Annotated in this window: 74 protein-coding genes (2 of these 74 cut by a window edge); 13 read left to right on the forward strand and 61 right to left on the reverse strand. The window is 34.5% G+C overall.

Annotated elements, in window-relative coordinates; genetic code table 11:
- The 4 genes from MVE07_RS04980 to MVE07_RS04995 all read right to left on the reverse strand — a co-directional run.
- A protein-coding gene (locus MVE07_RS04980) for an ATP-dependent Clp protease ATP-binding subunit (RefSeq protein ID WP_297454854.1) crosses the window boundary here: on the reverse strand, positions 1-20 show its 5' portion. The gene continues 2428 nt to the left of window position 1, outside the view; only the first 20 of its 2448 coding nucleotides appear in the window; it begins with the start codon at positions 18-20; the stop codon falls past the left edge of the window.
- Between the two features lie 63 nt (positions 21-83).
- A complete protein-coding gene (locus MVE07_RS04985; protein WP_297454857.1) occupies positions 84-755 on the reverse strand; it encodes an ABC transporter ATP-binding protein in 672 nt (223 codons plus the stop codon).
- Positions 748-1959 carry an ABC transporter permease gene (locus tag MVE07_RS04990; protein ID WP_297454860.1) on the reverse strand — a complete coding sequence of 404 codons (1212 nt, stop codon included), beginning with the start codon at positions 1957-1959 and terminating at the stop codon, positions 748-750. The genes MVE07_RS04985 and MVE07_RS04990 overlap by 8 nt, the downstream gene beginning before the upstream one ends.
- Positions 1960-2064: 105 nt before the next feature.
- Complete coding sequence (locus tag MVE07_RS04995; protein ID WP_297454863.1) at positions 2065-3246, reverse strand: transposase; 1182 nt, start codon at positions 3244-3246, stop codon at positions 2065-2067.
- Positions 3247-3433: 187 nt separating this feature from the next.
- Between MVE07_RS04995 and purT the strand changes: the two genes are divergently transcribed.
- Together purT and MVE07_RS05005 are read left to right on the forward strand one after the other, a co-directional pair.
- Positions 3434-4615: a formate-dependent phosphoribosylglycinamide formyltransferase gene (purT, locus tag MVE07_RS05000; RefSeq protein ID WP_297454866.1), complete on the forward strand. Its 1182-nt coding sequence runs from the start codon at positions 3434-3436 to the stop codon at positions 4613-4615.
- A complete protein-coding gene (locus MVE07_RS05005) occupies positions 4612-4995 on the forward strand; it encodes a hypothetical protein (RefSeq protein ID WP_297454869.1) in 384 nt (127 codons plus the stop codon). The genes purT and MVE07_RS05005 overlap by 4 nt, the downstream gene beginning before the upstream one ends.
- Here the strand turns inward: MVE07_RS05005 and MVE07_RS05010 are convergent, their stop codons facing one another.
- The 3 genes from MVE07_RS05010 to MVE07_RS05020 form a co-directional block, all read right to left on the reverse strand.
- Positions 4996-5358, reverse strand: coding sequence for a hypothetical protein (locus MVE07_RS05010; protein WP_297454872.1), 363 nt, complete (start codon positions 5356-5358; stop codon positions 4996-4998).
- A 78-nt stretch (positions 5359-5436) separates the two neighbouring features.
- Positions 5437-6984: a bifunctional phosphoribosylaminoimidazolecarboxamide formyltransferase/IMP cyclohydrolase gene (purH, locus tag MVE07_RS05015; RefSeq protein ID WP_297454875.1), complete on the reverse strand. Its 1548-nt coding sequence runs from the start codon at positions 6982-6984 to the stop codon at positions 5437-5439.
- A 17-nt stretch (positions 6985-7001) separates the two neighbouring features.
- Positions 7002-7199 (reverse strand): hypothetical protein, encoded by a 198-nt coding sequence (locus tag MVE07_RS05020; RefSeq protein ID WP_297454878.1) that lies wholly within the window; start codon positions 7197-7199, stop codon positions 7002-7004.
- Positions 7200-7255: 56 nt separating this feature from the next.
- Here MVE07_RS05020 and MVE07_RS05025 point away from each other — a divergent pair, with 56 nt between their 5' ends.
- The gene (locus tag MVE07_RS05025; protein WP_297454881.1) at positions 7256-8269 is read left to right on the forward strand and encodes an aspartate-semialdehyde dehydrogenase; all 1014 of its coding nucleotides are present in this window, start codon (positions 7256-7258) and stop codon (positions 8267-8269) included.
- Between the two features lie 27 nt (positions 8270-8296).
- Here MVE07_RS05025 and MVE07_RS05030 read toward each other — a convergent pair whose 3' ends face one another.
- On the reverse strand, positions 8297-8896 hold the full coding sequence (locus tag MVE07_RS05030; protein ID WP_297454884.1) for a bifunctional nuclease family protein: 600 nt from the start codon (positions 8894-8896) through the stop codon (positions 8297-8299).
- 168 nt (positions 8897-9064) lie between these two features.
- Between MVE07_RS05030 and MVE07_RS05035 the strand changes: the two genes are divergently transcribed.
- Entirely contained in the window at positions 9065-9484 is a 420-nt protein-coding gene (locus MVE07_RS05035) for a DUF2203 domain-containing protein (RefSeq protein ID WP_297454887.1), read from the forward strand.
- A 41-nt stretch (positions 9485-9525) separates the two neighbouring features.
- Positions 9526-10311 (forward strand): nucleotidyltransferase domain-containing protein, encoded by a 786-nt coding sequence (locus tag MVE07_RS05040; protein ID WP_297454890.1) that lies wholly within the window; start codon positions 9526-9528, stop codon positions 10309-10311.
- Positions 10312-10434: 123 nt separating this feature from the next.
- Here the strand turns inward: MVE07_RS05040 and surE are convergent, their stop codons facing one another.
- Positions 10435-11205: a 5'/3'-nucleotidase SurE gene (gene surE, locus MVE07_RS05045; RefSeq protein WP_297454893.1), complete on the reverse strand. Its 771-nt coding sequence runs from the start codon at positions 11203-11205 to the stop codon at positions 10435-10437.
- A gap of 127 nt (positions 11206-11332) precedes the next feature.
- Here surE and bioB point away from each other — a divergent pair, with 127 nt between their 5' ends.
- Positions 11333-12367, forward strand: a complete 1035-nt coding sequence (gene bioB / locus MVE07_RS05050) for a biotin synthase BioB (RefSeq protein WP_297454896.1) — start codon at positions 11333-11335, stop codon at positions 12365-12367.
- Here bioB and MVE07_RS05055 read toward each other — a convergent pair.
- The 9 genes from MVE07_RS05055 to mazG form a co-directional block, all read right to left on the reverse strand.
- A complete protein-coding gene (locus tag MVE07_RS05055; RefSeq protein WP_297454899.1) occupies positions 12306-13172 on the reverse strand; it encodes a hypothetical protein in 867 nt (288 codons plus the stop codon). The two genes, bioB and MVE07_RS05055, sit on opposite strands and share 62 nt — an antisense overlap.
- On the reverse strand, positions 13153-14919 hold the full coding sequence (locus MVE07_RS05060; protein ID WP_297454901.1) for a hypothetical protein: 1767 nt from the start codon (positions 14917-14919) through the stop codon (positions 13153-13155). Before MVE07_RS05060 ends, MVE07_RS05055 begins: the two co-directional genes overlap by 20 nt.
- A 1-nt stretch (position 14920) precedes the next feature.
- The gene (locus MVE07_RS05065; RefSeq protein WP_297454904.1) at positions 14921-15814 is read right to left on the reverse strand and encodes a hypothetical protein; all 894 of its coding nucleotides are present in this window, start codon (positions 15812-15814) and stop codon (positions 14921-14923) included.
- The gene (locus tag MVE07_RS05070; protein WP_297454907.1) at positions 15811-17085 is read right to left on the reverse strand and encodes a glycosyltransferase family 2 protein; all 1275 of its coding nucleotides are present in this window, start codon (positions 17083-17085) and stop codon (positions 15811-15813) included. Before MVE07_RS05070 ends, MVE07_RS05065 begins: the two co-directional genes overlap by 4 nt.
- The gene (locus tag MVE07_RS05075) at positions 17073-17855 is read right to left on the reverse strand and encodes a hypothetical protein (RefSeq protein WP_297454909.1); all 783 of its coding nucleotides are present in this window, start codon (positions 17853-17855) and stop codon (positions 17073-17075) included. Before MVE07_RS05075 ends, MVE07_RS05070 begins: the two co-directional genes overlap by 13 nt.
- A 3-nt stretch (positions 17856-17858) precedes the next feature.
- Positions 17859-18641 (reverse strand): YaiO family outer membrane beta-barrel protein, encoded by a 783-nt coding sequence (locus MVE07_RS05080; RefSeq protein WP_297454911.1) that lies wholly within the window; start codon positions 18639-18641, stop codon positions 17859-17861.
- Positions 18638-19843 (reverse strand): UDP-N-acetylglucosamine 2-epimerase (non-hydrolyzing), encoded by a 1206-nt coding sequence (wecB, locus tag MVE07_RS05085; RefSeq protein ID WP_297454914.1) that lies wholly within the window; start codon positions 19841-19843, stop codon positions 18638-18640. Before wecB ends, MVE07_RS05080 begins: the two co-directional genes overlap by 4 nt.
- Positions 19844-19963: 120 nt before the next feature.
- Positions 19964-20836, reverse strand: coding sequence for an MBL fold metallo-hydrolase (locus MVE07_RS05090; RefSeq protein WP_297454916.1), 873 nt, complete (start codon positions 20834-20836; stop codon positions 19964-19966).
- On the reverse strand, positions 20790-21566 hold the full coding sequence (gene mazG, locus MVE07_RS05095; RefSeq protein WP_297454919.1) for a nucleoside triphosphate pyrophosphohydrolase: 777 nt from the start codon (positions 21564-21566) through the stop codon (positions 20790-20792). Before mazG ends, MVE07_RS05090 begins: the two co-directional genes overlap by 47 nt.
- A 61-nt stretch (positions 21567-21627) precedes the next feature.
- On the opposite strand from mazG, the gene upp reads away from it, so the two are divergent.
- Both upp and MVE07_RS05105 read left to right on the forward strand, forming a co-directional pair.
- Entirely contained in the window at positions 21628-22251 is a 624-nt protein-coding gene (upp, locus tag MVE07_RS05100; protein ID WP_297454921.1) for a uracil phosphoribosyltransferase, read from the forward strand.
- Positions 22252-22254: 3 nt separating this feature from the next.
- A complete protein-coding gene (locus MVE07_RS05105; RefSeq protein WP_297454924.1) occupies positions 22255-22851 on the forward strand; it encodes a LysE family translocator in 597 nt (198 codons plus the stop codon).
- Here MVE07_RS05105 and MVE07_RS05110 read toward each other — a convergent pair whose 3' ends face one another.
- The 9 genes from MVE07_RS05110 to hemN all read right to left on the reverse strand — a co-directional run bounded on the left by MVE07_RS05110 (position 22852) and on the right by hemN (position 31748).
- Positions 22852-23358 carry a bacterioferritin gene (locus MVE07_RS05110; RefSeq protein ID WP_297454927.1) on the reverse strand — a complete coding sequence of 169 codons (507 nt, stop codon included), beginning with the start codon at positions 23356-23358 and terminating at the stop codon, positions 22852-22854.
- 90 nt (positions 23359-23448) lie between these two features.
- Positions 23449-23874, reverse strand: a complete 426-nt coding sequence (locus tag MVE07_RS05115; protein WP_297454930.1) for a hypothetical protein — start codon at positions 23872-23874, stop codon at positions 23449-23451.
- Positions 23843-24199, reverse strand: a complete 357-nt coding sequence (locus MVE07_RS05120; protein WP_297454933.1) for a helix-turn-helix domain-containing protein — start codon at positions 24197-24199, stop codon at positions 23843-23845. The genes MVE07_RS05115 and MVE07_RS05120 overlap by 32 nt, the downstream gene beginning before the upstream one ends.
- The gene (locus tag MVE07_RS05125; protein ID WP_297454935.1) at positions 24168-24542 is read right to left on the reverse strand and encodes a type II toxin-antitoxin system RelE/ParE family toxin; all 375 of its coding nucleotides are present in this window, start codon (positions 24540-24542) and stop codon (positions 24168-24170) included. The genes MVE07_RS05120 and MVE07_RS05125 overlap by 32 nt, the downstream gene beginning before the upstream one ends.
- Before the next feature lie 59 nt (positions 24543-24601).
- Positions 24602-26584: an AAA family ATPase gene (locus tag MVE07_RS05130; protein ID WP_297454938.1), complete on the reverse strand. Its 1983-nt coding sequence runs from the start codon at positions 26582-26584 to the stop codon at positions 24602-24604.
- A gap of 116 nt (positions 26585-26700) precedes the next feature.
- Positions 26701-29460 (reverse strand): excinuclease ABC subunit UvrA, encoded by a 2760-nt coding sequence (gene uvrA / locus MVE07_RS05135; RefSeq protein WP_297454941.1) that lies wholly within the window; start codon positions 29458-29460, stop codon positions 26701-26703.
- Positions 29461-29544: 84 nt separating this feature from the next.
- On the reverse strand, positions 29545-29751 hold the full coding sequence (locus tag MVE07_RS05140) for a hypothetical protein (RefSeq protein WP_297454944.1): 207 nt from the start codon (positions 29749-29751) through the stop codon (positions 29545-29547).
- A gap of 71 nt (positions 29752-29822) precedes the next feature.
- Complete coding sequence (locus MVE07_RS05145) at positions 29823-30341, reverse strand: YbhB/YbcL family Raf kinase inhibitor-like protein (RefSeq protein ID WP_297454947.1); 519 nt, start codon at positions 30339-30341, stop codon at positions 29823-29825.
- Between the two features lie 21 nt (positions 30342-30362).
- Complete coding sequence (gene hemN / locus MVE07_RS05150) at positions 30363-31748, reverse strand: oxygen-independent coproporphyrinogen III oxidase (protein ID WP_297454950.1); 1386 nt, start codon at positions 31746-31748, stop codon at positions 30363-30365.
- Between the two features lie 306 nt (positions 31749-32054).
- On the opposite strand from hemN, the gene MVE07_RS05155 reads away from it, so the two are divergent.
- From MVE07_RS05155 to MVE07_RS05175, 5 genes are all read left to right on the forward strand, one after another.
- Positions 32055-33602 carry a cytochrome ubiquinol oxidase subunit I gene (locus MVE07_RS05155; protein WP_297454953.1) on the forward strand — a complete coding sequence of 516 codons (1548 nt, stop codon included), beginning with the start codon at positions 32055-32057 and terminating at the stop codon, positions 33600-33602.
- Between the two features lie 13 nt (positions 33603-33615).
- Positions 33616-34650 carry a cytochrome d ubiquinol oxidase subunit II gene (gene cydB, locus MVE07_RS05160; RefSeq protein ID WP_297454956.1) on the forward strand — a complete coding sequence of 345 codons (1035 nt, stop codon included), beginning with the start codon at positions 33616-33618 and terminating at the stop codon, positions 34648-34650.
- Between the two features lie 121 nt (positions 34651-34771).
- A complete protein-coding gene (locus tag MVE07_RS05165; protein ID WP_297454958.1) occupies positions 34772-35680 on the forward strand; it encodes a branched-chain amino acid transaminase in 909 nt (302 codons plus the stop codon).
- Complete coding sequence (locus MVE07_RS05170) at positions 35677-36690, forward strand: hypothetical protein (RefSeq protein ID WP_297454961.1); 1014 nt, start codon at positions 35677-35679, stop codon at positions 36688-36690. The genes MVE07_RS05165 and MVE07_RS05170 overlap by 4 nt, the downstream gene beginning before the upstream one ends.
- A complete protein-coding gene (locus MVE07_RS05175) occupies positions 36687-37637 on the forward strand; it encodes a hypothetical protein (RefSeq protein ID WP_297454965.1) in 951 nt (316 codons plus the stop codon). The genes MVE07_RS05170 and MVE07_RS05175 overlap by 4 nt, the downstream gene beginning before the upstream one ends.
- On the opposite strand, the gene truD is transcribed toward MVE07_RS05175, so the two are convergent.
- The 34 genes from truD to tuf form a co-directional block, all read right to left on the reverse strand.
- Positions 37566-38735, reverse strand: a complete 1170-nt coding sequence (gene truD, locus MVE07_RS05180) for a tRNA pseudouridine(13) synthase TruD (RefSeq protein WP_297454968.1) — start codon at positions 38733-38735, stop codon at positions 37566-37568. The two genes, MVE07_RS05175 and truD, sit on opposite strands and share 72 nt — an antisense overlap.
- On the reverse strand, positions 38735-39043 hold the full coding sequence (locus tag MVE07_RS05185) for a YggT family protein (protein ID WP_297454971.1): 309 nt from the start codon (positions 39041-39043) through the stop codon (positions 38735-38737). Before MVE07_RS05185 ends, truD begins: the two co-directional genes overlap by 1 nt.
- Before the next feature lie 5 nt (positions 39044-39048).
- Positions 39049-39426: a 50S ribosomal protein L17 gene (gene rplQ / locus MVE07_RS05190; RefSeq protein WP_297454973.1), complete on the reverse strand. Its 378-nt coding sequence runs from the start codon at positions 39424-39426 to the stop codon at positions 39049-39051.
- Positions 39427-39441: 15 nt separating this feature from the next.
- On the reverse strand, positions 39442-40416 hold the full coding sequence (locus MVE07_RS05195) for a DNA-directed RNA polymerase subunit alpha (protein WP_297454976.1): 975 nt from the start codon (positions 40414-40416) through the stop codon (positions 39442-39444).
- A gap of 41 nt (positions 40417-40457) precedes the next feature.
- Entirely contained in the window at positions 40458-41087 is a 630-nt protein-coding gene (gene rpsD, locus MVE07_RS05200) for a 30S ribosomal protein S4 (protein ID WP_297454979.1), read from the reverse strand.
- Positions 41088-41090: 3 nt separating this feature from the next.
- On the reverse strand, positions 41091-41483 hold the full coding sequence (gene rpsK / locus MVE07_RS05205) for a 30S ribosomal protein S11 (protein WP_297454982.1): 393 nt from the start codon (positions 41481-41483) through the stop codon (positions 41091-41093).
- A 13-nt stretch (positions 41484-41496) separates the two neighbouring features.
- Entirely contained in the window at positions 41497-41859 is a 363-nt protein-coding gene (rpsM, locus tag MVE07_RS05210; RefSeq protein ID WP_029520162.1) for a 30S ribosomal protein S13, read from the reverse strand.
- A gap of 13 nt (positions 41860-41872) precedes the next feature.
- Positions 41873-41986, reverse strand: coding sequence for a 50S ribosomal protein L36 (gene rpmJ, locus MVE07_RS05215; RefSeq protein ID WP_029520163.1), 114 nt, complete (start codon positions 41984-41986; stop codon positions 41873-41875).
- A 10-nt stretch (positions 41987-41996) separates the two neighbouring features.
- Entirely contained in the window at positions 41997-42233 is a 237-nt protein-coding gene (gene infA / locus MVE07_RS05220; protein ID WP_029520164.1) for a translation initiation factor IF-1, read from the reverse strand.
- Between the two features lie 8 nt (positions 42234-42241).
- Positions 42242-43003, reverse strand: a complete 762-nt coding sequence (gene map, locus MVE07_RS05225; protein ID WP_297454988.1) for a type I methionyl aminopeptidase — start codon at positions 43001-43003, stop codon at positions 42242-42244.
- 12 nt (positions 43004-43015) lie between these two features.
- Positions 43016-43639: an adenylate kinase gene (locus MVE07_RS05230; RefSeq protein WP_008289493.1), complete on the reverse strand. Its 624-nt coding sequence runs from the start codon at positions 43637-43639 to the stop codon at positions 43016-43018.
- Positions 43640-43642: 3 nt separating this feature from the next.
- Positions 43643-44935: a preprotein translocase subunit SecY gene (gene secY / locus MVE07_RS05235; RefSeq protein ID WP_297454992.1), complete on the reverse strand. Its 1293-nt coding sequence runs from the start codon at positions 44933-44935 to the stop codon at positions 43643-43645.
- Between the two features lie 22 nt (positions 44936-44957).
- Positions 44958-45404, reverse strand: coding sequence for a 50S ribosomal protein L15 (rplO, locus tag MVE07_RS05240; RefSeq protein WP_297455053.1), 447 nt, complete (start codon positions 45402-45404; stop codon positions 44958-44960).
- Between the two features lie 5 nt (positions 45405-45409).
- Positions 45410-45589: a 50S ribosomal protein L30 gene (gene rpmD, locus MVE07_RS05245; RefSeq protein ID WP_297454995.1), complete on the reverse strand. Its 180-nt coding sequence runs from the start codon at positions 45587-45589 to the stop codon at positions 45410-45412.
- 11 nt (positions 45590-45600) lie between these two features.
- Positions 45601-46185 (reverse strand): 30S ribosomal protein S5, encoded by a 585-nt coding sequence (gene rpsE, locus MVE07_RS05250; protein WP_297454998.1) that lies wholly within the window; start codon positions 46183-46185, stop codon positions 45601-45603.
- 12 nt (positions 46186-46197) lie between these two features.
- The gene (rplR, locus tag MVE07_RS05255) at positions 46198-46569 is read right to left on the reverse strand and encodes a 50S ribosomal protein L18 (RefSeq protein ID WP_297455001.1); all 372 of its coding nucleotides are present in this window, start codon (positions 46567-46569) and stop codon (positions 46198-46200) included.
- A 22-nt stretch (positions 46570-46591) separates the two neighbouring features.
- Positions 46592-47134 (reverse strand): 50S ribosomal protein L6, encoded by a 543-nt coding sequence (gene rplF / locus MVE07_RS05260; protein ID WP_297455004.1) that lies wholly within the window; start codon positions 47132-47134, stop codon positions 46592-46594.
- A gap of 20 nt (positions 47135-47154) precedes the next feature.
- Positions 47155-47565 (reverse strand): 30S ribosomal protein S8, encoded by a 411-nt coding sequence (gene rpsH / locus MVE07_RS05265; RefSeq protein ID WP_029520173.1) that lies wholly within the window; start codon positions 47563-47565, stop codon positions 47155-47157.
- A gap of 12 nt (positions 47566-47577) precedes the next feature.
- Positions 47578-47766 (reverse strand): type Z 30S ribosomal protein S14, encoded by a 189-nt coding sequence (locus tag MVE07_RS05270; protein ID WP_297455008.1) that lies wholly within the window; start codon positions 47764-47766, stop codon positions 47578-47580.
- Between the two features lie 17 nt (positions 47767-47783).
- On the reverse strand, positions 47784-48344 hold the full coding sequence (rplE, locus tag MVE07_RS05275) for a 50S ribosomal protein L5 (protein ID WP_297455011.1): 561 nt from the start codon (positions 48342-48344) through the stop codon (positions 47784-47786).
- Between the two features lie 13 nt (positions 48345-48357).
- On the reverse strand, positions 48358-48723 hold the full coding sequence (gene rplX, locus MVE07_RS05280; protein WP_297455014.1) for a 50S ribosomal protein L24: 366 nt from the start codon (positions 48721-48723) through the stop codon (positions 48358-48360).
- Between the two features lie 3 nt (positions 48724-48726).
- Entirely contained in the window at positions 48727-49107 is a 381-nt protein-coding gene (gene rplN / locus MVE07_RS05285; RefSeq protein ID WP_297455017.1) for a 50S ribosomal protein L14, read from the reverse strand.
- Positions 49108-49199: 92 nt separating this feature from the next.
- Positions 49200-49451 (reverse strand): 30S ribosomal protein S17, encoded by a 252-nt coding sequence (rpsQ, locus tag MVE07_RS05290; protein ID WP_297455019.1) that lies wholly within the window; start codon positions 49449-49451, stop codon positions 49200-49202.
- Positions 49451-49660, reverse strand: a complete 210-nt coding sequence (gene rpmC, locus MVE07_RS05295; protein ID WP_297455022.1) for a 50S ribosomal protein L29 — start codon at positions 49658-49660, stop codon at positions 49451-49453. Before rpmC ends, rpsQ begins: the two co-directional genes overlap by 1 nt.
- Position 49661: 1 nt before the next feature.
- Positions 49662-50078: a 50S ribosomal protein L16 gene (gene rplP, locus MVE07_RS05300; protein WP_029520180.1), complete on the reverse strand. Its 417-nt coding sequence runs from the start codon at positions 50076-50078 to the stop codon at positions 49662-49664.
- Between the two features lie 21 nt (positions 50079-50099).
- Entirely contained in the window at positions 50100-50783 is a 684-nt protein-coding gene (gene rpsC, locus MVE07_RS05305; protein ID WP_029520181.1) for a 30S ribosomal protein S3, read from the reverse strand.
- A gap of 12 nt (positions 50784-50795) precedes the next feature.
- On the reverse strand, positions 50796-51149 hold the full coding sequence (gene rplV, locus MVE07_RS05310) for a 50S ribosomal protein L22 (protein ID WP_297455027.1): 354 nt from the start codon (positions 51147-51149) through the stop codon (positions 50796-50798).
- Positions 51150-51162: 13 nt separating this feature from the next.
- Positions 51163-51462, reverse strand: coding sequence for a 30S ribosomal protein S19 (gene rpsS / locus MVE07_RS05315; protein ID WP_008288157.1), 300 nt, complete (start codon positions 51460-51462; stop codon positions 51163-51165).
- Between the two features lie 2 nt (positions 51463-51464).
- The gene (gene rplB, locus MVE07_RS05320) at positions 51465-52289 is read right to left on the reverse strand and encodes a 50S ribosomal protein L2 (protein WP_029520183.1); all 825 of its coding nucleotides are present in this window, start codon (positions 52287-52289) and stop codon (positions 51465-51467) included.
- A gap of 12 nt (positions 52290-52301) precedes the next feature.
- Complete coding sequence (rplW, locus tag MVE07_RS05325; RefSeq protein WP_297455037.1) at positions 52302-52601, reverse strand: 50S ribosomal protein L23; 300 nt, start codon at positions 52599-52601, stop codon at positions 52302-52304.
- Positions 52601-53224, reverse strand: coding sequence for a 50S ribosomal protein L4 (gene rplD / locus MVE07_RS05330; protein ID WP_297455040.1), 624 nt, complete (start codon positions 53222-53224; stop codon positions 52601-52603). The genes rplW and rplD overlap by 1 nt, the downstream gene beginning before the upstream one ends.
- A 22-nt stretch (positions 53225-53246) precedes the next feature.
- A complete protein-coding gene (gene rplC, locus MVE07_RS05335; protein ID WP_297455043.1) occupies positions 53247-53930 on the reverse strand; it encodes a 50S ribosomal protein L3 in 684 nt (227 codons plus the stop codon).
- Positions 53931-53949: 19 nt separating this feature from the next.
- Entirely contained in the window at positions 53950-54258 is a 309-nt protein-coding gene (gene rpsJ / locus MVE07_RS05340) for a 30S ribosomal protein S10 (protein ID WP_029520187.1), read from the reverse strand.
- Between the two features lie 14 nt (positions 54259-54272).
- Positions 54273-54626, reverse strand: part of the annotated coding region (gene tuf, locus MVE07_RS05345; RefSeq protein WP_297455047.1) for an elongation factor Tu (this coding region is incomplete at its 5' end). The annotated region continues 801 nt past the right edge of the window; 354 of its 1155 annotated nt are in view.

Consider the following 54626-nt stretch of genomic DNA (forward strand, 5'->3'; position numbering starts at 1 on the left):
TCTGTAAATTTTTCAAACATATCTATTACACCTCATTGTTTTCTTTTTGTTTAGCACAAAAAATATATATTGTGAAAAATTTTTCAAGCCTCTATTAGCTTGCCATCTTTAAGTTTGATAATTCTACTACAGTATTCTGCCACTTCCATATCATGAGTTGCAATGACCATTGTCACACTATATTTTTCGTTCATTTCTTTTAAAATGTTCATAACTATTTTGCTGTTTTCACTATCCAGATTTCCTGTTGGCTCATCTGCCAGTAAGATTTCCGGATTGTTTATAATTGCTCTTGCTATTGCTACCCTTTGTTGCTCACCTCCTGACATCTGGGATGGTCTGTGTTCCAATCTGTGTTCTAAACCTAATCTTACCAGAATTTCTTTAGCTTTTTTTTCTGCTTCCTTTTTCTTATAAATTTCAGCAGGAAGCATAACATTTTCAAGTGCTGTAAATTCCGGAAGTAAATAATGGAACTGGAAAACAAATCCTATATTTTCATTCCTAAACCTTGATAACTGTTTCTCCGGTAAATGAAAAATATCTTTACCTTTTATAAAAACCTTTCCTCCTGTTGGTATATCTATTCCCCCAAGAAGATGTAAAAGCGTGCTTTTTCCTGAGCCTGAAGGACCCATCAGGGCAACCATTTCCCCATCTTCTATTTCAAGGTTTATACCTTTAAGGGCATTTATCTCTGCCCCTTCCAGATGATAAACTTTTCGTAGATTTTCTGTTTTTATTGCACTACTCATATCTTAAAACCTCAGCAGGAAGCTCCTTTGATGCAAAATATGCAGGTAGAATTGAGGACACAAAACATATCAGCAGGGATGACACAAAAACGGCAGATATATCAATAAATGATATTTTTAGAGGTAAATAGCTTATCATATAGACTTCCGGATTTAGCTTTATCAGATGGTATGTGTCCGCAACATATATTACCGTCAGTCCTATTATTGTTCCTACAACTGTTCCTGTTATCCCTATCAAAAGTCCCTGCCATAAGAAAACCTTTAGTATAAATCTGCTGTCTGCTCCAATTGTTTTGAGGATAGCAATATCTTTTCTCTTTTCTCTGGCCTTTGTTATAAGCAGACTTGAGATATTAAAAGATGCTACAAGGACAATCAAAGCTATAACCATAAACATCGCCAGTTTTTCCAGTTGAAGTGCCTGAAACAGACTTTTATTTAAATCCATCCATGAACGAATAAGATATGGATAAGACAGATATTTCTCCAATTCCTTTTTTACAACATCAGCTTTAAACGGGTCTTTTACCTTTATCTGAATTCCCGTTATTGCATCTTTCATATCAAAAAATTTCTGGGCTTCTCTCAGTGGCATCTGGACATAGGTTGAGTCATACTCATACATACCAAAATCAACTATTCCTGCTACATAGACCTTTTTGATTTTTGGTATAAAGCCAAGGGGAGTTTTTCTACCAAAAGGAGACATTATCTTAAAGCTGTCCCCTACCCAGACATCAAGGGATATAGCAACATCTTTTCCAATCAGAACATGGTTTGGTTTTTTTAAATCATCATAATTACCGGCAATTATTTTTGTGTTTAAACCCATTATCTTTTTATCTTTATCCGGGTCAACACCTCTGATTGTTATAGATTTTACATTTCCACCTTTAGAAGCTAGTGCTTGTGAATAAACAAAGGGCTGAAAATCAACAACATCTTTTATTTCTTTAAAATAAGGATATAAATCTTTATACTCTGTGAACTTGCCTGTTATTTTAAAAATAACAATGTGTGGAGATGTTTCCAGCAATTTTTCTTTTAATCCCCATTGAAAACCACTCATAACCGCAAGTGTAATTAATAAAGCAGATACACCAACGGTAATACCTATAAATGATATAACTGTCATAAATGATAAAGCCTTTGATTTTAAAGAAAGCAGATATTTTAAGGCAATTTTTATATAAAGCGGCATTTATTATCTACCCCTCAAAAAATTTCAAAAATAGCTTACCAGAAGAATATCAACTACCTCGTCTTAAAGAACGAGGCTTGTAAGTGAGGTTAGCTATGGGAAAAATTAGCCATCCCTCCTTACATTAGGCTGGTTGACAACAGCCCACACAGGGAGACTTGCTACCCTGTGCCCCAGTCTCTCTTTTTGAGAGACCAGATAGTTAATTGCTATATTCCTGCTGGCATTAAGGTCAGCATTAATAGTGTATCTACAGGAGGAGCATTTAAAGTGAGATTGATCTTTCCTATTGGACTTACTTATATGTCCACACTTACTACATCTTTGAGAAGTGTATTTAGGGTTGATATACACAACCTTTATTCCTTTGCTTTGAGCTTTATACTCTATAAACTGTTGAAGTTGGGCAAAGTTCCAGCTATGTATCCATCTCCTTTCCTTTTTGGATACTTTAATTCTTTCTCTAATTCCTTTAAGCTCCTCCAATACAATAGTTCCACCAGCAGGAACAAGACTAACAATCTCTTTGGCTATTTTATGGTTAATAGCAGTCCGAAACCGTTTCTCCCTCTGCGACAACTTCTTGAGATGTCTTTTTGCAGAAGGAGTGCCTTTAGACTGCAGTTTCTTTCTTATAGCAAAGTATCTTTCAGATACGGCTCTTATATGCCCTCCGTCAAAAAATTTGTTAATTTTTCCATCAGCAGTAGATATAACGGCAAGTTTGGAAAGTCCCAAATCAACTCCTACAACAGTACTATCTTCAGGAATTTCTTCAATTTCCTTTTCAACAACAATGTTAAAGAAAAACTTTTTGAGCCTTTTATCATATTTCAAAAAAGCAGAGCGAATTTCCCAGTTAAGATATTGCTTAAAATATTCAGGAATTTTTATTTTGAGTTTAAGCCTTCCTTCAACTGTTGCAATAGATATTTCTTCTCTATCAAACCATACAGAATAAGACCTTTTATCATATCTGATGGCTGGATTATTAGAGTAAGGGTAGGAAACTTTAAGACCTTTCTTTTTTCTGTTAAAAGCAGATTTGAGACTTTCAGAAGCTACCATTCTGGCAGATATAACCAATTGAGATGGCAAGGAAGTTTTTTCTCTAACAGTGGTATAAGTAAGATTGTGAAGTTTTATAGAATTAGAAATTTTAAACTTCCAGCCTATTTCAGCAACGAAATTGTAGGCAAATTTGTATTCTTCAAGGGTTTTAAAAAGGATTTGTTTTTCTTCTTCAGAAGGTTTAACAACAAGCTTAATCGTTCTTTTGAGTTTCATAACAAAAATATTTTAACAAAAAATATTATCGGTCTCCTCACAGTTTTAACAATTCTTTGAATTGGGTGAACCGAAGGTGAACAAAAACTGGATTTCCGACCGATGGGAAGTAATCTATGAAAAATTTGAGAATTTAACCAAAGCTAAGTATTATAATTTTTGGAAAATCAAAATCAGGAGTCAAAAAATGATTATAGGAACTCCTTTGTCCCATAATGCAACAAAAATTCTTCTACTTGGTAGCGGAGAACTGGGAAAAGAATTTGCCATAGAAGCCCTCAGACTTGGAATAGAAGTAATAGCCGTTGATAGTTACGAATACGCACCAGCCCAGCAGGTAGCCCAGAGATACTATGTGATAGATATGAAAAATGGAGACCAGATAAAAAATATTGTTTACAGGGAAAAACCTGATTTCATTGTGCCTGAAATAGAAGCAATAGATACATTAACACTGCTTGAACTGGAAAAAGAAGGATATACGGTTATCCCCTCTGCAAAAGCTACAAACTACACAATGAATAGAATAGGCATCAGAAGACTATCTGCTGAAGAGGTAGGACTAAAAACATCCCAGTATAGATTTGCATCTGATATTGATACATATAAAAAAGCCATAAAGGAAATAGGTTTACCTGCAGTGGTCAAACCGGTTATGAGCTCCTCAGGAAAAGGTCAGAGTATTGTTAAAGAAGAATCTCAGATAGAAAAAGCCTGGTATTATGCACAGGAAAATGCAAGGGGTAAAGGCGGGGAAGTAATTATTGAGGAGTTTATAGATTTTGATTTTGAAATAACACTGCTAACAGTTAGAACTAAAAATCAGGGAACCCTTTTCTGTGAACCAATTGGGCATATACAGGTCGAGGGAGACTATCATGAGAGCTGGCAACCACAACCTATGAGCCCTATCGCCTTAGAAAAGGCGAAAGAAATAGCCAAAAAAATCACAGATGCCCTTGGAGGCTACGGCATCTTTGGTTGTGAACTGTTTGTTAAAGGGGATGAAGTCTGGTTTAATGAGATATCCCCAAGACCACATGATACAGGTATGGTTACAATGATTTCTCAAAATATGTCTGAATTTGAGATACATCTAAGGGCTATTTTAGGTCTACCAATAGACATTAAAATGACTGCTCCTGCAGGAGCTTCTTACTGCTTCCATGCATCAGACTGGGGAGTTGCACCTGTTTATGAAGGACTTGAAAAGGCTCTTTCTATTCCTGACACAAAAATAAGAATATTTGGGAAACCTACAACCAGACCAAAAAGAAGAATGGGTGTAGCCCTTGCCACAGGAAATACCATAGAAGAAGCAAGAGAAAGGGCAAAAGCAGCTGCTGAGCACATGAAGGTAGTCCTATGAAAAAAGCAATAATAGTTTTTGTAATTTTACTTATTCTGGCTTTTGGGCTTTTCTGGGTTTATAGATTGTTATTTTCTCCAGAAAGAATAAACATAATAGGAAGAACAATTGAAACAACTATAGGTTTTGAAAATGGTGTTGTTGAGTTCTACAGCTGTGGAAAACTAATTAAAAGGTTTCTCAAAGTAGAAAAACTCACCACAGCAACAGGGACATATCAGAAACAAACCAGACCTTATAGATTTGGATACGGTTATATAGACAAAAATCTTGATGGAATTCTTAATAAGGATGAGAAAAAGCTGGGAAAGGTTTATTTTGAGATACCTTCCCAGCGGGATTACATATATTATGATGCCAAGGTTATCCCTGAGGAATGATTATTTTCTGTAATATTTTCTAAACAGGTATAACCTTTCGTCTTTGCATTTGTTTATTTCATCCAGAACCTTTTGCTTACACTCGTCCTCATCAAAACAAAAACCATTATCCTGATACTCTTTCAACATATCCCACATAACTGTGCCTTCACAGGTTTTCCAGAATTCATTGTAGTTTTTGCCTTTGGCAGTTTTGAGGCATTTTTCCATTCTGGTTACATAGTTTTGGCATTCTTTTTTAATTCTTATTGTTTGCTGGGCGGGTTTCTGGGCGGTCTGTTGAGCTTTTTTAGCTGCTGTTCCACATGAAAACAGCAATGCCATCACAGATAAACCAATTCCCATAAAAAATAATTTTTTCATAACAAACCCCTTTTGGTTAGTATACACTTACCCTAAATATAAAAGACACCAATTTATAAATCCTTAACCTGAATCAATTTAATGTTTAAAATGTCTCATTCCGGTAAATACCATAGCTATACCGTGTTCATCAGCAGCTTCTATTACCTCAGGGTCTCTGATTGAACCACCAGGCTGGATTATAGCCTTTATCCCATGTTTTGCTGCTTCATCAACACTGTCTCTGAATGGAAAAAATGCCTCTGAAGCTAAAACGGCTCCCTCAGTTGAAAATCCAAATTCTTTTGCTTTTTTAACAGCTGTTTCCAGACTATCAACCCTTGATGTTTGGCCGGGACCAATTCCCACGGAAGCTTTATCTTTTGCTATCACAACAGAATTTGATTTGACATGTTTTACAACTTTCCACGCAAAAAGCAGGTCTTCTACTTCTTCTGGAGTTGGTTGTCTTTTTGTTACAACTTCCCATTTTTCATACAATCTTAAATCTCTATCCTGAACAAGGAGACCTCCGCTTATTCTTCTGTATTCCATACCTTCCGGATTTTTATCAAAGTTTTTAACTTTTACCAGTCTGAGATTTTTCTTCTTCTGGGTAAGATACTCAAATGCATCCTTTTCAAAATCAGGAGCAATAATAACCTCCAAGAATATCTCCGTTAAAGCTTTTGCTGTATCCAGTTTTACAGGTTCATTGAAGGCTACTATTCCACCAAAGGCAGATTTCGGGTCTCTTGCAAGGGCTTCTTTATACGCCTCAAGCTGATTTGGTCTGACAGCAACTCCACATGGATTATTGTGCTTAACAATCACACAGGCGGTTGTGTCAAACTCCTTAACCAGATTTACAGCAGCCTCAACATCAAGGAAGTTGTTGTATGACATCTCTTTTCCGTGTAAAACCTCACTTTCGGCAATAGAAAGTCCCTTATACTCAACAGGTGATATATAGATAGCCCCTTCCTGATGGGGATTTTCTCCATATCTAAGGGTTGCCCTTTTTCTAACAGGAATAGAAAGCTCATAAGGAAATTTTTCATTTATATCAAACTTTTCATTTAGGACTGCCGAAATTACGCTATCGTAAAAGGCAGTATGTCTGAAAGCTTTAAGGGCAAGTCTTCTTCTGGTTTCTAAAGTTGTTTCACCTTTTTCCCTTAACTCATTTATAACAAAATCATAATCATCAGGGTCAACTATGATTGTTACAAATTTATGATTTTTCGCTGAAGCCCTGACCATTGCAGGGCCGCCGATATCTATGTTTTCAATTATTTCATCAAGGTCTGCACCTTTTTTAACAGTTTCCTCAAATGGATAAAGGTTTATAGCAACAATATCTATAGGCTCTATACCCTGTTCCTCAAGCTGTTTCATATATTCAGGATTATCTCTGACTGCAAGAAGTCCTCCGTGGATTTTAGGGTGTAGTGTTTTTACCCTTCCGCCCATTATTTCCGGAAATCCTGTTATTTCAGAGACTTCAATCACAGGAATACTGTTTTCCTTTAAAACCCTTGCTGTTCCAGATGAAGAAATAATCTCATAGCCAAGTTCAACAAGTGCCTTTGCAAAATCCACAACACCTCTTTTGTCTGATACAGATATAAGAGCTCTTTTTTTCATTTTTCCTCCTTTTCTGTTTAATTTCTAAAGAAAAAGTAATAGATTAAAAATCCTGAACCTAATCCCATAGATATTATTCCTAATTCTGCAAAGAATAGTGTTGAATAACCTAATCTCTGTAAAAATTTATCAAATAAAAAAGCTAAAAATGGAAGGAACATCAAACCGGTCAAAATAAGGATAATAGTAAAGGGATTTTTTTTCCTTTTTCCCATTTAAAAACCCTCTTTATTGTAAAATATTTTTGTCAAATCAATTTCAGGAGGCATATATGAAAAATTATAACATTGCTATACTTGGAGCGACAGGTGCAGTCGGACAAACAATGCTCAGAGTATTAGAAGAAAGGAATTTTCCGGTAGATGAAATTAGACTTCTGGCATCAGAAAGGTCAGCAGGTAAAGAACTGGAATATATGGGTCTTAAATATAAAGTTGAGGCTGTTACACCTGAAGCATTTGAAGGAATAGATATAGCCCTTTTTTCTGCAGGTGGTTCAAGAAGTAAACAATGGGCTCCAATTGCTGTAGAAAAGGGTGCAGTTGTTATAGATAACAGCTCAGCTTTTAGAATGGACGATGATGTTCCGCTGGTGGTTCCTGAGGTAAACCCTGAAGATGTCAAATGGCATAAAGGAATAATCGCAAATCCTAACTGCTCAACAATACAGATGGTTGTAGCCCTTAACCCGATACACAAAGCTAAAAAAATAAAAAGGGTTATAGTTGCTACATATCAGGCTGTATCAGGTGCAGGAGCTACAGCAATAAAGGATTTAGAAGAAGAAACAAGGGCTTACTTTGAAGGTAAGTTTTATTACCCTGAGGCTCTACCAAATCATATAGCCTTTAATGTTATTCCACATATAGATGTATTTTTAGATAATGACTACACCAAAGAAGAAATGAAAATGTTCAATGAAACCAGAAAAATAATGCATGCTCCAGATATAAAAGTTTCGGCAACCTGTGCCAGAGTTCCTGTTTTTTATGGTCATAGCGAGGCTGTAACAATAGAAACAGAAGAACCTATAACTCCTGAAGAAGCAAGGGAACTACTTAAAAATGCACCGGGAATAATAGTTGAAGATGACCCTAAAAACAATATGTATCCAATGCCAATAGAAGTGGCAGGTAAAGACGAGGTTTTTGTCGGTAGAATTAGAAAAGACCTTGCATTTGATAACGGTCTTTCAATGTGGGTAGTTGCTGATAACCTTAGGAAAGGGGCTGCCACGAACGCAGTTCAGATTGCTGAATTACTCGTTGAATATGGATTAGTATAAAAATTAGGGGCTTTCAGCCCCTTTTGATTAATTTTTATCCTTCTTGTCTTCTGGTTTAATTGCAAAATCCTCAGGTTTGATATGTTCTAACATTTTTCTAAACTGTTCCAGTTCTTCATCAACTTCAGGTTTTTCTACAACTTCTGTTGTAGTTTCTTTGACTTCCTGAACTTCTTTTTCAGTTTCAGCCTTTTCTTTTGCTTCAGCTTTTTGGATAGCCTCCTGTATTTCTTTAAGGCTTACCTTTTGAACCACATTTTCTTCCAGATATATAGGTGCATCAAATCTAAGGGCGATATTAATCGCATCACTTGGTCTTGCATCAATATGTAGTTCTTCTCCATCTTTATCGATAACAATCTCAGCAATATATGCATTATCTTTTTTATCTATCACAGCCACATACTTAACCTGGCCACCTAATGTTTCAATTATATTTTTCATCAGGTCATAAGTTAATGGTCTTGGAGTTTCAACACCACTTTGTTTGATAATAATTCCTTCAGCCTCAGATACGCCAATCCAGATAGGATATATTTCATCTGTATTTTCTATATTTTCAAGCATTACTATAGGAGCACCTGTTAGAGCATCTAATCCTATATTTCTAACTCTTACCTGTATCATTTTTAAACCTCCTAATTTGATAATATCATTATCAAATTTTCTAAGTATATAATATATAATAGTTAAAAAATTTCAATACTTTTCTGCGATTACTCATATTTGCCAGTTTGGTGGTAAATTTGCCAAATTTTTATTTTTCTATATAATTTGTTATAAAAGGAGGTAGTTATGAGATACTTTACGGTTAAAGAAGCAAATAGCATTTTGCCTCAAATAAAACTGCTTGTAGATGAGATTAAAGAAAAGAGAGAAAGATTATACAAAAGTATAGATAACTATGAAGAGGAACTGGAAGGTAACAACGACGAACTGGAAATAATGTTTCTCAAAACAGAAATAAATGAAGCCAATGAAGAGATTAACGAACTTATTGAAATAATAGAAAGCTTTGGGGCCGTTGTTAAAGGAATAGACCCATTTTTAGTAGATTTTCCTGCTTTACACAAAGGAGAAGAAATTTATCTCTGCTGGCAGGAAGGGGAAGATAAGATAGAATACTGGCATAAAGTATCAGAAGGTTTTGCCGGTAGAAAGCATGTTTCCCTGCTTCAGGAACAATCAGAAGAGAGAAACAAAACAGGAATTTAAAATAGAATTTTCCTTCCTATACTCAAAATTTTGTCTTTAAAATGAAAAAAATACTAAAAAAAATAAGAGAAATAGAAAAAGATAACGATATTACAGTGCTTTATGCCTGCGAATCTGGGAGTAGGGCTTGGGGGTTTGAATCTCCTGACAGCGATTATGATATTAGGTTTATTTATGTAAATAAGCTTGACTACTACTTATCAATATTACCTCAAAGGGACACAATAGAAATCACAGAAGACCCTTTAGATTTTGCAGGCTGGGATTTAAAAAAGGCATTATTTTTACTTAGAAAATCAAATCCATCTATTATTGAGTGGTTAAATTCTCCGATAATCTATAAAAAAGATGAAGAGTTTTTTCAAAAAATAAAAGACCTTGCAAACCTTTCATTCAATCCTAAAGCGATAATGTATCACTATCTCAGTATGGCAAAAACCAATTACAGAACTTATTTAAAAACAGACCAAGTTAGAATTAAAAAATATTTTTATGTGATCCGTCCAATATTTTCGCTAATATGGATAGAAGAAAATAAAACAGTTCCACCGATAAGATTTGAAGAGCTTTTTAATCATGTCAAAATTGAAGAAAACATTAAAAATGCCATAAAGGATTTATTAGTTATCAAAAAGCAAAAGAGGGAACTGGATTTACATCCTAAAGTTGAGGAACTAAACCAATTTATTGAGGAAAAAATAGAATATTATGAAAAATTTCTGAAAAATTTTGAATTTAAGAAAAGTCTGCCAGAGATAGACAGATTTAATCAACTTTTAAAAGAAACGATATTTAAATACGACAAAAATGCTTGTAATTTTGCTTAAAAACCTGAAATTCCTTTTTTACAAAAATGGCAGGTGCTGTACAAGAATGCCGCGGCACTCAGGAGCGCGGGGATATCCCCTCAGACACCTGCCATTAAAATGTAATTTTAAATATAAAATTCACTAAAAAGACAGAAATCCTGTCTTTTCCAATATCTCTATCCCATCGTAAGCAGTTAAATCCAGTTTTATAGGAGTTATAGAAACAAAACCTTCTCTAACAGCTGTGTAGTCTGTTCCCTTTTCTCCTTCTTCCTCAAGGCTTTCTTCTCCGCCAATCCAGTAATAAACCTCTTTAGAAGGGGATATATACTTTTTAATTTCTTCTTTATACGCTCCTCTACCCTGACGGGTTAGCATGAATCCTTTTATCTTGTCTTCAGGTAAGTTTGGAAAAGATACATTTAAGAAAACCTTATCAGGAAGTCCTTTTTTCAATATCTGTCTGACTATTTTCAATGCCAGTTTTGCCATTGTTTTGAAATCCGGATTTTTTGCCGAAGCCGGAGAAAAAGCTACCGAAGGAATACCAAGAAGGGTTCCTTCCCTTGCTGCTCCAACTGTCCCGGAATAAAAGATATCATTACCAAGATTAGGACCTGTATTTATTCCAGAAATCAAAATATCCGGTTTTTTACCTTCCAGAACAACATAATAACCAAGGTGGACGCAATCGGCAGGAGTTCCATCAACTATGTAATAAAAATTTTCTTCTAATTTTTCAATTTTTAATGGTCTTGTAAATGTTAAAGAGTGGCTTGTTCCTGACATATTTCTATCAGGTGTAACAGTAACAACTTCAAAATTATTATTTAAAAGTTCCTCTCTTATTGCCTGTAAACCTTTTGAATGGTAGCCATCATCATTTACCAATAAAACTTTATATTTTTCCAATTTTACTTCCTTTAACCTTTTTGCAAATATTATACAGTCTAAAATTCATAAAAGAATATCTATAAATAGGAAATATATTTTTGTATGTGGTAAACTTGATTAAAAACATTAGTTAACGAGGTAAAGGATGAATAATATAGAAAATTTTATAAATGGTCTTGCAGAAAGAGTTCTAAACGGGGAAAAACTCACCAAAGAAGAAGGACTAAAAATATTAAATATTCCTGATGAATATTTAGACCTTTTAATAAAAGAAGCTTCAAAAGTAAGGGAAACTGTTTTCCAAAATGAAGTAGAATTCTGCTCCTTAATAAATGCAAAAAATGGTGCCTGCACAGAAGATTGTTCTTTTTGTGCCCAGTCTTCAAAATATCCTACTCCAATAAATGCCTATCCCCTCGTGCCTAAAGAAGAACTGATAGAAGGTGCACAGAAAGCTGTATCAATCAAAGCAAACAGATATTGCATAGTTACAAGCGGAAGAAGAGCAACAAAAGAAGAAGTTGAAAAAATAGCCGAAGCAGTTAGAGAGATAAAAGAAAATTTACCTGTTAAAGTATGTGTATCAATCGGAAGTGTTGATGAAGAAGACCTGAGGCTCCTAAAAGAAGCTGGGGTTGAAAGAGTTAATCATAATCTGGAAACCTCTGAACAATTTTTCCCAAATATTGTAACTACACATCCATGGAAAGAAAGATATGAAACTATCAAAAAAATCCAGAAAGTGGGGCTTTCAACCTGCACAGGTGGAATATTTGGAATAGGGGAAAGTGATGAGGATATAGTTAACCTTGCTATGACATATAGAGAACTTAATGTAGACTCAATTCCTCTGAACTTTCTGATCCCTATTCCCGGAACACCACTTGAGAACAATAAGCAACTAACCCCTGAAAAATGCATAAAAATAATAGCCCTTTTCAAATTCTTTAACCCTCAATCTGAAATAAGGCTGTGCGGTGGTAGAGAACAAAATCTTAGAGAATATCATGATAAAGCAATGGAAATTGCAAACTGCCTTATGGCAGGTGGCTATTTAACAAGGGCTGGAAGAGCTCCTGGCAAAGATGAAAAAATGATAAAAAGATTAAACAGAAAACTTATAACTCAGGGAGAACTTTTTGGGAAATATAAGCAAAAACCCGTTCAAGCGGAAACATAGACCTATACATAAAATACTGTTCTTTCGGCAGTTTTAAAGGATTAAGATGATACTGTATCAGCTCAATTAATTTCTGGCGTATTTTTGGCCTGTTATAAACAAGTCCATAAGCTACAGGAAAAATCTGGGAATATACATCCGGATAAACTTTATTCGGGTCTATAGGATATTTTTTTTCATCTTCAATCACCCAATAGAAATATCCTGTGGATAAATCATAAAAATTACACCATATACTCTCATTAAAAGATACAGCATGTTTTCTGTAATAAGAAAAATCTGGATGAGATATTTTTCCCAAAGCATAACATGCTGATAATAAACCGCCATAAGCCTCAAGATTATTCATTAAATAATTCTCAGGATGCTGAGGGTCTGATATTGTAAGGCCATTTTGCCCTCTGAGATGAACTATTAAATAGGCCATATGGAGATATTTGCTAATATTATTTCTAAATATAGAAAAGTCTTTTTTCTTCATACAATATAAATTAGTCAGAGTTAAAAATGTTCCTGCATATCCATCGGCAGAATCATAAATATTAAGGGGCTTTTCATTACCATCAAGGGTTATCTCCAAATCATAAACTGTCCCTGAGATTCCATTGCAATCTCCAATATTTACTCTATCAAGATACCAATAGATATATTTTTCAACTTCATTCAGTTGAATTCTATCTTCAAGAAGTAGATAAATTGCTGTAAGGGTGGTTATGTAAGGAATTACATAATTTTCATTTTTTACGTTAGAAAAATATTTCCATATATTCAGTGGAGGACGAAGATTATCGCAATTTACATTCATAATGAAAATTTTTTGTTTTTTTAGTTATTATTATATAATAAAAATACCTATCCTGAACATCGGATAATTTTCCGACACACATTCTTTTTGGAATAGCAATTGGTATTCCTTTTAGACTTTTGGGATTATACACATCAACAGTAAATTTATTCCCGTTTGTTTTAAAGGAAAATTTTGTCTTAACAAATCTCTCAAGGTAATTTTCAAAATAAAGCATAGGTTTTACTATAAGTTTTCCCTGTTTATATTTTTTCTCTGCATAATTAATAAATCTTAAAATTGCTTTAGGGTAATGGGGGATATCATAAGGGTGAGAATATATAAGTCTTATTGTTTTTCTATTTATAACAAAATCAACCATACCCTTTAGCCATTTTTCTACTTTTTGTCTACTATAGCCTTTTACTGACATTTCATAAAAGGAAGCAACGTTTCCAAGGGGAGTTACAGGAAATGCCCAGACTTTTTGAGAAACCATTTTTTTGTTATAGAAAGTTCTGTTAGGAGAAGAGCCAGAATCTCCTGTGTAATAATAACATTTCATCCCAAGTTCTTCTAATATTTTTGTTACTAACGGCTGCGGATGAACACCGTTTGGGGCGGAATATTCTTCTATCTTTTGGTGTGTTACTTTTTCTAAGCATTCGTTATTCATTTTTATATATTTTTTTATTTCTTTATATCCAAATTTACCAAGAGATATATTCCTTGCAAACCAGTTATGTGCCCATCCTCCATGGGAACCTGTAATTCCATATTTACTTATTATTAGAGCGAATTTTTTACCTTTTCCACAAGCATCAAAACCCTCACCATCACCAGGCTTTTCAAGGAAAGGTCCGGCTGTAATGTGATTTGAATATGTTATATCTTTCCTCAAGTATCCCTTTTTCATCATCATAGGAATTGACTTCCAATCAAGATTAGAATCAATATGCCAGTTTATAACAAGCCCTCCTTTTGCATAAGGAACATTTAATAAGTGAGGAATATGAACAATTCTGAACAGATAAAATCTTATAAACGCCCTTAGAAGTAGGTCATCACCTACTGCTTTTAAGTGGCAAAGGGGAAGATTAACAAAAAATGCTGAGCCTTCTCCGTATTTTTTTAATGAAGCACCTATCCCTTGAAATTGAGAGTTATAAACATAAGCAACTTTTTCAATTCTGCTATCTATCTGACGGGTAAGGGCAACTGGATATTTTAGCTTTCCATATTTATATCCGCTTATTGTGCTATCTATAGTTTTTCCCGGTGGAATATCTATATCTTTTAGATAAAATTTGTTTAACTTAAAATATCCAAGGGTATATGCCTTATCTTCTTCTTTAGGATACAAACAATAATTAACGCCAACCAAACTATCAAAAAGCGGTCTATCTCTATAGTGTCCATATATATCTTTAACTCCTGCATCATAAATAACAAAAATATTCCCACCATTTTTTACATATTCTTCGCTCCAGTATCTAACATCATCCGGTAACTGTTGAGCCACTTCATCAGGAAAAATTATTACAGGAAATACCTTTTTGATTTCCTCTGGAGGATAGGTCAAAAGAGAAATAGCACTCATTTTGGAAAATAAAATTCCTTCTTCTTGAAGAACACTTTCGAGGGCGTTAATCGCATATTTTCTCTTGGTTATCTGTTTTGGATTATAAACAATCAAAGCTCTAAATTCCTGTGCAAAAGTTACAGAAAAAAATAAAATAATCCCCAGCAATACGTTTATTTTTTTCATTTTACGCTATCTTCCCATATTTAGTATTTGCCTGAATATATCCGTATATTTTTACATTTTCTCCAAGAGTTACTTTTTCTCCAATGACAGATACTTTTCTATCTGGAGAGCCTACTACAACATTTTCCAGATATATGTTCTTGAATGAAAATATAGTCCCTTCTACTATTACATTTTTTAACCTAATATCCTCATCAGAAAATATATCTCCTTTCACATAAACAGGTTGAGATTTTGTTCCTTCAAGTTCTACTGGATTTTCCCTAAGACTTCCTTCTATAACCAAAGAAAATTCTTTATATTCCTGATCTTTAACTCCATAAGTGGTAACAGGATATCCGTATAACCTTGTGAATACATTATTTTTTCCAAGATGTAAATTACCTTTTGATGAACCGACAACCCCCAGCGAACATCCTGAGCCAACTTTGAGACTTTTTATCGCATCTATCCATCTAACAATAATTACATCATTTTGGATTGTGCAGTTTCCATCACAAGCAACGGCTCTTAAGAAACAATCTTCTTCTATTACCAAATCATAAAGGGCATATATCTCTTTTTTGATTATGGTTCCTTTTTTAATTGTGAAACTTCTATTATTTATTACATAGATATGATTTGGGAAAAGACTAAATGTTAAATTATTAAATTTCCCGTATTTTATATATTCTTTTTTTGATAATTGAACTTCTACGCGGGAATCTTTTGTTATAGCTGAGGCCAGAGTTAATGCTCTTGTTACTTTTTTTCTAAAAGATACAGCAAAATATCTGGGATTTTTTGTGTAATTTAGATCTATATTAAGTCGCTCTTTTCCTGAAGCAAGCACATAACTAAAAGCAAAAGGGAAAACAAACAGGAAGAATATTAAGAAAAAAACAACTTCAATCAACTTGTTACCTCTTCTTCTCTAAATCTCTCTGTTTTATCCCAGTGAACCTCTCTATCTCTTTTTATGAAATCAAGAAAGGCCTGCAAGAAACCCAGAGAGATATAAATTCCGTTGAAAACAAAATTAAACATTAAAAATGGTAATAATCTAACCCTTTTAGTAAGACCATCAATCATAGTTCCTGTAGCTATTTCATAAAATGGAGCAAAGTTTCCAAATCCAGAAAAAAGGAGGAGAACAAGCATTACAAATACAGGAGCAATTATATTTATATCCCCTAAGAAAAATAGAATAAACAGGTCTAACCAGCCAAGTAGTAATAATGCAGGTATTAGATAAACCATTAAAAGCAGAATTCCATCAAATTTTTGGAAAAATGTGAGATATTTTGATTTAAGGACTTTGAAAAAGTATTTAAACATTACTTGATTATGTCCCCTTGACCATCTTTTGACCTGTCTTGCACGGACATCCCAGTCTTCAGGAGCTTCTTCCCAGCATTCTGCTCTGTTTGCATAAACAACTTTATAGCCTGAAGTATACATTCTGTATGTTAACTCTGTATCTTCTGCTAAAACATTCTCATCAAAACCGCCTGTTTCTAATACTATATCCTTTCTAAATCCTCCAACTGTTCCACCATATTGGGGTATCAAATTCAAATTATATCTTGCTTGCTGGTCAACCTGATATCCTCCACATCTTTCTAAATCAAGTAGTTTTGTAAGAAGATTTTTATCTGCATTAATAGGGATAACTCTTCCCATAACTGCTCCCACAATTGGGTCTTTAAAATTAACTGCAAGTTCTTTAATTATCCCTTTTGGTGGCAAATAATCAGCATCAAATATGAGGACAATTTCTCCCTTTGCAATTTTTAATGCATCATTCAAGCCAGCCGGTTTACCCCTTTTTCCTGTATATCTATGTAATGGATGAATAAAACTATATTTCTGTGCAAACTCATCAACTATTTCCTTTGTTTTATCTTCGGAATGGTCGTTTATAGGAATTATTTCATATCTATCCTTAGGATAATCTGCCTCTACCAGCAGTTTCAGTATATTAGGTGCCACTTTCTCTTCATTATGCATCGGAACAAGAACTGAAATAGAAGGCAGTTCATCATCAATTATGTCACCGTAAAATATTCTCTGTTTTCCAAGAAGTCTGTCGTAAGCAAATATAAGATGCCTTATAGCATATAAGGCACACAGACCGGCTACAGCAAGTATATAACCTTTAAGTATCAAAATAATTATTCCACCCATCGCCACTCATCAACCTTTTTAAGTAAAGAAGCTGTTACAAAACTTACAAAAAATCCATAAAGCATTACAGCATATATATAGTCAACAATGATGCCAAAACCTAAAAAGAGCACAGGCATAAATATATATGTATATTCCTTAAGGACTATGATTATTAATAAATATCTTAGAAATCCCAGCACTATTACAGATAGGCTTATCAATACATAAACAACTATTTTTAAGAAAAAGTTGGCGGGAATAGGTGCAATCAACAAACCAAAAATAAACATAAGAACAGCCCAATTTACAACAGATGTGCTAATGTATAAATATGAAAAACTGGATAAACTATAGGGAAAATACTGAGGGAAAAATATAAAATACAAAGATGAAAGAATATTTATAAATACCAGGACAAAAATTGTCATAGATATATTTTTTAAGTATTTATTTTTATAAAGTATGATTGCAAGTATAAAAGAAACAATTAATGTCACAATAGAAAAACTTTTTGTAGGGTATTTACCGTATGTTTCTATATAGGGAACATCAAAGATTAAAAAATTTTTGTGATTAATATCAAATACTGCAGACACATAAAGTGTATCTAAAAACTGTTTACAAAATTCTATGCCTTTTTCCAGTATAAGAGGAAAAAATGTAAATACCGCTATAAAAACAAGAAAAATAGCTACAAAACTTCCTATTAATTCAAAGGTATCAAGCTTAATTATTCTATATGCCCTATGGGGTAATATTTTTTCCTTGAGGTTATCTTTTCTATTCATGACTTAAAAATCTATAAAAACTCCTCCGGATATTCTATATTTGTTATATGAATCTTCAAGTCTCATATACTCAAGTTCTCCTATTAGACCAAAAGTATTGTTTAGCCAATGTCTATGACCTATACCAATAATAGTTGAATTTTCTCTTACCTCTTCCGGATTACTGAGATTTGTAGCAAGATAAGCCTGTTTACCCCAAGATACATTTAGATATGTCCATTGGTTTTTTTCTGCTCCATATTCAAGACTAATCAAATACGAAGTTGAACGGACATCTCCCGGTTTACTTATGTTATGGAAATATCTGAATGTGCCTATAAACTTTCCATAATAAATACTTCCCCCTAAGGAAAGAACGATATCTTTATGAACGTCCCAGTATTTTATATATGTTCCGGCTGCTGTTAAAACATACTGTTGCTCAGGACCCAGCTTAAAATTAAATTCATGGTCAAGTCTATATTTTGGTAAATATTCAGAATTTGTCCCAAAAGATATTGAAGAGTATGTATAGAGCCAATCCGTCCAGTCTTTATAGGTACCTAAAACACCTAAAGCTGCACTTCCTTCTATTTTTCTGTCTATGACACTTCCACCTACAAATGGTGTCCATGTTTCACCTTCCTTTCCGTAAAGCATCATATCAATACTGTTCCACTCACCATAATCAGAATACGGGTCAAGTCTTTCATAGTTATACTGAACTTCAAAACTTTTAGGAGAAAGTGCATAAGAGTTTATAGTTACAATACCTAATAAAGCCGTTGAAAAGACTATTTTTTTCATATTATTTCTATGCCCTCCTTTATACGTTCTAAATTCATTTTCTCAGTTAATGGATAATCTTTTATAAATTGTTGAAGTTCATTTTTTTCAAGTAGCTTTCTTATCCTTGATGCTGCTGTTCCATCTCCAAAAAGGTGCTTACCTTTGTTTGAAACTTCATTATAAAATTCTTTATCCTGAACAAGCCTGTTAAAGTAATATTCAATCTTATCCCTGTCACTATCCACAAGAAAACCTGCCCCGGCATCTATCACAACTGACCTTTCTGTAACAGTTCTTAAAACTAACACAGGAACACCTAAACTGGCACTTTCTTCTTGTAACCCTCCACTATCTGTAAGCACCAAAAATGCATTATTAAGCAAATAAATCATAGTAGGATAAGAAACTGGTTTAGTTATATATATATTATCGGGTCTGATTTGCATATGATTAGATACTATTTTTTTGACTTCAGGGTTAGGATGCATAGACCATACAAAAATAAAGTCCGGATACTTTTGGGCTAAATGTTTAATACTCTGACATATTCTAACAAGCGGTTCACCGATATTTTCTCTCCTATGGGAAGTTACAAGAATTAATCTTTTATTTTTTAAAATATCTGATGTAATTCCATATTCTCCAAGTTCCTGAAATACTTGGTTTTCATCTAAAATAGAGCTACCAAGTTTAAGGGCATCAACCACCGTATTACCAACAAGGAAAATTCTATCTGGTCTTATATTCTCCCTGAGCAGATTTTTTTTATCTATTTTTGTTGGAGGAAAATGCAAATCTGCAAGCCTCCCAACCATTTCTCTCATTAACTCTTCCGGGAAAGGAGCAAATTTACTAAAACTGCGAAGGCCTGCCTCCACATGGGCAACAGGTTTTTTGTGAAGAAAACCTACAAAAGCAGCAGTAAAGGTTGTCATTGTGTCTCCCTGAACAATGATAAAATCTGGAGAAACTTCAGAATAAACCCTATCCAGATTTTCAATAAGCATAGACGATAATTGAGGAAGAGTTCTATCCTTTGTTACATAAGCCCTTAAGTCATAATCCACATCAATATGGAAAAAATCTACTATTTGCTGGACAAGATTATGATGTTGTCCTGAATTTATAACTACAGTTTCAAATTTTTCTTTTAACTGTTTAATAACTGGGGCTAATTTTATAGCTTCAGGCCTCGTTCCAAAAACAACAGCTATTTTCATACTTCCCCCGCATACTTAGTAAGTATATACAAACATCTTAATATTAGCATAAATAGTTATAGGTTACTAAAATTTCTTAGTAGAATTATAATCGGATTTTTTCAAATAAAATTTTATATGCTAAGTTAATGCGAATAAATTATTCGGTTCAATTATTATAGCTTTATTATTTAAATTTCGTCTATTTATTTCTTCTTTAAAATGTTTTAGAGGTGCCTCCACCTGAACAAATTTAGGAATTGTATGAAAAGTCCCATAATGAATTGGGACTATAAAGTGAGCTTTAAGGTCTAAAAATGCCTTTACCGCTTCAGAAGGATTCATATGAACTTTATGCAAAATAAGAGTAGGTTCATAACCACCTATCGGGAGGAAAGCTATGTCAATTTTGAATTTTTTCCCATATTCTTTGAATCCTTCAAAATAAGCTGTATCTCCCCCAAAATAAAAGGTTTTATCCTCAATAGTTATCAAATAACTGGTAACTTCTGTATTTGGGAATAAGATTGAACGGCCTTTGTTATGTTTTACAGGTAAAGAGGTTATCTGTATTCCCTCTTTTTGTATGGTTTCAAAATGTTTTAGTTCTATGATTTCTTTGAAATGAATTCTTCCAAGCACAGGTTTTGTGTTTTCGGGAATAATCACGATACTTTCCCTGTCTAATCTCCTTAAAGTCCTCATATCAAGATGGTCATAATGGGCATGGGATATCAGGATAATATCTACTTGAGGCACAAGGTCAGGTCTCAAAGCTGGTTTTTGCCTTTTAATTCCAAATATATGGGGGCTTAAAAATGGGTCAGTCAGAATTTTTTTACCTTTATAAGAGATTAAAAATGTAGAATGCCCTAAATTTGCAATAAAATCTCTGTTTTCTTTTATTGCTGCAGTTATTTTCTGGTATATCTCTGAACTTTCATCAAGCATATATTCCTTATATAGCCTATAATCCTTTACTTTTTGCTTCCTGCCAGTAATGTTCCATATCATTTAGCGGCATCTCCTTTAGGTCAATATTTTTTTCTTTTGCTTTCTTCTCAATATAATTAAATCTTCTTATACTTCTATCTGTCGCTTCGTGTAATGCTTCTTCAGGGTCTATTCCATAAGCCCTAGCCAGATTTGTTATTGTAAGCAGTAAATCTCCAAGTTCATGTTTTATCTCTTCTGGATTTTTGGCTTCTTTCAGTTCATTAAATTCCTCTTCAACTTTTTCCATAACTTCTTGAGGGTTTTGCCAATCAAAACCTACTTTTGACATTCTTTTTTGAACTTTTACCGCTCTCATAAGGGCAGGCATACGTGCAGGAATTCCTTCAAGAATGGATTCTCTTTTTTTCTCTTTCTGTTTAATTAGTTCCCATTTTTTGAGATGGTCTTCACCCTCTAAATCTTCATATTTCTGGTCTCCAAACACATGGGGATGTCTTCTTATAAGCTTATCAATCAATGCGTTTATAACATCATTTATATCAAATTTGCCTTCGTCCTTTTTTATCTGTGCATGGAAAACCACCTGTAAAAGCAGGTCTCCAAGCTCTTCAATCATAGCGTCTGTATCATTTTTTTCTATAGCTTCAAATAGTTCATAAGCCTCTTCTATAAGGTTGTTTTTTATAGATTGACTTGTTTGCTCCCTATCCCATGGGCATTCTTTTCTGAGTCTCGCCATTATATCAACAAGTCTCTGGAAATTTTTTCCTTCTTCTCTACACTCCATAAACAGCCTCCCTCAGTGTTAGAATATTTAAGCAATATAATATATGCCTGAGGAGAAAAAAATGAAAAATGTTATAGAAGTTAATCATCCTCTTTCAAAAAATCTGGTAACAAGGCTTAGGGATATTAACACAAAACCGTATAATTTCCGTGAGTTTATATCAGAAATTGCCAGAATTTTGTTATTTGAGGCATTAAAAAATGAACCTCTGGTAGAAAAAGAAATAGATATATGGATTGGAAAGGATAAATTTCCTGTGCTTCAGGAGGAAAAATATGTATTTATTCCTATTTTAAGGGCAGGTCTTCCTATGCTGGACGGGATTTTAAAGGTAATGCCCGAGGCTGTTTCAGGATTTCTGGCGATAAAAAGAAACGAGGAAACACTTGAAAGTGTTCTTTATTATGATCGTGTTCCTCAGCTTGATGGGAAAACAGCAATAATACTTGATCCTATGGTTGCTACAGGGGGTTCACTGGATTATGCAATAAAGGTAGTTAAAGAAAAAAATCCAGAAAAAATAATTTCCCTTAATATCATTGGTGCTCCTGAAGGATTACGAAGGGTATCACAAAACCATCCGGATGTAACTATTTACATAGCCCAGATAGATGAAAAACTAAATGATAAAGGATACATAATTCCTGGTCTTGGAGATGCTGGGGACAGGGCGTATAACACTTAAGCCATGCATATAAAGGATATTATCACAGGATTTATCTTTGGAGTTTCTGCAGGTTTATCTCCTGGACCTTTAATGGCTTTGTTAATATCAGAAACATTGCAGGGACATAGAAAAAATGGCATTCTTGTTTCTATTTCTCCAATCATAACAGATATTCCGATTTTGCTAATTTCCCTTTTTATTCTGGACAAAATCAGTGAAGTGAAGCACCTGATTTCTGTTGTATATTTTCTGGGGACTTTAATACTTTTTTATTTTGGATATAAAAACTTAAAGATAAAACATTTTCAGCTTGATACTGATTTAACCGGCTCTCTGAAAAAAGGTGTTCTTTTAAATATCTTAAACCCATACACCTATTTATTCTGGTTTTTTATTGGTGCTCCTTATGTGAGGGAAGCAGGTTTTATTGGGGGTGTTTTGTTCACGGTATTTTTCTTTATAGGGATTACCGGAAGTATGATGATAATTGTTGTTTTCACAGAAAAATTAAAAAAGTTTATAGAGAGCAGGTATTATATCTACCTGCTCCGTTTTATTGGCGTTCTGTTTATAGCTCTGGGAATTATGCTACTTAAAGATGGTCTATCTAAAATTTAATTACTGACCTGCTTGGCCACCTTGTGAACCAATTCTTTTACTTCTTTCCATTGCCTGTTGTGATAGGTATTCCAGACCGAATTTTTTAAGGTTTTCATATTCTATATTGAAGGTATCATAATGCCTTTCTTCATCCATTATTACTGATTCAAAAATCTGTTTTGTTCCTGCATCCCTGTTGTTAGAGGCTTCTACTGCAAATTCGTTATACATATCTACCGCTTCTTCTTCGGCATTCATAGCCCATTTAAGCATTTCTTCTGGGTCTCTGATATGTTCCACATTTTTTGCAGGTTTCATCTCTATCTCTCCACCAAGGAAAAGAATTCTTTCTGCAAATCTTTCTGTGTGAAGCATTTCATCAATAGCTGTTCTTTTGAATATTGCTGCCAGCAAATCATAACCAAGGTCATCTAATACAAAATGAAAATACATATATTGGTGAATTGCCGTTAATTCTTCGGCTATAGCCTTGTTTAATAATTCAATAGATTTTTCCCTGTTCATAGGACAATCCTCCTGCTTTTCTAATAACGATAATGATTATTGATTAGAAAGTCAATAGGAAATTTTTGGTTTCAGAAATTGTAAAGGGATTTAGGAATTATTATTTTTGTCTTTTAGTTTTTTATCAATAATATCAAGTAGATTAATACTTGGAAGAAGTCTATCTTCAGGACGAAGGTAAGAACATTTTTGAAATATTAAACCTCTAAGAAAACCGTAAATAATTGATAATCCGTTATAAAGCAAAAGCTGTGCTTTCTTCTCAGGAGGCAATCCCTCTTCAAACTCAAAAATTGCCAGAACTTCTGTGTCAACTTTTAGTCTTACTTTTCTATTTCTATTGTTTACTTTAAGATAAAAAATCAGCCCTTCATATTCCTTTTCATCTATATTAACTTTTACAGGTTCAAAGTCTATATCTATATTAAATTTTTTCTCACCTTTTATATTTTCATCAAGATTTAGCCTTATAATCTGTATATCCTTAAGCTGCAATGGAGAAAGTTTTGCTTTCATCTTCTTTTCCTTTTTTGACTAGTTTTAGAAGTTCTTTGTTAGGTGCCACCCTGTATTCTTCTTTTTCCCTATCAATTATTTTTATGCCAGCATCAACCTCTAATGCTGACAAAATTTTGGCTACAGTTTTAAGGGATATGTTTTGTCCGCTGAAAATCTTGGTAATGTATGCAGGAGATACTCCCATTTTTTCTGCAAGCTGTTTTTTGTTCAGACCTTTATCAAGCATAAGTTGTTTAAGGTAATATGAAAGGTCAAGCATTAAACCGTGGTATATAGCTTCTTCATCGTATTTATATTCCTCTAACCAAGCTTTCAAACTCATTTTTTACCTCCTGTGCAATTTCGCAAGCTCTTTCAATATCAGCTCGCTTTTGTTTTGACATATTCTTCTGAACTTTCCAAAAATGGAGAATTAAAATATTATTTCCTTGCTTATAGCATGCCAGTCTATAAGGTTTAACTTTTAGTTCAAATAAATTCTCACATCCTTTTATGCTTTCCCAAAGTTCAGGTTTATTAGGTATCCTTTCTGCCAATCTTCCAATGCTAATTTTTATCTTCTTAACTGCTGTTTTGTCTTTCAACCTATCAATATCTCTTTTTACTGTATCCAGGATATACAGCCTGAAAACTTTCTCATCGGTAATAAGTAAAATTTCAGCCATTATTTAACCTATAAGTTAAATTTATTGTAAATTAATTTTTGTGCAATGGCAAGTTAAATTTATACCTTTTTAAACAACTCATTTAAGATATTTAAAAATTCCTCTTCAAATATATCTGAAAAGTTTTTATTATCTTCTATCAAATATTTTCTTAATTTGATAACCGATTCAAAAGTAAATTTTCTATCTTCTAAAATATTTTTATATTCTTCTTTAAACATATCTTCTATTTCACCAGATAGTATAAAAATATTAGCCTTTTTCTTTAATTCCTTGATAGCCCCAATTATAAAGGCTTTATATTTGTCTTTATTTTTATCATTAATACTATCTATATCTTTAAGCTTCTTTGCTTCTTTCTTAAAATTTATGAAATTTTCTTCATTTAAATGAACATTTATCAGTTTTTCCAAATATTTATATTTAGAATTCAGCTTATTTTTTAAATATTCTCTTAACTTCTCGTTTCCTAAAAGTCCTCTTAACAAGTAATCAAAATCAGCTAAGATAAAAAACTCTATTCCTAGATTTTTACAAATGTTCACAAAATTTATAAAATCCTTTTTGCCTATTGCAGATATTACACTTATATTTTTTTCATCTAACATAGAACCTTCCTTAAGATTGTCATAAAATTTAATAATATATTTCTCATAGCCTTCAGTTAAAATTACTTTTTTAGCAAAAAATAATTCAGTATTTTCTTCCCTAATCAAAAGATTTTTAAAATCTTCATTTATTTCTACATATCTCGCTTGTGTTCCATTTTCTTCATCTTTCCAAACTCTGAAAATTCTTGGATTATGAATGTTTTCATCTTTAACGAAAACAGGATTATGAGTTGTCAGTATAACCTGATGTTCAATATTGTTTTCATTATCATTTATAAAATAATTTATTTTTTTGTTTATAACTCTACAGGCATGGGGATGAAGATAAATCTCAGGTTCCTCTAAACACAGCAAAGAATTTGAAACTGCATTTTTTCTTACAAAATATGTAAATAAGCTTATTACTATCGCACTTTGAATACCTGCTCCTTTTTCGTTTATAGGGGCAGTAAATCCATCATCAACATATATTTTTATATTTTTACTGATATCTATTTCATCATCCATAAAAGAAAAAATTAATTTTGCTCCATCAAATCCAGAAACTAAAGATGTCTTCTCTATTTCATTTTTTAGCTCCTCAAAAATTTTGTTAGCATTTTCCTTTATTATTCTTCTTGCATTTTCTAATTCTTTAAAAGGATTTTCTGTTTCTTGAATATCCTCTTTTTTTTCTTTTATAAGATTTTTAATCAGTTTCCCATACCAGTTCCAATTGGTTGGCTTTAATTGATATTCTGGGTCTCTAAATGGAGGAATTATTGCACTGATTAGAATTTCATTCCTAATAAAAGCCCTATTACACAAATACCACTTTTCTTTTTCTTTCTCTTTCTCTTTTTTTACTAAAATTAATCTAAAATCTTTTTCAATTTCGTTATTTTCGTTTCTTTTTGCTCTAAAAATATAAATAAATCTATCAATCGATTCCAAAAAAGTTTTTAAATTATCTAATTCATTATCATTTATATTCTTGAATTTAATATATTTCTTTGTTCCTTCCTCTATATCGTCAATATTAGATGCCCAGCTTAAAGAATTTCCCTCAAAATCTATACCAAAAGCTTCTTCTATAAAATCTTCAAAACTGTAATTCTCATAATAATCTTTTAAACTATTTTTTAAAGTTATACTGCTTCCTGAAGAAGTATTTTTTAGAATTTCAAAATTTAATCTTGAGCTTTCTTTTTTAGAAATTTCTCCAATAATAAACAATTCATTCTCTTGTCCATTAAAAAAATCTCTCTCTGAGATATTTTCATATTTTTTATAATCGGGTGTTTGTTCTCCAAGAATAATATTAAGAGCTTTTATTATATTACTCTTACCAGCATTGTTATGTCCTATAATTACATTTTTTGTTGGAGAAAATTCCAAATCCAAAAACTTTATGCTTCTGTAATTAGAAATTATAAGTCTGGATAGATACATTTCCTCCTAACCCTCCTAAACCTCTAAAATAAATCTTAAATTTTTATGTTCTTCTTTATTTGTTTTATGAAAACAGATTTTAAAAATATTTTAAGTTATTTTGCTATATTTTTCATTTATACTCTTACCCTTTCCTGTAGATATTTCTTCAAAAATCTTCCTGTGTGGGAGTTTGGGTTGTTTGCGACTTGTTCCGGCGTTCCTATGGCTACAATTTGGCCGCCTCTTTCTCCACCTTCAGGTCCCAAATCTATTATCCAGTCTGCATTTTTTATAACATCAAGATTATGTTCTATTACTACAACGGTATTCCCTTTTTCCACCAGTTTGTTTAAAACTCTTATCAGTTTTTCAACATCGTGGGAATGTAGTCCTGTTGTAGGCTCATCAAGAAGGTAAAGGGTTCTTCCTGTGTCTCTTTTTGAAAGCTCTCTTGTCAGTTTTATCCTCTGAGCCTCTCCACCAGACAGGGTTGTCGCAGGCTGCCCAAGTTTTATGTAGTCAAGACCAACATCATATAAAACCTGTAGTTTGTTTCTGATTGAAGGGACATTCTGGAAAAACTCAAGGGCTTCTGCAACAGTCATATCAAGAACATCCGCTATATTTTTTCCTTTGTATTCAACGGCAAGGGTTTCTTTGTTGTATCTTTTTCCCTGACATACCTCACAGGTCACATAAACATCAGGTAAGAAATGCATTTCTATTTTTACAACGCCGTCCCCTTTGCATGCTTCACATCTACCACCTTTTACATTGAAAGAAAACCTTCCCGGTGTGTATCCCCTTATCTTTGCTTCCGGTGTTGCAGCAAAAAGGGCTCTTATATTGTCAAAAACTTTTGTATATGTAGCAGGGTTTGAACGGGGTGTTCTGCCTATTGGGGATTGGTCAACATTTATAACCTTGTCTATGTGCTCCCAGCCTTCTATTTTTTCATGTTTTCCTACATATTCATTCCTGTGGTGAAATCTGTTTTTAGCAGCCTGCCAGAGGATATCGTAAATAAGAGTAGATTTTCCGCTACCTGAGACTCCTGTAATGGCAACAAATAGTCCAAGGGGTATTTCTACATCTATATTTTTCAGGTTGTGCTCTGATGCTCCTCTGATGACAAGCTTTTTATCTGGGTCTGGAGTTCTTCTTTTTTCTGGAACTGGAATAGTCAGTTTTCCGCTTAGATACTTACCTGTCAAGGAATTTTCATTTTCCATTATTTCTTGCGGTGTTCCCATTGCTACCACTTCACCACCATAAACACCGCTACCGGGACCCATATCAATTATAATATCTGCTTCTTCTATTGTTTCCGGGTCGTGTTCTACAACTATTACCGTGTTATCTAAATCCCTTAGCTCTTTAAGTGTATTTATCAGCTTTGCTGTATCCCTTGGATGAAGTCCAATAGATGGCTCATCAAGAACATACAAAACACCGCTTAGTTTTGAACCTATCTGGGTTGCAAGTCTTATTCTTTGTGCTTCTCCTCCTGAAAGGGTTGTTGCTGAACGCTCAAGGGTTAGATAATCAAGCCCTACGTTTAGTAAAAAGCTTAGTCTTTCTTTGATTTCCTTTATGATTTTTTCTGCGATTATCCTGTCTTTCTGGGACATTGGAGAGTTTTCAAACTCTGTGAAGAAATCGTAAGCCTGCTGTATATTCATTCTTACAACATCCCAGATAGATTTTCCGTTTATAAGAACATAAAGGGCTTCTCTCCTCAGTCTTGCCCCGTGGCAGACTGGACAGGTAACCTCTCTGATATATTTTTCAAGCTCTTCCCTCTGCTTTTCGTTATCTATTTCAAGGTATTTTCTTTCAAGATGTGGAATTATCTCAAGTAGAAGATCTTCTTTTACCTCTTCTGGAAGGTCTTTGAATTTTGTGTATTTGTTTATCCCGTGGTAGTAGAGAATATCAAAAATCATTCCTTTTATATATTTGAAATAAAAACTGTCTGTTATCCTGAAAGCCTCTATTACTGACCTGTTATAATCAACGAGAGCATCAACATCTATTTTGTGAATAACTCCTAAGCCTTTACATTCCGGGCAGGCTCCATAAGGACTGTTAAAAGAAAAAAGCCTTGGAGAAAGCTCAGCAATAGAAAATCCATGCTCAGGACAGGCAAATTTTTCACTAAAAATATAATCCTTTCCTTCAGACAGATTGTTTATAACGACAAGTCCATCCCCAAGCTTCAAAGCTTGTTCTATGCTATCAACGAGTCTTGTTCTTATGCCTTCTTTGAGGACTATCCTGTCAACTACTACCTCTATTGTGTGCTTTTTGTTTTTTTCAAGCTTTGGAACATCTTCAACCATATATATTTCCCCATCAACTCTAACACGGGGATATCCCATCCTGTTTATTTTTTCAAAGATATCCTTATACTCTCCTTTTTTGCCTCTTATTATTGGGGCTAATATCTGCAGTTTTGTTCCTTCTGGAAATTTTAGAATTTGGTCTGCTATCTCTTCTGGAGACTGGGATGCAATAAGATTATTACATTCAGGGCAGTGGGGCTTTCCTACCCTTGCAAACAAAAGTCTAAGATAATCATAAATCTCCGTTACTGTTCCAACAGTTGAACGGGGGTTTTTTGAGGTTGTTTTCTGGTCTATGGCTATTGCAGGGGATAGTCCGTCTATGCTGTCAACATCAGGTTTTTCCATAAGACCAAGGAATTGTCTTGCATATGCAGACAAACTTTCAACATATCTTCTTTGCCCTTCTGCGTATATGGTATCAAAAGCCAGAGATGATTTTCCTGACCCTGATGGTCCTGTTATTACAATCAGCTTATTTTTAGGTATCTCAAGGTCTATATTCTTAAGATTATGCTGTCTTGCCCCGTGTATAACAATTTTATCCATGCTCCACCTCTAAAGGAAAGGTAATAAATCTATATAATACAATGAGTTAAAAAATTTGTGCCAGAGGTGGAGCATTTCAAGAGTTTAAAATCCATATCCTCCTTTATACATAATCCAGCCTATTAAAAATATTGTAAAAAGCTGAAGAAGGATAATGGCAATAAGTGTTGGGAAGTTTGATGATTGGGAATACTCCTCAAGGTGTTCAATTTTTAGTGCTTCATCCTGAATTTGTTGGAGTTTTGCTTTGATTTCTTCCAGTTCTTTTTTGATTTCTTTTAATTCTTCCATTCCCATAGCCCTCCTGCAAGTTAATAAACACTAACTTTTATAAGTTATGTCAGGAGGGCTAAAAATCAAGTTTATTTTCTTTTATAAATTCCCATATAAACAGCTTTAGAAAGGATATGTCCCTGTATGGCCTTTAAAACCTGGGATTTTGCGGCTTTAGGAGGAAGATTTACAGATTTCAGGTCAGTTGCATAAAGTTTTATAAAATATCTGTGAGGTTTCCCTGGAGGTGGACATGGACCTCCATATCCTATTCTGCCAAAATCATTAATTCCTTGTTTTATACCATCAACAACAGGTTTTTTAGGAAAGTTTTCAGGTAATTTGTTTACACTTGCAGGAATATCATAAACAACCCAATGAGTAAACGTGCCAAATGGTGCATCAGGGTCATCCATGATTAAAACAAAGCTTTTGGTGTTAGCCGGAGGATGAGCCCATATAATTTCAGGGGAGATATCCTTTCCATCACAGGTGTAAACAATAGGAATAGGCTTACCATAATCAAATGCAGGAGACCGAACAGAAAAATCATTTCCGTAAGACAGACTAAATATTAAAAGAGTCAAAAATACTAAAAATCTAAACATGGCAATCCCCCTCCGGCGTTTTTAAATTGCTTTAGAAAATCTTTTTTCCTTTTTAGCCTTTGTATAAATATCAAATGTAACTGCAATATTTCTGATAAGCAATCTTCCTGCAGGGGTTACATCAATTCTGTCTGGATATATTTTTATAAGACCGTCTTTTTCAAGTTCTTTAAGTTCTTCCATCTCAGATGCAAAGTAGGTATCAAAATCAATTCCATATTTTTCCTCAATCTCCCCTTTGTAAAGCTGGAAGTGGGACATAAGCCTCATTATCACATCTCTACGGATAATATCATCCTGATTTAAAATAACTCCCCTTTCTATTGGAAGTTTTCCTTCATCTATCATTCCATAGTAGTCTTTAAGTTTTTTGTGGTTCTGAGCATAGGCATCATAAAGCATGCTGATAGATGTAGCCCCAAATCCTATAAGCTCAGCTTCTGCATGGGTTGTATATCCCTGAAAGTTTCTGTGGAGTGTTCTTTCCCTTTGAGCTACAGCAAGCTCGTCATCAGGTTTAGCAAAATGATCCATACCGATGAACAAATATCCTGCGTTGGTTAGCTTTTCAATTGTCATTTTGAGGATATCCAGTTTCTCCTGTGGAGGTGGAAGTGCTGACTCATCTATCATTCTTTGAAGTCTTTTCAACCATGGCACATGGGCATAATTAAAGTTTGCTATTCTATCTGGATTGAGTTTTATAACTTTGTCAATGGTTTCTGAGAATGTTTCAAGTGTTTGATAAGGAAGTCCATATATCAGGTCTATATTTACACTCTCAAAACCTGCTTCTCTAATCCAAGACATAACATTAAAAATCATTTCTTCTGGCTGAATTCTGTTTACAGCTTCCTGAACCTTAGGATTAAAATCCTGAATACCGAAGCTCACCCTGTTAAATCCTATTTCCCTCAGTAAAAATATTCTGTCTCTGCTTACATGCCTTGGGTCTATTTCTATAGAGATTTCTGCATTTTCATCAAAATCAAATCTTTTTTTGATTTCATTCATTAATTGAACCGTTTGGTCATCTTCCAGATAGTTAGGAGTTCCACCTCCCCAGTGAAGCTGAACAACTTTTCTGGATTTATCAAGGAGTGAACCCATTATATCCATCTCTTTGTAAACATGCTCCAGATAAGGCTCTACAACTTCTTTTCTTCTGGTAATAATCACATTACAACCGCAAAAATGACATGCTGACTCACAGAAAGGGATATGAAAATATAAAGATAACGGGGTTTTTCGTTCATTGGATTGAATAACCTTTTCCCGCCATTCTTCCTCTGTTAGTTCAGGAGAAAACTCTTGTGCCGTTGGATAACTTGTATATCTTGGAGCCGGTTTTGCATATTTTAAAATAAGGTCTAAGTCAAATTTAACATCTTGGGGATGAAACTTCATTGTTCTGACCTCAAATTTAGTTAAGGAAATTATACTATACATAAATATAGATAGGTGCCATGCTATATCAAATGTTATTTGTCAGGATTTAGCGCAATGTTTATAAATAAAGACTCCAAAATAAAAGTTATAATGAAAGTAAGGCAGCCTCTTAAAAATTAATAATTAAGTAAATCTAAATAAAATCTCCCCCATGTAAAGTTAGTAAGCATTAACTCACTTTTCTATGATAACTATCATATACAGTTAATAGTTATCAGTTCAAATTAGTTAGTATTAACTAACACTATCAGGAGGGTTTACAAGATGGACTTGCTGACATTATCCCGTTTTCAATTCGGGATGACAGCCTTTTATCACTTCCTTTTTGTTCCGCTCACTCTGGGACTTGCCTTTATGATTGCCATTCTCAAAACGCTCTATCTGAAAAACAAAAATAAAAAGTATGACCAGCTGGCAATGTTTCTGATGAAACTGTTTGCCATTAACTTTGCTGTTGGAGTGGCAACAGGTCTTACAATGGAGTTTGAGTTCGGAACAAACTGGTTCCAGTATTCAAAATTTGTAGGTGATATATTTGGTGCTCCACTTGCCCTGGAAGGATTAATGGCATTCTTCCTTGAATCTACATTTATTGGCTTATTCCTGTTTGGTAAAGACAGGATATCTGATAAGATGCACACATTTGCCGCATGGATGGTAGCTCTGGGTAGCACACTTTCTGCACTCTGGATTTTAATTGCAAACTCATGGATGCAAACCCCTGCAGGATACAAAATAGTTGAAAGTCCTCAGGGTATTAAAGCTGTTTTAACTAACTTCTGGGAAGCTGTTGTAAACCATTCAACACTTATCAGATTTCTCCACTGTGTAGATGCCGGATATATTGTTGGTGGATTTTTTGTAATGGGTGTTATGGCTTATTATCTGCTTAAAAATAGACATGTTGAACTGGCAAAAATAGGTCTCAAGTTTGCCCTGATATTTACAGCTATTGTTTCTGTTATTCAAATAGTATTCGGTGATTTACATGGATATGAAGTAACCCAGTATCAGCCTTTAAAAATGGCTATGATGGAGGGTAAATGGCACTCAGAAAAAGGTGCATCCCTTGACTTGATTGGTGTTGTTGATGATGAAAAGCATGAAACAAAGGTAATTATTAAAATTCCTTATCTTCTTAGTATCCTTTCTTATCATGACCCCCATGCAGAGTTTAAAGGAATATTTGATTTAGTTAAGGAATATCAGGAAATAGCTAAAAAATCTCAGGAAAAAGTAAAAACTCTAAAAGAAAAGCTGTCTCAGCTAAAGGCTTCAAACGCTCCTAAAGAAGAAATAGAAAAAGTCAAATCTGAACTTGCTTTAGCTAAAGCAAATGCCAAAGCATACAATATCACCCTTGATGATTTACCATCTGTATCTATGGTGTTTACAACATTTCATATAATGGTTTATCTAGGATTCTTCTTTGCAGCGATTACACTCTGGGGACTGTTCCTGCTTAAAAGAGGAACAATTTACACAAACAAGGCTTTCTTATGGACAGTTCTACTATCTATACCCCTGCCATTTATAGCTACAAACTTCGGTTGGATTGCTGCTGAAGTTGGAAGACAACCATGGCTTGTTCAAGGTGTAATGCTTACAAAGGATGGTGTTTCATTCCATCCAACAGGAAATGTCCTATTTTCAGTAATATTCTTTATGGTGATATACACACTAATCTATATTGTATTTCTGTATGCAATGATTAAAGCGATTAAAAAAGGACCTCAGGAAGAAACTGTTGAACCAACCTCTCCTTCACAATCTCCTGCTACTGTAACAGCATTTTCTAAAACAAAAATGTAAGGAGGGATAAAAAATGCCTGTGGAAATGTTTACAACACTTGAGGGAATATGGTTCCTGCTTGCAGGTGTGTTCCTTGTTGGATATGCATTAACAGATGGATTTGACCTCGGAACAGGAATATTAACAATATTCACCAAAAAAGATGAAAATAGACAAATCTTATACAATGCCGTTGCTCCTGTATGGGATGGAAATGAAGTATGGCTTATAGCCGGGGGTGGAATGCTGTTTGCAGCATTCCCTGTTGTTTATGCTGCTTCTTTTAGTGGATTTTATCTGGCTATTTTGATTGTTCTGTGGGCTTTAATCGGAAGGGCTATAGCCTTTGAATACAGAAACAAAAAAGACAGCCCTGTATGGAAAAACACATGGGACTGGATTTACTGGATAGGTAATTTTGTTCCTGCACTACTTTTCGGTGTTGCTGTTGGAAATGCAGTTATCGGTGTTCCCATTGACCAGCAGGGAGTTTATCATGGTTCGTTTTTTACACTTCTTAGACCTGCACCGCTACTTATGGGTGTAGTTGGTGTGTTTATGTTCCTTATGCATGGAATGGCTTACCTGCTTAGAAAAACAGAAGGAGAAGTGTTTAATCTTGCAAGGAAATTTGCATATATCAGCTTTTTTGGATACATTGGCACACTTATAGTCACAGATTTTCTACTGGTTATCACTGCACCTTATCTTTACTCTAACTACTTCAAATATCCTTTATTCTGGATAGCACCTGCTATGATTGTTATCGGACTTATTCTTTATCTGAAGTATCTCTCAGGCGGGCAGTATAACAAAGTTATCTATGGTTCCACTCTGACAACAATTGGAACAGTTTTGACAATAGCCTTTGCATCTTACCCTGTGCTTATGAGGTCAACAATAAATCCTGAATATAACCTGACAATCTGGAATTCTGCCTCATCCCATATAACACTTACTGTAATGCTGGTATCAACCCTTATATTTATGCCTATTGTGATTTTTTACACAGTGTATGTTTACAGAGTATTCAAAGGAAAAGTATCAGCAGAAGGCGGATACCATTAAAAGCCCGCCTCCATCTTGCCCTCCATAGTCCGCCCTTCTTCTCCATAAGGGGCTTTAAGCCCCTTTTTTATTTTTTCAGTGATAAAATAATATTTAATCCTATTTAGACCGGAGGAAGTAAATGGAATACGTCTATTTTGAAGGAAAAATTGTTCCTGAAGATGAAGCAAAAATCAGTATAAAAACAAACTCTCTCCACTACGGAACAGCAATTTTTGAAGGTATCAGGGCATATTATGATAAAGATACAGACAAAATGTGGGGATTGTTCTTTAAAGAACATTACCAGAGGCTTTTCCAGAATATGAAAGTTCTGAATATGGAAATTGAAGAAAACATTGATGACCTTGTAGAGATAACAAAAGAGCTGATACTGATAAATAAAATAAAATCCGATATCTATATCAGACCTCTGGTATACTTTGCTGACCTGAAAATCAGTCCAAAATTAGTAGGATACACTGCAAAAATAGCCATTTATACATATCCACTGGGAGATTATATAGACATAAATGAAGGAATAAAAGCCATCGTTTCCTCATGGACAAGATTAAACGATAATATGATACCTCCAAGACTGAAGGTTGCAGGTGCTTATGTTAATAGTGCCTTTTCCAAAACAGAGGCTATTTTGGCAGGGGCAGATGAAGCGATAGTCCTAAACAAAAATGGTTATGTGTCTGAAGGTTCTGCAGAGAATATATTTATAGTGAGAAATGGAAAACTGATAACTCCCCCAGTATCAGACGATATTCTTGAGGGAATTACCAGAAACGCAATAATTACAATAGCTAAAGACCTTGGATATGAAGTAATAGAAAGACATATAGCCAGAACAGAACTTTATGTGGCCGATGAGGTATTTTTCTGCGGAACAGGTGCACAGGTTTCTCCTGTAGTTGAGATTGATAACAGAAAAATAGGGGATGGAAAACCAGGAAAAATAACAAAAGAGATACAAAATGTTTATTTTGATGCCGTTAGAGGCAAAATCGAAAAATACAGGGATTGGGTGATACCAATAGAGTGAAACAGGATTTATGGAAAACTGTATTTGAAGAAGTAAAAGGAATAGTGCAGGATATTCCTCTAAAGGAGGAAAAGGTAGAGGGGGATTTTTTTGTTATTGAAAAAGCGGTTGTTTTTTCTGAAGGGAAAAAAATAAAAGCCACTCCAATAAGCTACGGATACAACGGAATAAAAACATTTATAGATGAAATCATTTTTATAGACGAACTGGAACCAGATGTAGTATTTAAAGAAGAATTAAAAGGAAAAATACTTTATATACATAAAATTCCAAAACTCAAATATCTACATTTTCTAAAAAAGATATCTCCGGCTGCAGTTATAACAAATACCCCTGTTGATAAACCTATCTATATAAAAGAATTTCCTATTTTATACATACCATCATTTATACAATCAGGTAGTATTAAAATTCAACTTAAAACCAAGAAAAAAAACTTTAAAACAAAGAATTTTTATTTTGATATAGGAGCAGGACCTTACTTTTTCTATATACATTTTCCCTTTGATTCATTTTTTGATAAAGAAGATAGGGTATATTTTAACGCCTCTTTAAAAACAGCTGTAAATCTAATTAAAAAACTGCTGGAAGTAAAATATCCCCGGGGTTATAGAATACGATTTTTATTTACAGATATGAAATTTATGGATTATTACGGACTGAAACAACATCTGAAAAATGAAAATGACATAATTTCTATATTTCATGTTGAAAATACAGGAATGGGTAATGAAAAATTAATTATCAAAAACATAAATTACTTGCTGGACGATTTTCATTACAAAAAAATACACAGATTATCTAAAAAGGGGAATCAGCCTGTTGACGAGGCTAACTTTTACGGATATTCAACAATAGAAGAGATAGACATTCCGGTAGTATGGTTTACTTCTCAACCGGCAGAGGAGCTTTATAACTTGAAAAAAGATTTTCTAAATGAGAAATTAATATTAAACTTTGTTAATAAAGCCTTTTATTTTATAAATAATCTATATAGGGCAAATATATGAACATATACCAAATAATAATAAGGATTTTAATCTCTGGAGGGGTTTTATTATCGCTATATACAGGTGCTTTTGATTATGCAACTGCACTGGCAGTTTTATCAATAATTTACTTTTTTTCTTATATAATTCTTCCAAAAGGTAAAAACTCAAAATATATGTTTCTGATAATAGATACAATTTTTATATCAATAGCTGTTTATCTAACTGGAAATGCTTATTTATCACTTTTTGTAATCCCTCTTTTTTCAGAATTTGTTAAGGATATAAGGGATATAGGATATTTTTTCCTTTTATCTGCTTCACCCGTTATGATTTCTCTGTATGTTTCTGATTTTTCTGAGCTTACTATTGTTCCAATTTTATTTGCAGGATTAGTAGGTATATACGGACTATATAAAACTTTTATTGAAAAAGACAGCCATTACAAAGAACTGAAACAGGAGATGGAAAATCTATATATCAAAAATATATCTTTTCAGGAAAAAATTGAACAGCTAAGCAAAAAAGAACAGCTTTATCAATCATTGAAAAAATTACGGGATAACAGATTTCCCCTTAAGATATGGATTTATGACCTCAATGAGATTATGGGAACCGATGGCGTTATATTTTTTGATTTTACAGAGCATAAGTGTTACAGCACAGGAAAGGTTGAGTGTAATAAAGATATTCTGAAATACATACAGGAACCGGTTCAGAAAATAAGTAGTCAGGAAATCAATGAGGAAAAAGGTTTTCCACATATTACTGCATCATTTATTGATATAAACGGAGAGCCTGTTGGAGCATTAATATTCTTCTCTTCCTTAAAGGATATTAATCTGAGTGATATTGAGTTTATAAGGGAACAGCTAATTCTTTACTTTTTAGAAAACTCAGGAAAGGAGATTTCTAAGGAGGATAGTGGCATAACTTCCGGTGGGAAGGAAAAAGCTGAGGGTGATTGAGTTTTTTGTTTTTCCTTTTATTTTCAGATTTTCAGGGAAAAAAATTGCCTTTCTAAGACCATCTGTTAAGACCTTTATCCCCGCTACTTCTTTTTCAAAATATTCTGGATGAACATTATTCTCCCATAAAGTCTCTTCTATTATTTCCTGTAAAAGCCTATCCTGTGGTTTGTATTCCTGTGCTGTGTATGAAATTTCCAGATTTTTCAGATATTCTATATCATCAACCTCAAGATAAAAGCTAAGTTTCCAGTTATGAATAAAAGGAACCCTTTTATATGGGTATTTTGCTTCAATATATTTTCTGAGATACTCATTCCAAAGATAAGACTGGAAGGCAAAATTAAACATAAGTCTGATATTCTTAGATAGTATTCTGATTGCTTTTTCAGGTGTAAGCCCTCTTTTTAGACCTAAAATCAGATCTTTTTCATACTGTTCCAGATTTCCTTTTAGATCTTTGTAAAGTCTCTCCCAGTTTCCCCAGTTTTTTATATTTCCCTTTATTGAAAAGTATGTTTTCAGGGCTTTTTCATATTTTTCCTCAAGGAGATATTTAAATATAAAATCATTTCTGCCTTTCACACTGCCAAATCTCTGTTCACCAAAGTAGTTTGCACACCCGTATTTTTTGACAATATCAAGATTTTCATAGATTAGTTTTTTGTGATTTTTTGTTAGATTGGTGACTTTTATGGTGAAATTATTTCCTTTATTATCTCCAAGGTTAATAGGATTGTCTATATAACCAATTTTTTTTATACAAAATCCCTGCTGTTTGTAAAAATCCAGTTTATCTGTTTCTACCAGTCTACCTGCCTTGTTCACAAAACATAAGGAGTCCGGAATATTCAGGTCTAAAGGGAAAGACAAATACTGGGTTGTTATAGCAAATTTATCTTTTAAACCTGCAAAGCCTATCTCTGAAGGTTTTATTTTAAAAAGGCCGGATAAAAATCTAACTACCTGTAAGGTGGATAGGTTTATTTTTTTTAGCTGGTATAACTGGTATTTACCTAAAGGGGATAGTTTATAATCAAAGACTTCTTCTACAATAAAATCAGATGGTTTCTGTTTGATATGCTTTTCAAGGTTCATCAGCCTGCATATCTAAGCCTGATTGCAAGCTCATGGAGAGATGGAACAAGGAAGTATTGAAGGAACATTATTATAAATAGAACTATGATAGGAGCTATATCTATTCCGCCGTATACCGTTGGAATTATTTTTCTAATTCTTCTGTAAACCGGCTCAGTGGCATTATAAAGAAATCGAACTATCGGATTATGTGGGTCTGGGTTAACCCATGACAAAAGGGCTGATATAATTACAATCCACATATAAATAGTTAAGGCGATGTCCAGTATTCTGGACACCGCCTCTATGAAATTTGCCAGTATAAACATTGTTATTATTCTTCTTTACCTGGATATTCAACAAATTCAATTATTGCCATTTCGGCATCGTCGCCTCTTCTTCTTTTGTCAAGCTTGTAGATTCTGGTATACCCGCCATTTCTTTCTTTGAAAAGTGGCGCTATCTCTTTAAAGAGTTTAGTTGCCGCTCTTGTATTGTTTCTCAATCTTGAGTTAAGCAATCTTCTTGCGTGAACTGTTTCTTTTTTAGCAAGTGTAACAAGCTTTTCAACAAAAGGTCTCAGGGCTTTTGCCTTAGGAAGAGTTGTTTCAATTCTTCCGTGTTCAATCAATGCTGTAGCAAGGTTTACCATTAACGCTTCTCTGTGTTCCTTTTTTCTATGGAAGCTTTTTGTTTTTACTCTATGTCTCATTTATTCCTACCTCTCTTATTCTTTTTTTGTTGGGGATGGTGCAAGTTCAAGTCCAAGTTCAGCAAGGGCTTCTTTAATTTCTTTAAGGGCTTTTCTTCCTATGCTTTTAGCTTCTTTAAGGTCTTCTTCGGTCATTTTTACAAGGTCTCCGATTGTCTGGATACCAAGCTTTTTCAATGTATTTGTAGCCCTTGAAGATATTTCAAGTTCTTCTATTGCCAGAGAAAGTTTGTCTGCTTCTATTTTTTCTGCAATGCTTTCTGGTTCAGCTCTCTTTACAACTTCAACCTTTCTTGTTGTTGGGTTCAGTAAAAGCTGGAAGTGTTCTATAAGTATATTTGTTGCTTTTGTTAAAGCTTCTTCAGGTGTGATTGTTCCATCTGTGTAAAATTCAAGTATCAGTTTGTCGTAGTTTGTTTTTTCTCCAACTCTTGTTGGTTCAACTTTGAATGTGCATTTTTTGATTGGAGAGAATGCTGTATCTATAGGGATCCACCCTATTTCTGTTGGAGGTTCCATTTCTTCAACCATTACGTATCCACGGCCTTTTTCTATTTTCAGTTCCATTTTTACTTCAACATCATCTTCAACTGTTGCTATATGAACATCAGGATCAACAACCTGTATACCAGATGATACTTTTATGTCTGATGCTTTTATTTCCCCTGGCCCTTTGAACTCAAGAATAGCTATGTCACTATCTAAGCCTTCTTCCATCTTGAATTTAATTTGTTTCAGGTTGAGAATTATTTCAGATACATCCTCAAGAACACCATCTATCGTTGTAAATTCATGAGCTACACCCTGTATTTTAACAGCTGTTATGGCACCACTCTCCAGAGAGGAAAGTAAAACTCTTCTGAGAGCATTACCCAGTGTTATACCATAGCCTCTTTCGAGAGGTTCAACAAATAATTTTCCATAATTTTCTGTTTTGGTTGCTTCATCCCAGTAAATCTTATTGGGTTTAATAAATTCTAAAAAAGGCATAGGCTTTTTTACCTCCGTTATGGGATTATTCCCAAAATTTATTACATTGAGTAGTACTCAATAATCAGCTGAACATTTACTGGAATTTCAAGTTCTATCTCTTGAGGAATTTCAAGAACTTTTCCTCTGAAGTTGTCCTTATCCAGTTCAAGCCAGTTTGGAATACTTCTTGGGTCTCTATTTTCTAAGTTTTCTTTAAATAATGGAGATTTTCTGCTTTTTTCTCTAAGCTCAATGATATCTCCCGGGTCAACCCTGTAAGATGGAATATCAACTTTTTTACCATTTACAAGGAAATGTCCGTGTCTAACAAGCTGCCTTGCCTGTCTTCTTGTTTTAGCAAAACCAAGCCTGTAAACAACATTATCCAGTCTTCTCTCCAGAAGTTGAAGGAAGATTTGACCTGTATTTCCACCTTTGATACCTGCTATTCTTGCAGCTTCATCAAAGTATCTTTTGAATTGTTTTTCCCTTAAGCCACCGTAGAGATATCTCAGTTTTTGCTTTTCTTGAAGACGAACAGCATAGTCAGAAAGTTTTACTTTTCTTCCCTGAACCCTTCCGTGCTGTCCAGGTGGGAAGTTTCTATTTTGAAATGCTTTTAAATTTCCGCCAACAAATACGCCAAGTCTTCTACTTACTTTTGTTAAAGGTCCTAAATATCTACCCATAAATTACACCCTCCTTTTGCTTGGTGGACGACATCCGTTGTGTGGAATTGGTGTTACGTCTTTAATTACTTTTATATTAAGTCCTGTAGCAGCAAGAGTTCTTATTGCAGATTCTCTTCCTGCTCCTGGTCCTTTAACCCAGACCTCAATATCTTTCATTCCAAATTCATCCATTGCCCTTTTGGCAGCTTTTTCAGCAGCTTTTTGGGCAGCGTATGGAGTTGATTTTCTTGTTCCTTTAAAGCCTTCGGTTCCTCCTGAAGCCCATGTAAGGACATTCCCTTCTTTATCTGTAATTGTAACAATTGTGTTATTAAATGTAGCCTGTATATGAGCTATTCCGTATGGAACGGTTCTTTTTACTTTTTTAGCACTTTTTCTTCTTTTTTTAGCCATGATTCCTCCTCAATTACCTTCTTTTAATTCTTCCTGTGAATTTTCTTCTGGTTTTTGCATTAGTCTTAGTTCTCTGTCCTCTAACAGGAAGACCAAGTCTGTGTCTAATACCTCTGTAACATCCCATATCCATAAGTCTCTTGATATTTACAGCAACTTCTCTTCTAAGGTCACCTTCAACTTTGTAGTTCTGTTCTATAAATTTCCTGATAGCATTTAGTTCATCTGGAGTAAGTTCTCCAACTCTTTTCATCCCATCTATTCCGGTTTTTTCTAATATCTCTTTAGCTCTTGTCTTTCCTATTCCGTAGATATAGGTAAGGGCTATTTCAAGTCTTTTTCTATCCGGTAAATCTACACCAGCTATACGAGCCATTGTTTCCTCCTAATTATCCTTGTTTTTGTTTGTGTCTTGGGTTTTCACAGATAACCATAACTCTGCCGTTTCTTTTGATTATTCTGCATTTTTCACATCTTTTTTTAACTGAAGATCTTACTTTCATTTCTTTCACCTCACATTCTAAATATTATTCTTCCTCTGGTCAGGTCATAAGGTGACAATTCCACCTTTACCCTATCCCCAGGTAAAATACGGATAAAATGCATTCTCATCTTTCCGGATACATGGGCAAGCACTTCATGCCCTGTGTCTAACTTAACTCTGAACATAGCATTAGGAAGAGCTTCTTCTACAGTTCCCTCAACAACTATGCCTTTTTCCTTTTCTTCCTTTTTCTTTTTCTTCGCCATCTTTACTCCTAATCAAGTTTAGAAAGTATGTCTGGACCGTTTTCTGTAATAGCTACAGAATGCTCAAAGTGAGCAGCCATAGCTTTTTCCTTTGAAACCACTGTCCAGCCATCCTTTAATTTACGGTAGAAGTTTTTTCTTCTACCAAGTGTTGCCATCGGTTCTATCGCAAGAACCATACCTGGCTTTAAAACAACATCTTCAGCATTTGCCACACAGTTAGAAACGTGTGGTTCCTCATGGGGCTTACGCCCAATTCCATGTCCCCCATAATCGCATATAGGGGCGAGTCGGTAGGCCTCCAACGTGCCTTCTATAGCAGCCGCAATATCTTTTAAAGTATTACCTGGAACGCATTTTTCTATACCGGCCATTAAAGCCCTTTCAACGCCTTCCAGCAGTCTCTTTTTTCTATCGCTTATTTTGTCTCCAACAACATAAGAGATGGCAGCATCTCCATACCAGCCATCATAAATAACGCCAAAATCTATGCTAACAATATCACCTTCTTTTATCTTTTTATCCTTTTTTGGCACACCATGAACTATTTCTTCATTTATAGAAACGCATAAGGCTGCCGGAAATCCGTATAAACCCAGAAAAGCAGGTTTAACTCCTCTTTTTTCAGCTTCCTTTCTTGCTATCTCATCTAGGTCAACACCTGTCATTCCAGGCTTAGTATTTTCCTTTATAATCTGCAGTATTTCTGCAACAATCTTATTCGCTTTTCTAAGCTTTTCTATATCTTCTTTACTTTTTAATTCAATCATTTTGACAAACTATTATTTTAGCACAGATAAAAGTTCTTTGTAAACTTCATCCGGTGATTTTGTAGCATCTATGACCAGTAATTTATTCTGTTTTTTGTAATATTCAATAAGAGGTGCTGTCTGTGAGTGATATACTTCAAGTCTTTTTTTGATTACTTCTTCTTTGTCATCGTCTCTTTGGATTACCTCTACATCTGGAGGTGGTGGATTGTATATTATGTGATAAACTTTGCCTGTTTTAGGGTCTACTCTTCTTCCTGAAAGTCTTTTTATTACTTCTTCATCTGGAACATCGAAAAGTATAACACCATCAAGCTGTCTTCCGACTTCAGCAAGCATTTTGTCCAGAGCTTCAGCCTGTGGAATTGTTCTTGGGAATCCATCTAATATAATATCTTTTCCTTCTAACTCTTTGAGCTTATCTTTTATAATTCCGATTATAATATCATCAGGAACAAGCTTACCTGCGTCCATATACTCTTTGGCTTTTTTACCAAGCTCGGTTCCGTTTTTTACGGCTTCCCTTAGAATATCCCCTGTGGATATCTGAACAAAACCTTTTTCTTCAACAAGTCTTTGAGCCTGTGTCCCTTTACCCGCTCCCGGAGGTCCAAGGAATATATATGTTCTTGCCATTTTCTAACTCCTTTTAAGAAATCCTTCGTATCTTTTCATAGCAAGATGTGCTTCAATCTGATGAAGTGTATCTAAGGCAACTACAACTACGATTAGTGCCGATGTTCCACCAAAGTAAAACGGAACATGAAGCATTTTTATAAGAATCATTGGGAGAACAGCTATTGCTGCAAGAAAAATTGAACCTACAAAAACTATTCTTGTCAAAACATAATTTAAATATTCAGCTGTCTGGGAACCTGCTCTTACTCCAGGTATAAATGCTCCACTTTTTCTTAGGTTGTCTGCAATTTCTGTAGGATTTACCAGTATTGCTGTGTAGAAATATGAAAAGAAGATAATTAAAGCAACATATATTAAAAAGTAAATGTAGCTTTGAGGAGAAAGAATATCTGATATAACCCTTGCTATATGACTTTGTTCTACAAACATTCTTGCAATAGTCGCAGGGAACATTAAAAGTGCAACAGCAAATATAATAGGAATAACACCTGCAGGGTTAAGTTTAAATGGAATATATGTTGCCGTTTCTCCAAGTGAACCAATATTTCTTCTTGCATAATTAATCGGAATTCTTCTTTCTGCCTCTTGAATATATATAATACCTGCAACAACAATAATAATTATTGCTATAGCAAGCCCTCCGTTCAAGACGCTGAGTTCCCCTGTTCTTAACTGAGTATATGTTGTGTATATTGCTCCTGGAATTCTGGCAGCAATACTTGCAAGGATAATTATGGAAATTCCATTTCCTATACCAAACTCTGTAATTCTTTCACCTATCCACATTAAAAATACAACACCTGTGGTGATAATTATAGTCGTCATAAAAATAAATAAAACAGGGGAAACAGATATCAGGTGTTGACCTGTTTCTGTGGTGATATTACTAATCCATGTGGCAAGGACAAAGGATTGTAATCCAGCGATAGCAATAGTCAGATACCTTGTATACTGGGTAATTTTCCACCTACCGTAATCGCCTTCTTCTTTTTGGTAACGTTCCAGAGTCGGAATTACAGCTGTAAGCAGCTGCATAATAATAGCAGCTGAGATATAAGGCATAATTCCCAAGGCAAATACAGATAATCTTCCCAGTGCACCACCGGAAAAAAGATTATAGATATTAAATAAAGCTCCCCCAGCTGCATTAAAATACTGGGCTATATTGGCAGTATCAATGCCGGGAACAGGTATATGTGTTCCCAGCCTGTATACTGCAAGCATTATGAGTGTATACAGGATTCTTTTCCTTAAATCCTGTATCTCCAGAATATTCTTTATTTGATTAATCAATAATAGCCCTCTCTAACAAAAATTATTCTATTACTTCGCAGCTCCCACCTGCAGCTTTAATTTTTTCCTCAGCAGATTTTGAGAATTTGTGTGCTTTTACTTTGAGTGGCTTTGTAAGTTCCCCGTCACCGAGGATTTTTACTGCTTCTGTGCAGTGGATTATTCTTTTGTTTTTAAGGATTTCCGGTGTAACTTCTTCGTTTGCTTCAAACCTTTCTTCTAAAGTTTTTAGATTTACGATTTCATACTCTTTTTTATTTGGATTTCTGAATCCCCTTTTTGGAATTCTCATAATAAATGGTGTTTGACCACCTTCGAAGAATGCAGGAAGGTCTCCGTATCCTCTTCTTGATTTTTGCCCTTTATGTCCTCTTGTTGAAGTTTTTCCATGTCCTGAACCTATACCTCTACCCACTCTTTTTTTTCTGTGGGTAGCTCCTTCTGCGGGTCTGAGCTCATGTAGTTTTATACCCATTATTCTACTTCCTCCACTTGAATAAGGTGATGTGCTTTTCTTATATTACCCAGAACCATTGGGTTTTTTTCTAAAACTCTTTCATCATTAATCTTTTTTAATCCAAGGGATTTTACAGCCTGTATCTGGTCTTTTCTTTTACCTGCCAGTCCTCTAACGAGTTTTACTTTTATTTTCATTTATTTCCCTCCTACTTAACTATTGGAGAAGAAGCATAGATTTTGTAATTTTTTCTTATTTTTTCTTCATCAACTCCCCTTACTTTTGCAACATCTTCAGGGGATTGAACCTTAAGAAGTGCATCAAAAACAGCTCTTACTATGTTATTTGGGTTTGTTGTTCTGCTTATGATTTTTGTAAGAATATCTGTAACCCCAAGAAGTTCAAGAACAGGTCTTACCGGTCCACCTGCCACAACACCGGTACCTCTTCTGGCAGGTTTGAGGAGCACAACTGCAGATTCATATTCTCCAATTACATCGTGGGGAAGTGTCCCTTCTATAAGAGGAACTTTTATTAAATGTTTTTTAGCATCGGCTATTGCTTTTGCTATTGAAGGTGGAACTTCATTTGCTTTTCCATGTCCGAAACCAACATGACCATTTCTGTCTCCTACTACTGCCAGTGTGGAGAAAGAAAATCTTCTACCACCTTCAACAACCCTTGTAGTTCTTCTAATCTCGACAACTTTTTCTTCAAGCTGAAGTTCTGCAGGATTTATAGGTTGGATTTTTTGTCTTTCCTCAATAAGTCTTTCTATGCTTTTTGCTCCCATCTGTTTCTCTCCTTAGAATTTTAATCCTTTTTCTCTTGCTGCTTCAGCAAATGCTTTAACTTTACCGTGGTAAATAAAACCACCTCTGTCAAAAACAACATTTTCAATTCCTTTAGCAAGGGCTTTTTCTGCTATAAATTCGCCAAGTTTTTTGGCCATCTCTATATTTTTACCGCCCCTAACCCCATATTTTTCAACAAAATCTTTATCAATAGTAGAGGCGCTTACAAGTGTTTTTCCAGCTTCATCATCAATTATTTGAACATACAGGTTATTTAAGCTTTTGAAAAATGCCATTCTTGGTCTTTCAGCTGTTCCGAAAACTTTTTTTCTGATTCTTTTATGTCTTATTATTCTTTTTTGTCTTCTTGTTTTTACTGCCATTATATTCTCCTCTCAAAGAGATTTATTTTTTACCTACAGATTTACCAGGTTTAAGTTTAAGAACTTCTCCTTTATATCTGATACCTTTTCCTTTGTATGGGTCAGGTTTCCTAAATTCTCTAATTTCAGCAGCAACCTGCCCGACTTTCTGTTTATCTATACCGGAAACTTTGATTATATTTCCTTCAACTGCAATCTGTATTCCTTCAGGTGGTTCATAAATAATAGGGTGAGAGTATCCTAGCTGGAGCTCAAGGGTTTTTCCTTTCATCGCAGCTCTGTATCCAATACCAACTATTTCCAGTTCCACTGTAAAACCTTCTGTAACTCCTTTAACCATATTAGCGATAAGAGCCCTTGTTGTTCCGTGGATTGCTCTCATAAATGCACTATCATTTGGCCTTTCTATTTTGATTTGGTTATCTTCAACTTTAATTGTAAGATTAGGGTTAAAATCCCCTTCAAGTTGTCCTTTTGGTCCTTTTACAACAACATGATTATTTTCACTTACTTTTACTTCAACTCCTTGAGGGATATCTATTGGTTTTTTCCCAATTCTTGACATTTATAATGCCTCCTTTTTTATTACCAGATATAACAGAGAACTTCTCCGCCAACTCTTTCTTTTCTTGCTTCAGCGTCTGTAATTATTCCTTTGTTTGTTGAAAGAATTGCAATTCCAAGTCCTTTTCTTACATAAGGGATGTTTTTTACATCAACATATTTTCTTAAACCAGGTTTAGAAACCCTTCTGAGTCCCTGGATAACAGGTTTTGTATTTCTTGGTCCAAGATATTTTAATTTGATTATCAGGGTTCCCTGATTTCCTTTTTTATTTTCTTCAGAGATTGTGTAATCTTCTATATAACCTTCTCTTTTAAGGATTTCAGCAATTCTTTCTTTTATTTTTGAATGGGGAATGTAAACTTCACTTTTTCTTGCTTTAATTGCATTATTAATTCTTGCCAACATATCAGCAATTGGGTCTACTATCATCTTTTAGCCTCCTTACCAGCTCGCTTTTTTAACTCCAGGGATTTCTCCTCTGAGAGCTCTTTCTCTAAAACATATTCTGCACATATTAAATTGTCTTAAGTATCCTCTTGGTCTTCCACAAATAGGACATCTTGAGTGTTTTCTTGTTTTGTATTTAGGTTCCTTTAAAAAGGATTTTGCCATTAAGCATTTACGTGCCATACTTTTGTTTCCTCCTGTTATCCTCTAATTGGTAATCCAAGTAATGCTAAAAGGTATTTTGCTTCTTCATCTGTTTCTGCAGATGTCTCAATAATAATATCCATACCTCTAATTCTATCTACTTTGTCATAATCAATTTCCGGGAAGATAATCTGTTCGGAAATTCCGAAAGCATAATTTCCTCTTCCATCAAACGAGTTAGGATTTAGTCCTCTAAAGTCTCTAACCCTTGGAAGAGCAACAGAAATAAGCTTGTCAAGGAAGTCCCACATTCTTTCTTTCCTGAGCGTAACTCTGGCACCTACAGGAAGACCTTTTCTGAGTTTGAACCCGGCTTCAGCTTTTTTAGCTCTTCTAATTTCAGGTCTCTGGCCTGTTATAGCCATAAGGTCTTCAACAGCTCTGTCCAGTTGCTTAATATCCTGGACAGCTTCACCAACACCCATATTAACAACAATCTTTTTTATTTTTGGAATCTCCATAGGAGATTTGTATCCGAATCTTTCCATTAATTTTGGAGCTACTTCTTCTTCATATTTTTTTCTAAGTCTTGGTATATATCTTTCTGCAACTGCCATTATCTTTTACCTCTTACTTTTTTTCTTTTTCCCAGATAATATCTATTGTTTCACCGGTTTTTTTATTGAATCTTTCTTTTATTATTTTGTTTCCTTCTTCTTTTATTCTGACACCTATTTTTACTCTTTGACCTGATTTTTCATCGTAATACATAACATTTGATATATGAATTGGTCTTTCTATCTCTACAATTCCACCTTCTTGAACACCTTCAATATGTCTAAGGTGTTTTTTACCTATATTTACACCTTCAATAATCACTCTGACTTTATTTGGGTCTGAATTTCTTATTATTTGTTTAATTTTTCCTGTTTTTCCTTTTTCTTTTCCAGCTATTACTATTACTGTGTCACCTTTTTTTAGTTTTGTTTTAACCATCTTTTATATTACCTCCGGTGCTAAAGAAACTATTCTGTAAAATCCTTTGGCTCTTATTTCCCTTGCAACAGGTCCTAAAATACGTGTTCCAAGAGGTTCAAGGTTATTGTTAAGAAGAACAACTGCATTATCATCAAATTTTATGTAGCTGCCATCTGGTCTTCCAACTTCTTTGGCTGTTCTAACCACAACGGCTTTGTATATTTTTCCTTTTTTAGCTGTTCCGTTTGGAAGGGCATCCTTAACGGTTACTGTGATAACATCTCCAAGTGTAGCAAAATCAGTCTGTTTACCAAAGTTAACCTTTTTAGGTATTCCTATACACTGAACTTTTTTTGCACCTGAGTTATCCGCTGTATTAAGATAAGTTCCTCTTCTTATCATTTCCTACACCTCATTCGTAAAATAAAATTTCCTGCCCTGAAGGGCAGAAAGACAAAATAATATTTTAATATTTAAAGCAAATAAAATCAAGACTACTGTGGAAGAATTTCAACAACAACCCATCTTTTGAGTTTAGAAATAGGTCTGGATTCTCTTATTCTAACTATATCTCCAATCTGACATTTGTTTTCTGGGTCATGGGCATAGAATTTAGATGTCTTTTTAATTCTTTTTCCATAGAGTGGGTGTGGAAGCTGTCTTTCTACAGCCACAACAACAGTTTTATCCATTTTATTAGAAACTACTTTACCTACAAATTCCTTTTTTCCTGATTTTACAGCCATTATTTACCTCCACCTTGAGCTTGTAGCTCTCTTTCTCTAAGGATAGTAAGTATTCTTGCAATTGTTCTTTTGGTTTCTCTAATTTCAGATGGCTTTTCAAGTCCACCTATAGAGTTTTGGAATCTAAGATTCATCAATTTTTTCTTAAGTTCAACTAATTTTTCTTTAAGTTCATCATCTGTAAGTTTTCTCAGTTCTTCTACCTTCATCTTACGACCTCGCTTTTACAAGTCTTGTTTTTATTGGGAGTTTATGTCCTGCCTTTCTGAATGCCTCGGCGGCAACCTCTTCAGGAACACCTGCAAGTTCAAAAAGGATATGTCCTGGTTTAACTACTGCTACAAAGTGGTCAAGGTCACCTTTTCCTTTACCCATTCTTGTTTCTGCCGGTTTTCTGGTAACAGGTTTATGAGGGAATACTCTAATCCACACTTTTGCACCTTTTTTAGCTTCCCTTACTATTGCAATACGGGCAGCTTCTATTTGTCTGGATGTCATCCAGCATGGTTCAAGTGCCTGAAGTCCATATTCACCGAAGGCCACATAATTTCTTCTGCTGGCCTTCCCTTTCATTCTACCTCTATGTTGTTTTCTCCATTTTAATTTCTTAGGTTGTAAGAGAGACATCTATTTTTCCTCCTATTTTTATTAAACTGTATGGAGTTCCTCTTCTATTTTCTTGAGAACTTCTTCTTTTTGTTCAGAGAGTTTGTCTCCTTTGTAAATCCATACTTTTATTCCTAAAATTCCGTATTTTGTTGAAGCTCTTGCAGTTCCATAGTCTATATCAGCTCTTATTGTCTGGAGAGGCATTCTTCCTGCCATAAACCATTCTTTTCTGGCAAGATCAACTCCACCGATACGACCGCCTACTTGAACTTTTATTCCTTTTGCTCCTGCTCTCATTGCATTGTCAATAGCTCTCTTCATTGCCCTTCTATGGGAAACCCTTCTTTCAAGCTGGAGAGCTATATCTTCTGCAACAAGTTTTGCATTTAATTCAGGTTTTTTAACTTCATCAACATTAACCAGAACTTCTTTTGCATCTGTAAGGGCAAGAAGAATTTTGTTTAATTCCTCAACTTCTGCACCCTTTCTTCCTATAACTATTCCCGGTTTGGAAGCGAGAATCTTAACTCTGATTTTTTCTCCAAGTCTTTCTATTATTACGTCAGCAATCCCTGCCTGTTTGTATTTTTCTTCAATAAACTGTCTAATTTTTAGATCTTCATGGAGTATCTGGCTGTATCTTTTTTTGTCTGCGAACCATTTTGATTTCCAGTCTTTTGTTACCCCTAATCTAAAGCCTATTGGATGTACTTTTTGACCCACTTTTATTCCTCCTTACTGCCTTTCAGCTAATGTTATATAGATGTGAGAAAATCTTCTTTTCTTTGGAGTAGCCCTTCCATATGCTCTTGGCATATATCTTTTGAGTATAGGGCCATCTTCAGCTTTAATTTCTTTAATATAAAGGTTGTCTATGTCCATATTTTTCATTTCTGCATTTGCAATTGCACTTTTCAGAAGTTTTTCTACAATTCTTGCAGCTCTTTTATTCATTCCATGAAGAAGAGCAAGTGCCTGTCCTACATCTTTGCCTCTTATCTGATTAATCACCTGTCTCGCTTTTGTAGGTGATGTTCTGGCATATCTCAGAATAGCTCTTGCTTCTAAATTTTTAGTAGCTTCTGCCATTTTCTTTCACCTCTTATTTTTTCTTAACAGCTTTAGCTGATTTATCAGGGTGTCCTCTAAATGTTCTTGTTAAAGAGAACTCTCCAAGTTTATGTCCAACCATTTCCGGCTGGATATATACAGGGATAAATTTCATTCCGTTGTAAACAGCTATTGTATGCCCTACCATTTCTTCTGTAATGGTGCAGGCTCTATCCCATACTTTTATAACTTTTCTTTCACCGGTTTCATTCATTTTTCTTATTTTTTTGAGTATTTTCTCATTTACATATGGATTTTTATTTCTTTCGTTCCATTTACCTTTGTATCCCATGGTTATTTACCTCTACGTTTGATAATGAATTTGTCAGAATATTTAGCTCCACGTCTGGTTTTGTAACCCTTTGTAGGTTGTCCCCATGGAGAAACAGGATGCTTACCGAATGTTTTACCTTCACCACCACCGTGTGGGTGGTCAACAGGGTTCATAGCTGTTCCTCTAACGGTTGGTCTAATGCCTAGCCATCTCGCCCTACCTGCTTTACCTAGTTTAACAAGCTCATGTTCAGCAAGACCTACTGTCCCGATAGTTGCCATACATTTCTTATGAACAAGTCTAATTTCTCCAGAAGGAAGTCTAAGCTGTATATAATCTCCCTGTCTTCCAAGTATTTGTGCAGACATTCCTGCAGCTCTTGCAAGCTGTCCACCTTTGCCTGGTGTAAGTTCAATGTTATGGACAAATGTACCAACAGGAATATTCTCAAGTGGAAGGGCGTTTCCTACTTTTATCTCTGCATCTGGTCCTGCAACAACTGTATCTCCTACTTTAAGACCTTCTGGCCAGATAATATATCTTTTTTCTCCATCTGCATAATGAAGTAGTGCTATTCTTGCTGATCTGTTAGGGTCATACTCTATTGCTGCAACTTTTGCAGGTACACCCCATTTATCCCTTTTAAAGTCTATTATTCTGTATTTTCTTTTATGTCCGCCACCTTTATGTCTGACGGTTATTCTTCCCTGGTTATTTCTTCCAGCCTTACTTTTTAAAGGCTCTACCAGAGATTTTTCAGGCTCTTTTTTTGTTATTTCTGAAAAATCATATAAGATTGCATGCCTTGTTCCATTTGTAACAGGCTTTAATTTTCTAACACCCATTTCATTTCACCTCTATATTAATTCTGCTATGTTTATTGGTTCTTCAGATTCAATTCTTACAATAGCTTTTTTCCATTTTTTAGTATATCCAGGTTTGGACAAACCTACTCTTTTTTGTTTTGGTTTAACTATCATTGTTCTAACTTCTTTTACTTTTACACCGAAAACCTGTTCCACTGCCTTTTTTATTTCAATTTTGTTCGCATCCAGTGGAACTTCAAACACAAGTTTGTTTTCCTTTTCATTCTGTTTAACAGCCTTTTCTGTCAAAACAGGGCGTATTAGTATATCATACGGGGTTCTTGTGCTCATTATCCCAACCTCTCATTAATTTCTTCTGCTGCAGATTTTGTAATTAAAACATGGTCTGCATTAAGTATGTCATAAGTATTAAGACCATCAACAAGCAGAACCTTCGCTTTAGGTAAGTTTCTAAAGGATTTGATTACATTCATATCTTTAGAAGCAATAACCAGTAAAACTTTTGATTTATCTAAGCCAAAATTTTTGAGAACTTCTATCGCTTTTTTTGTTTTTGGTTCGTCAAATGTAAAGTCTTCAACGATTGTAAGCTCTCCATCTTTAAGTTTCATAGAGAGAACGCCTTTAAGGGCTTTTTTTCTTACTTTTTTAGGAAGTGCATAGTAGTAGTCCCTTGGATGTGGTCCATGGGCTACACCACCACCTACGAATATGTTTGCTTTTCTGTCTCCATGTCTCGCATTACCTGTTCCTTTCTGTGGAAGTATCTTTCTTCTGGAACCTCTAACTTCTGCTCTTGTTTTTGTAGAAGCAGTTCCAGCTCTTCTTGAGGCAAGTTGCCATTTAATTACTTCCCAGATAGTATGTTCTTTTACTTCTGTATTAAATATGTTGTCATTCAGATTTATTGTTCCTACATTTTCTTTTTTTATGTTTACTACATTAGCTTCCATTTAAGCCACCTCTTTCTGATTTTTAAGAAGCATAAGTTGCCTTAGCTCTTTCTAATTTTCTTTTTCCTTTTCTTCTGTTAGCTATAACAGATGCTTTAAGTTTTACAATGCTGTTTGTATGTCCTGGCACAGAACCTTTAACCAGGATTACATTTTTTTCAGGGATAATATCAACAACTTCTAATCCCTGGACTGTTATTGTTTCGTTTCCATAGTGCCCAGGCATTCTTTTTGTTTTCCATACTCTACCTGGATCTTCACAAGCACCAATAGAACCTATGGCTCTATGATATCTTGAACCGTGGGATTTTTTGAATCCAGAGAAGTCCCATCTTTTCATAGCAGAAGCAAATCCTCTACCTTTGGATTTCCCTGTTACATCAACAAGGTCTCCCTTTTCAAAAACTTCTTCTACTTTAATTTCCTGTCCAAGCTGGACTTCCTCCCCTTCTTTAAGAGGAAATTCTGCCAGTGTTTTTAATGGCTTAACACCTGCTTTTTCAAAAATTGCTTTAAGTGGTTTTGGAGTTCTTTTTTCTTTTCTTGCTCCGGCTCCTAAAACCACTGCAGAGTATCCATCTTTTTCAGGTGTTCTTATGTTTACTACATAGTTAGGCTCAACCTGTATAACAGTTACAGGAACAGCTTTATCTCCCACAAAAACTCTGGTCATTCCTATTTTTTTACCGATTATGCCTTTTGGCATTGTTCTCACTCCTTTCTTTTTAGCTTAATTTTATTTCTACATCAACACCTGCAGGCAGGCTGATGTCCATTAATGCTTCTATTGTTTGTGGAGTAGCATTCTCAATGTCTATTAATCTTTTGTGAATTCTCATTTCAAAATGTTCTCTTGATTGTTCAAATTTGTGTGGTGACCTGTGGACACACCAAATTTTTCTTTGTGTAGGGAGAGGGATGGGGCCTTTTATAACCCCACCACTTCTTTTAACTGTATCTATAATTTGCTTAACTGATTGGTCAAGTGCTTTATGGTCAAAAGCTTTAAGTTTTATTCTTATCTTTTCCTGCATCTTTCACTACCCTCTTACTCAATTATTTTAGTAACGACACCGGCACCAACAGTTCTACCACCTTCTCTGATAGCAAATCTCATTTGCTCCTCTATAGCTACCGGCTCCATTAATTCCACTGTCAACTCTACGTTGTCACCTGGCATTACCATCTCTTGTCCTTCTGGTAGCTCTACTACTGTTCCTGTTACGTCCGCTGTCCTGATGTAAAACTGTGGTCTGTATCCTAGGAAGAATGGTGTGTGTCTTCCTCCTTCCTCTTTGGAAAGAATATATACCTGTGCTTTGAATTTCTTGTGTGGTGTGATTGTCCCTGGTGCTGCTAATACCTGTCCTCTCTCTACTTCGTCTTTCCCTATTCCTCTTAG

The sequence above is a fragment of the Persephonella sp. genome, from assembly GCF_027023985.1.
In the GTDB taxonomy this organism is placed as follows: domain Bacteria; phylum Aquificota; class Aquificia; order Aquificales; family Hydrogenothermaceae; genus Persephonella_A.

Excerpts from the sequence above, each read along its gene's own strand:
- MVE07_RS04985 (WP_297454857.1), bottom strand. The coding sequence starts at position 755 with ATGAGTAGTGCAATAAAAACAGAAAATCTACGAAAAGTTTATCATCTG.
- MVE07_RS04990 (WP_297454860.1), bottom strand. The coding sequence starts at position 1,959 with ATGCCGCTTTATATAAAAATTGCCTTAAAATATCTGCTTTCTTTAAAA.
- MVE07_RS04995 (WP_297454863.1), bottom strand. The coding sequence starts at position 3,246 with ATGAAACTCAAAAGAACGATTAAGCTTGTTGTTAAACCTTCTGAAGAA.
- purT (WP_297454866.1), top strand. The coding sequence starts at position 3,434 with ATGATTATAGGAACTCCTTTGTCCCATAATGCAACAAAAATTCTTCTA.
- MVE07_RS05005 (WP_297454869.1), top strand. The coding sequence starts at position 4,612 with ATGAAAAAAGCAATAATAGTTTTTGTAATTTTACTTATTCTGGCTTTT.
- MVE07_RS05010 (WP_297454872.1), bottom strand. The coding sequence starts at position 5,358 with ATGAAAAAATTATTTTTTATGGGAATTGGTTTATCTGTGATGGCATTG.
- purH (WP_297454875.1), bottom strand. The coding sequence starts at position 6,984 with ATGAAAAAAAGAGCTCTTATATCTGTATCAGACAAAAGAGGTGTTGTG.
- MVE07_RS05020 (WP_297454878.1), bottom strand. The coding sequence starts at position 7,199 with ATGGGAAAAAGGAAAAAAAATCCCTTTACTATTATCCTTATTTTGACC.
- MVE07_RS05025 (WP_297454881.1), top strand. The coding sequence starts at position 7,256 with ATGAAAAATTATAACATTGCTATACTTGGAGCGACAGGTGCAGTCGGA.
- MVE07_RS05030 (WP_297454884.1), bottom strand. The coding sequence starts at position 8,896 with ATGATACAGGTAAGAGTTAGAAATATAGGATTAGATGCTCTAACAGGT.
- MVE07_RS05035 (WP_297454887.1), top strand. The coding sequence starts at position 9,065 with ATGAGATACTTTACGGTTAAAGAAGCAAATAGCATTTTGCCTCAAATA.
- MVE07_RS05040 (WP_297454890.1), top strand. The coding sequence starts at position 9,526 with ATGAAAAAAATACTAAAAAAAATAAGAGAAATAGAAAAAGATAACGAT.
- bioB (WP_297454896.1), top strand. The coding sequence starts at position 11,333 with ATGAATAATATAGAAAATTTTATAAATGGTCTTGCAGAAAGAGTTCTA.
- MVE07_RS05055 (WP_297454899.1), bottom strand. The coding sequence starts at position 13,172 with ATGAATGTAAATTGCGATAATCTTCGTCCTCCACTGAATATATGGAAA.
- MVE07_RS05060 (WP_297454901.1), bottom strand. The coding sequence starts at position 14,919 with ATGAAAAAAATAAACGTATTGCTGGGGATTATTTTATTTTTTTCTGTA.
- MVE07_RS05070 (WP_297454907.1), bottom strand. The coding sequence starts at position 17,085 with ATGGGTGGAATAATTATTTTGATACTTAAAGGTTATATACTTGCTGTA.
- MVE07_RS05075 (WP_297454909.1), bottom strand. The coding sequence starts at position 17,855 with ATGAATAGAAAAGATAACCTCAAGGAAAAAATATTACCCCATAGGGCA.
- MVE07_RS05080 (WP_297454911.1), bottom strand. The coding sequence starts at position 18,641 with ATGAAAAAAATAGTCTTTTCAACGGCTTTATTAGGTATTGTAACTATA.
- wecB (WP_297454914.1), bottom strand. The coding sequence starts at position 19,843 with ATGAAAATAGCTGTTGTTTTTGGAACGAGGCCTGAAGCTATAAAATTA.
- MVE07_RS05090 (WP_297454916.1), bottom strand. The coding sequence starts at position 20,836 with ATGATATGGAACATTACTGGCAGGAAGCAAAAAGTAAAGGATTATAGG.
- mazG (WP_297454919.1), bottom strand. The coding sequence starts at position 21,566 with ATGGAGTGTAGAGAAGAAGGAAAAAATTTCCAGAGACTTGTTGATATA.
- upp (WP_297454921.1), top strand. The coding sequence starts at position 21,628 with ATGAAAAATGTTATAGAAGTTAATCATCCTCTTTCAAAAAATCTGGTA.
- MVE07_RS05105 (WP_297454924.1), top strand. The coding sequence starts at position 22,255 with ATGCATATAAAGGATATTATCACAGGATTTATCTTTGGAGTTTCTGCA.
- MVE07_RS05110 (WP_297454927.1), bottom strand. The coding sequence starts at position 23,358 with ATGAACAGGGAAAAATCTATTGAATTATTAAACAAGGCTATAGCCGAA.
- MVE07_RS05115 (WP_297454930.1), bottom strand. The coding sequence starts at position 23,874 with ATGAAAGCAAAACTTTCTCCATTGCAGCTTAAGGATATACAGATTATA.
- MVE07_RS05120 (WP_297454933.1), bottom strand. The coding sequence starts at position 24,199 with ATGAGTTTGAAAGCTTGGTTAGAGGAATATAAATACGATGAAGAAGCT.
- MVE07_RS05125 (WP_297454935.1), bottom strand. The coding sequence starts at position 24,542 with ATGGCTGAAATTTTACTTATTACCGATGAGAAAGTTTTCAGGCTGTAT.
- MVE07_RS05130 (WP_297454938.1), bottom strand. The coding sequence starts at position 26,584 with ATGTATCTATCCAGACTTATAATTTCTAATTACAGAAGCATAAAGTTT.
- uvrA (WP_297454941.1), bottom strand. The coding sequence starts at position 29,460 with ATGGATAAAATTGTTATACACGGGGCAAGACAGCATAATCTTAAGAAT.
- MVE07_RS05140 (WP_297454944.1), bottom strand. The coding sequence starts at position 29,751 with ATGGAAGAATTAAAAGAAATCAAAAAAGAACTGGAAGAAATCAAAGCA.
- MVE07_RS05145 (WP_297454947.1), bottom strand. The coding sequence starts at position 30,341 with ATGTTTAGATTTTTAGTATTTTTGACTCTTTTAATATTTAGTCTGTCT.
- hemN (WP_297454950.1), bottom strand. The coding sequence starts at position 31,748 with ATGAAGTTTCATCCCCAAGATGTTAAATTTGACTTAGACCTTATTTTA.
- MVE07_RS05155 (WP_297454953.1), top strand. The coding sequence starts at position 32,055 with ATGGACTTGCTGACATTATCCCGTTTTCAATTCGGGATGACAGCCTTT.
- cydB (WP_297454956.1), top strand. The coding sequence starts at position 33,616 with ATGCCTGTGGAAATGTTTACAACACTTGAGGGAATATGGTTCCTGCTT.
- MVE07_RS05165 (WP_297454958.1), top strand. The coding sequence starts at position 34,772 with ATGGAATACGTCTATTTTGAAGGAAAAATTGTTCCTGAAGATGAAGCA.
- MVE07_RS05175 (WP_297454965.1), top strand. The coding sequence starts at position 36,687 with ATGAACATATACCAAATAATAATAAGGATTTTAATCTCTGGAGGGGTT.
- truD (WP_297454968.1), bottom strand. The coding sequence starts at position 38,735 with ATGAACCTTGAAAAGCATATCAAACAGAAACCATCTGATTTTATTGTA.
- MVE07_RS05185 (WP_297454971.1), bottom strand. The coding sequence starts at position 39,043 with ATGTTTATACTGGCAAATTTCATAGAGGCGGTGTCCAGAATACTGGAC.
- rplQ (WP_297454973.1), bottom strand. The coding sequence starts at position 39,426 with ATGAGACATAGAGTAAAAACAAAAAGCTTCCATAGAAAAAAGGAACAC.
- MVE07_RS05195 (WP_297454976.1), bottom strand. The coding sequence starts at position 40,416 with ATGCCTTTTTTAGAATTTATTAAACCCAATAAGATTTACTGGGATGAA.
- rpsD (WP_297454979.1), bottom strand. The coding sequence starts at position 41,087 with ATGGGTAGATATTTAGGACCTTTAACAAAAGTAAGTAGAAGACTTGGC.
- rpsK (WP_297454982.1), bottom strand. The coding sequence starts at position 41,483 with ATGGCTAAAAAAAGAAGAAAAAGTGCTAAAAAAGTAAAAAGAACCGTT.
- rpsM (WP_029520162.1), bottom strand. The coding sequence starts at position 41,859 with ATGGCTCGTATAGCTGGTGTAGATTTACCGGATAGAAAAAGACTTGAA.
- rpmJ (WP_029520163.1), bottom strand. The coding sequence starts at position 41,986 with ATGAAAGTAAGATCTTCAGTTAAAAAAAGATGTGAAAAATGCAGAATA.
- infA (WP_029520164.1), bottom strand. The coding sequence starts at position 42,233 with ATGGCGAAGAAAAAGAAAAAGGAAGAAAAGGAAAAAGGCATAGTTGTT.
- map (WP_297454988.1), bottom strand. The coding sequence starts at position 43,003 with ATGATTGAATTAAAAAGTAAAGAAGATATAGAAAAGCTTAGAAAAGCG.
- MVE07_RS05230 (WP_008289493.1), bottom strand. The coding sequence starts at position 43,639 with ATGGCAAGAACATATATATTCCTTGGACCTCCGGGAGCGGGTAAAGGG.
- rpmD (WP_297454995.1), bottom strand. The coding sequence starts at position 45,589 with ATGAAAATAAAAGTAAAACTCGTTAGAGGACTGGCAGGTAAAAGAAAA.
- rpsE (WP_297454998.1), bottom strand. The coding sequence starts at position 46,185 with ATGGGAGCAAAAAGCATAGAAAGACTTATTGAGGAAAGACAAAAAATC.
- rplR (WP_297455001.1), bottom strand. The coding sequence starts at position 46,569 with ATGGCAGTAAAAACAAGAAGACAAAAAAGAATAATAAGACATAAAAGA.
- rplF (WP_297455004.1), bottom strand. The coding sequence starts at position 47,134 with ATGTCAAGAATTGGGAAAAAACCAATAGATATCCCTCAAGGAGTTGAA.
- rpsH (WP_029520173.1), bottom strand. The coding sequence starts at position 47,565 with ATGATAGTAGACCCAATTGCTGATATGTTGGCAAGAATTAATAATGCA.
- MVE07_RS05270 (WP_297455008.1), bottom strand. The coding sequence starts at position 47,766 with ATGGCACGTAAATGCTTAATGGCAAAATCCTTTTTAAAGGAACCTAAA.
- rplE (WP_297455011.1), bottom strand. The coding sequence starts at position 48,344 with ATGGCAGTTGCAGAAAGATATATACCAAGACTTAGAAAAAAATATGAA.
- rplX (WP_297455014.1), bottom strand. The coding sequence starts at position 48,723 with ATGGTTAAAACAAAACTAAAAAAAGGTGACACAGTAATAGTAATAGCT.
- rplN (WP_297455017.1), bottom strand. The coding sequence starts at position 49,107 with ATGATAAGAAGAGGAACTTATCTTAATACAGCGGATAACTCAGGTGCA.
- rpsQ (WP_297455019.1), bottom strand. The coding sequence starts at position 49,451 with ATGGCTGTAAAATCAGGAAAAAAGGAATTTGTAGGTAAAGTAGTTTCT.
- rpmC (WP_297455022.1), bottom strand. The coding sequence starts at position 49,660 with ATGAAGGTAGAAGAACTGAGAAAACTTACAGATGATGAACTTAAAGAA.
- rplP (WP_029520180.1), bottom strand. The coding sequence starts at position 50,078 with ATGTCTCTCTTACAACCTAAGAAATTAAAATGGAGAAAACAACATAGA.
- rplV (WP_297455027.1), bottom strand. The coding sequence starts at position 51,149 with ATGGCAGAAGCTACTAAAAATTTAGAAGCAAGAGCTATTCTGAGATAT.
- rpsS (WP_008288157.1), bottom strand. The coding sequence starts at position 51,462 with ATGGGATACAAAGGTAAATGGAACGAAAGAAATAAAAATCCATATGTA.
- rplB (WP_029520183.1), bottom strand. The coding sequence starts at position 52,289 with ATGGGTGTTAGAAAATTAAAGCCTGTTACAAATGGAACAAGGCATGCA.
- rplW (WP_297455037.1), bottom strand. The coding sequence starts at position 52,601 with ATGAGCACAAGAACCCCGTATGATATACTAATACGCCCTGTTTTGACA.
- rplD (WP_297455040.1), bottom strand. The coding sequence starts at position 53,224 with ATGGAAGCTAATGTAGTAAACATAAAAAAAGAAAATGTAGGAACAATA.
- rplC (WP_297455043.1), bottom strand. The coding sequence starts at position 53,930 with ATGCCAAAAGGCATAATCGGTAAAAAAATAGGAATGACCAGAGTTTTT.
- rpsJ (WP_029520187.1), bottom strand. The coding sequence starts at position 54,258 with ATGCAGGAAAAGATAAGAATAAAACTTAAAGCTTTTGACCATAAAGCA.